The sequence below is a fragment of the Candidatus Omnitrophota bacterium genome (genome assembly GCA_028715415.1).
Taxonomy (GTDB): domain Bacteria; phylum Omnitrophota; class Gorgyraeia; order Gygaellales; family Profunditerraquicolaceae; genus JAQURX01.
The window spans coordinates 71,432-129,102 of record JAQURX010000002.1; the positions used below are offsets into that span (position 1 = coordinate 71,432).

Annotated in this window: 1 protein-coding gene (cut by a window edge); it reads left to right on the plus strand. The window is 38.4% G+C overall.

Features of this window, described 5'->3' with window-relative positions; translation table 11 throughout:
- Positions 1-41 precede the first annotated feature (41 nt).
- Positions 42-57,671 carry part of the coding region annotated (gene galE, locus PHO70_01135) for a UDP-glucose 4-epimerase GalE (protein ID MDD5431584.1) on the plus strand (this coding region is incomplete at its 3' end). 66,942 nt of the annotated region lie beyond the right edge of the window, so 57,630 of the 124,572 annotated nt are shown.

Here is a 57,671-nt window from a genome sequence, read left to right on the forward strand (position 1 = left end):
TTAAGGCCTTCGACGTTAAATTGCGCCTTGTAAGAAAATTAATGAATAGCGGAGATGCTAATGCGCAGAGCGAGCGCACAACTCTTATCGCTGATATCTGGGCGCATCCACAGGTTGCAGATATGCAGGATAAGACACTTGATCTTAAAAACGATAAGTTAACAGATGCGCAGGTTTATATTTATGAGGAATTAAATAAAGCAAGCAAGGATGGTTCTACCCAAAAAGTTAATAAAGCCATTACCGACCGTTTTCTCTGTAAAGACAAGATTATCGCAGGCATAGAAGACATATTGGATAGATTGCTACAGTTGAAGAAATTGACTAGTCAAGGCGCAAAGAATGCCCGGGAGTTTCGTATAGCGATTATTAATGATATCTGGTCGCATCCTGAGACAGTAAAGATTCAAGACGCGCTTCTTGATATAAATAATGATAATGTGCATGAGGCACAAGTTTATTTCTATAATATATTGACGAACCGGTTGCTGCCATGCGCAGTCCCATTAACCGGCATTGCATTTAATTATGAGTGGCTTAGGATTAAGCAGTCTTCTAGGAGAGGCGTGGTTAAAGCCTGGGCGAAAGCTTTCCACAATCTAGTTGAATTTGAGAAAAAAGAATATTCCCCTGAAGAATTCATGCGTGAGTGTTTAAGGGATTTGAAAGCATTATGGCAAGAGCATAAATTAAAAGATAAGCTTTCCGAAGAGCTTATAGAAAGGGTGGCGGGGGAATTATCGGATACGGATAGAGAAATATTCTTTAAACTTGTAGGTATCGTTGTGGAATCTGCCGAGGTAAAAGATGGTAATGCCGAAGTAGTTGTAAAATTTGTTAATACCTCTCTTCAAGCTAAATTACAAGCTGCTCCTTCAGATGCTGCGCGCACAGAGACTTTGAAGGGAAGTATTACTGCAAAAGCTTCTAAAGCCGATGGTTCAACTACTGATGCTCAAGTTAAATTCATCAAGTTTGGCTCTATCTATATAAAGGTTATCTTTACGGGAGAGGGCAAATATACAAAGCTCACTCTTACTGAAAAAGACACTTCAAAATCTACAGAATTCGCAATAAACGTAACTCTTCCTAAGGCTGTTGCAGCATCAGAAAATCATGCTCAGGCTCCGCCAGCACCTACTTCTTCCACAGTTTCTTCCGAAGCAGATACAATGGCTCAAGAATTTGAGCTTACCGAAATAGAAGCCGCTTATTTTAGGCAATTGCGTGGTAAATTTGATGCGCAAATTAAGGTTGAAAAAGAAGCCAAAGAAAAAGAAGCTCAAGGTGAAAAAGTTACTGCACCTAAGACTAATGTTATTGGTGTTGATTTCTTCCCGTCAGCAATGCTCAGCGCTGAAGAGCGTAGAAAACAACTTGGTGCAGTAGAATATACTGAGATTGCTTCAGATGCGTCCAATGCTCAAGCTTCAGGCAAAGTGCATCTTATGCTCTTCCCATTAAACGGTGGTATCGGCAAAAAAGTTGGACGTGTAGGTTCTTTAGCATCTATCTGGGATAGGTTAGTTAAATCCGGGGCGAAGAAGGGCGCGTTCCAGGGAGAAAAATCATTAGGTGCTAAGGCTATGGATTTATATTTTGAAGTTGAATTAAATGGCAAGAAAGAATTAGTTTCTATCGCTGAGGCAAAGCTTTTAAGGAGCTTAGTTGAAGCAAGGTCTCGTAAATACGCAACTATCACTGTCCAGGAATTAGTTTCTACTGAGACAGTAGATTCTATTAATGAACTTTTTGACACTATTTGTCTTTTTGATAGAGTTGATGATAATATCCCGCAGGATAAAAAGAGAACCTATCGTCAACTCTTTGCAGAATTAGCACAGAAAGAATCAATCAAGATTAGTTTGGTTAATTCAAACTGCGAGCATACCTTCCCGATAATTGATAAGGCTACCGGAGATTTCAAATCAAGATTTGTTGAGGATAATGGCAAGAAAAAAGAACAGTGTGCTCCAGGCGGACACGGTTTGTCCGGTTTCTGGGCAATTATGCATCGTTTATTATCTAATTCAAATGAAACTCCTGTTGATGAACCTACGATTGCCGCGCTTTACAATGAAGACGGTATGAATAACTTGCCGGATGAAGTTATCTGCGGATGGATGGCTAAAAATAAAGTGGCTATAGTTATGGTTACGACTGAGAAGACGGGCCTTGATATGAAAGGCGGCCAGATTGGTATTGTTAGGCTTGCCGGAAAGATTAAGAAGGCAATTTTAGAGATTAAGCAGGCATCTAATAATGGACAAGAAGATCTCTTTAAGAAAATGGGTCTTAGTGAGGGTCAGGCAAGGACGCAGTATTTTAATACCAATATGGCTTTAATTAATTATAGTGTTTTAATCCCATTCTTAAAGGCTTTAATTAAATTAATCGGAAAAGATGAATTTGAGAAAATATCCGCTCCTGATTTAATTAGGGAAGACACCAAGGATAAGAAGTCTTATTCTTTAGGTGGTGCTATGGGTTCAGTATTGCTTAACTTAGCAAGCTATGTAGAGACTTCCGATAATGCAGCTGTTATTGCTTTAGCTAAAGAATACGGTTTGGTTGATGAACATGGGCAGGTTTCTATCTTAAGAATCGTTAACGCAGATAAGAGTAATCGTACTCGTTTTTTTACTCCAGTAAAGACATCATTTGATTATTGGTTACAATATCATTCCGGATTTTATAGGGTAGACCAAGATAATTGGCAATTAGTTCAAGTTGGGAAAGAAATACCTTCTGTTGAGTTAAAAGAAGCTTATTATGATGAAGCAACTAATGTTATGGAGGCTTTTAATGGAGTAGATGTTAATGAGCTTAAAGATTTAACTGTGGCTGGAGTGGTAAAAGCAGAAAGAGCTATAGTTAAGGGGCAGAGCAAGATTAATTCTAAAGCAAAAGGCTTAATAGATTTGAATACTATTTCTGAGTTGTTGCGTACAGCAGAAGGTAGGCTTCTTTTAGAAAACATTACCATAACCATAGATGAAAATGGTAATTGGGTTGAGAAGTCAAGAGCTCCTCCAGTACAGGAAGAAAAAAGCGCTTCTAATGTTGATGAAGCGAAAATGAATAAAATAGGAAGCTGGCTGTTTTCCAAGTTAGGTGCTATTTCAAGAATGCTCGGCAAGCCGAAAATAATTGTTCTATCTTTAACTGTAGCGATTTTACTATTTATACCTGGTTGTACCATGGATCAAATTGCTCAGGGAATTGAAATAAGCTCTATTACACTTTTTGTATTCTTTATGATTGTAAATACATTGAAGGATATGAGAAATAAAAGCAAAGCAAACCAGAAACTTGGTTCTATCGGAGAAGAAAGTTCTGAACGTAGAGGAGAGTATAATGGATTCGGTGTTGAAGGTGGAAGTGATCCTAATGAATCTGGGTCACGTTACGCCCATAGCGTGATCAGCATGGAAGAGCTCGAAAGATATTACGAGCAAGGAGGAGAAAATCTTGATAGTCTAAACCAACCGCAGGCAGAAACCGGTCCAACTACAATAACTATTCCACAGGTACCGGTAGATACAAAAGCTGACAATCAAACAGTAGAAAAAGAGCATCAAGAAAATAGAAACTCTAGCCCGGATCAAAATCAGGTAGTTACAGAGCAAGTACATTATGTCCTTGGAAATGAACCGCTACCCGAAATAGGCAGTGTCTATAAAGGTGGGATTGTTACTAGGATAGAAGAAGAAATCAAAGATTCTTATGAGCCTGCGCGTTTTGATTGGCCAGGATCGACAGATTATGTTCTACCAATACCCACAGGTAATTATTGGGTGTATTGCAAAACAAATTTACTATTTTTAGTTTCTTGTTTAGCTGCGATACTTCTTTCCGGTTGCGCTGGAAAATCTGTCAAGGCGTCTTCAACTGGATTCTGGACGAATGTCGGTGGATTCTTTGTAGCGCATTGGGATAGTGTAGTAGGAGTTGTTGCTATTGTTGTATTGGCAACTTTATTAATCTGGAATAGGAGTAGAAGTAATAAAGAAGAAAAGCAGGAATACGTAGAAGAAATTTATACTTCAGAGCATAAGCTTGCAGCAATGGTAGCCAGAATAGGCGTTGACATAAAGGGAAGATTTGTCCCGCTCACGAGCGATGCAAATCTACAATTACAAATAGCTATCAACCAAGGCAAGAAAGGCGATGTCGGTAAAACGGTACATTATCATACACCAGCTCCTGGCCAAACCAATCCTCGTCAGGAGATTATTTATGTAATTAGTGGCAAAATAAAAGCCATGATTTATACAGAAGAAGGCGATTTAGTTGCTGAACGAGTTATAGATGAAGGAAGTTTAGTTTTATTTACGAAAGCCCATAACATTGAATTCTTAGAAGACTCAAAATTATTAGAGATAAAGCAGGGGCCATATCCTGGATTAGAAAAAGATAAGATTGTACTGGCGAATAATTCTACTTCCTTCCAGGGCCGCCACACACCGCAAGACATTCAAGAATATCGCCAGCGCGTAGCTAAAGCAAGGCAAGAGAATAAATGCGCAGACGTGAATCAGGCACCGGTGATTAATGAAGCCTTAATGCTTATAAGGGGACTTAATATAGACTTACCAGATAACCCTGGCAAGTTGCAAGTCGCAGATGCATTAACCGGAAAGCAAATTTACCTTATTACTGTTTCTGAACGCGGACCTCCAGATGGTTTTGCCGAAGGAAATGAAATCTTCGTTTTCCTCTCCAAAGAAGACCAAACCACAAATACTATCGCTACAGTAGTTTCGCATGAAGTTATTGAACAAGCCATCCTTGCAAAAGGAATAGTAATAGATGAAGCACATCAATTAACCCAAAAAATAGTTAAAACCATTCAAAGTGCTGCGCCTTCTGTTTCAAGTAAGCCTTCTCCAGTTGAAACTTCATATTCGTTTACCTATCAGCTGCGCAATATTCCTTTAGAGTTGGAAGCTACCTTGGAAGAGTTGAAAGAATCCGGAACGTTTGTAGATAGCACATTATCAGGCTTGAATTTAGGCGGATACCATATTAATGCAAGAGTTGCTTTAGGTTCACAGGATACAAAGCAAAATCCTATAGCAATTGTGAGTATTGAAACACTAAGTTTATTAGTTACTGGATACCTTGCTAAGAAGGTCTTTGAAAAGAATGAAAATGCAGAAGTAATCTCTTACCTATATATGCTCTCATATTTGAGGAGCCTGCCGATTACGCAACGCCGCCAGGTCAGCACAGAATTAAATAAACTTACTGAAACTTCGGCCCAGCCTTTAGGAGATCGCCTTTCCAAGGAAGTTAATTCTGATTTAAGTGAAGTAATCAAAGATTATCCCCAATTAAAGAATTTAGTGGTTTTAAGAGATAGAGTGGTTAGCCGTGTAAGGGCGCTGCGTATCGCAATAGAAACAACCGGATTAACCATGGAAGATTTAGCGCTTATTAATAGAAATGAGAATTTACTTAATGTTGTTTTAGGATTAGCTCCTGCTGCAGTAATAGAAAATAATTTTTCCGCTGAAGAATTAGAAAAAATTGCCAAAATATTAAATATTTTTGATCATATTGAAGGTGCGGCTATAAATTTAGTTACATTAATTGATGGCAGAATTTATGTATATGATGAATATGCCGCGAAGCAAATCGTCTTCGGAATAGATAATTATAAAAAACAACAGCTCCATTTAACTAATGCTGCAGTTGAGCATCTTATTCGCTTGCATATGGCAGCTGGGCGAGGAGTATTCTTTGATTTTGCTGCAGTTAAAGCGGTTGATGCTGAATTAACTAGACTATTAATTACGGGTATAGCTGTTCCTCTATTAACCAAGCATAAATATGACAAATTTACCCGCTGGGATATGGAAAAGCGCATTTGGCGTTCAGCCGGGTTAGGCAGCAGATTCTATGAGTTAGAACGTATCAATGTGGATGTAGTGGCAATGGCAACAATAGACAGGCCTACTGCTACTTTAAATCAGATTGAAGTAGAGTTAGAGAACTGGAGGATATTTAACCGCCGCGCTGTGTTTATGCTGATTGATGATTCAGGCGTAACCCGCCTCGGAAAGCCAAATTCACCTAATCAAAATTTGGATATCAATTGTAAGAACTTAGCATTTTTAAATTCTGTTTATGGCGATAGCTTTGTCCACCTTACATATGAAAATAGAGATAAAGATCAAGACGCCTGGTCGCTAGCTACTTTGCGTGTTGTTGAAGCTAAGTTAAATAATGGTACTTTGGAGCCAGTGTTTAAGACAATATTAGTTGATAATAAACTTTTGAATGAAGACGGAATTTCAATTAATGAAAAGGCATTTAAGGCATATGTTTCGGGAAATATATTCAGGCATATTTCTGGTGTGCGTAATTACACCTTCTTGAAAGCATTAGGATACCGCGTAATGAGCGAGGATGACGATGCTCCTTCAGAAACTTATGTGTTATTGCCTGATGAGCTTCAAGCCATAAGAACAGAGCGCAGCACAGCAAGCAATACGGCTTTTGAAAAGTTATTTACAGATGCTTCCGCTATATTCGGCAGACAGATAACATCTTTAAATGAACTGTATATTCTTTGGTCTCAGGAATCCGATGCAGAGAAAGCCTCAAAATTGGAAGAATTAGAAAGGATTTATTTTGGTTATAGCGAAGATGGAAAATACGGTTTAATCCCTCAGGCAGCTGGTCAAATCCGTACGTATTCCAGCCATTATATGGATCCTCGTTATAAGAGAACACATCAACGCTATGAAGGATTGAATCGTCCGCAGGCAGGGCATGATCCCGATGGCAGGATACTTTACAATGATATGCCGGAACATCTGGTAGTTATATCTGATTTCAATTATCGCCGCGGCCGTATTGAGAAAACTGATGGAGAATCATTGGTTTACCCTGTAAATGTTACCGGAAGCGCTCGTGATTTGGGGAGAAAAATCGGGGAGACTAATCTAAATGTATTTGCAAATAGTTTGCGCGGTACAGTTGCAATACCTGCCAGTTCAGATTTCGCTGCGGCAGTAGGGGAGAAGACAGTAGAGTATATCGCCTATCCTTTTATCAACGATCATGACACATCTGGCATGGCGCAATTCATCAGGTATTTATTAAGCGATACTAAATTCTGGTATGATTTGCAGCATACCCATCAGTCAGCATTGATTGTTAATTCGGTAAGAGGGTATGCAACATCAGGGTATGTAATCTTTAACCGTTCAATATTCCAGAATTTTATTCCGGGAGTATCTATTGGAAGAGAGTTAAGGTTAGAAGAGCCTCCATATATCGTCTGGGTAAAATCTCCGATATTTAATGGGGTTTTGGCAATGTCTATGGGAAAAGTAGCAGGTGCGCAGCAGCGACAGGTTAATGAACGTAATTATTGCATCAGCGAACAGGACCGCACGGAAATCCTCGGTACGTTTGCCCGCAGGATCTATGAAAAAGCAGTTGAGAACTTTTACGCGGAATTAACAGCTTTAAATCCGGATCATCCTTTACGCCAAGATGATAATTATTATGGCAGATCTTTGCTTTTAGGCCAAAAATATGTGGAAGAAGCAAAGAGATTTATATTAACTGCCGAAGAAGCCGCTCAAGCTGATAGCGAACGCAATTTCCGTGCTCAAATGGCCACTACTTTGGGTATACAGATTGCGCAAATGCAAAGGAAAGCATTGTTAGCTTCTGATCCGAAAGAACAAAAAGCATTGCAAGCTCAATTGCAGGATATGTCTCTGATTTTGGCGCAAATCGCCGATGATTTTGATTTATACAAAGCAACTGACAGAAAGAAGAATAACTATTCGCCAAAGAATCCGGAAACCGATTATTTCTACCGAGTAAAGATAGAAAGAGGCAAATTCTTCTTTAAGAAATCAGTCCCTGAAATTACAGTGCAGAAGATAAAGGGTATTGATATTGCAGTAGGAGTAAATTGGATTGAAGAGGCTGATTGGCATGAAATAAGTTTAGTTTCTGTAGAAGTAAAAGATGCGCTTTGTGATGCTTTGCGTCTTGAAGTAGAAGCAGGGCGTTTTGTATTTGTAGAAAAAGCACGCATGCCTCAAGAAGGGCAAGAATTTTTGGCTGTAGCTTGCCCGGCAAACTACAGAGATAATTTTGTTAAGTCCAACGTTGAAAACAAAGTTAAAGATTATGTCCAGAAAGACGGAGAGGCAATTGCATTATGGGCTATTTTAGCTAATGTTGCCCAGAAGCAGGATTGCGCTAAAGAAATGGATGCTTTGCTTGGCCCCGGAGCCAACCATGCTCCAGCAGAGGTTTATAAAGAAATTTCAGCTCCTCGCGCTCCTCCTCAAAAGACAGAAAAGACAGTTTTAGTTACCGGTGGAGCAGGATATGTTGGTGGTTTCTGCGTAAGGACGTTGCTTCAAAAAGGATATAAGGTAGTTATTTATGATAATCTTTCTTCCGGTAATAGGAAATTACTCCCTGATGGAGCCGTGTTTATACAGGGTAGCCTCGATGATACAGAAAAGTTAGAAAAAGAGGTTTTCACAAAATATGACGTCTCTGTAGTAATGAATTTTGCTGCTAGTATCGAAGTTGGTGAATCTCGCCGCAACCCCGCCAAATATTTCTACAATAATGCCGTAAATACAATTAATCTTATGGTAATTGCCGCAAATCATGGCGTGAGGAGCTTTATTCATTCTTCAACTGCTGCTGTGTATGGGGAACCAGAAGTTGTTCCGATAGTTGAAACTGCTCCTTTAAATGCATGCAACGCATATGGAGAATCAAAGTTAATGATTGAGCGTGCGATGGAATTATTCGAAGCTAAATATGGAATGCACTTTGTAAGATTCAGGTATTTTAATGTTGCCGGAGCTTCAGAAGATGGGAAATTAGGCGAATTCCATACACAAAAAGAAACTCATATTATCCCTAGGCTAATTTTTGTTATTTATGGTTGGCTGGCTAAGTTTAATATCAAAGGATTCCAGGTAGAAAATGAAGCATTGAAAGAATATTTCTTAAGCAAAGAAAGGGCATTACCTGATCCTACTCCATTTAGAGATTATATTAATGTTGTAGATTTAGCAGAAGCCCATGAGTTAGCTATTGGTTATTTGGAAAATGGCGGAGTAACCAACGCATTTAACCTCGGCACAGGCGAAGGCAGCTCATTAAAGCAGGTTGTTGATGCCGTACAGAATTATACCGGCAAGCCGCTTCCGTTTATCGTCCAGCAAAGTGGCCGCGAAGGGGAGCCATCGAGATTGGTTGCGTCTTCAGATAAAGCAAAACAAACTTTAGGCTGGGCTCCTTCAAGAAGCTTGGATGATTCAGTGAGAAATTCTGTTGAATGGTATAATTCGGATAATTTCAAGGGGATTTACGATGGCAAGACGACCCCAGCTGATCCTTATTCACCAGTAGAATATGCGCTTAAAGTAGTAAGCAGTATTACCGCCAATAAGGTAATTTCTGGAGATTTAAAATTTGAGTTATTATTCAGGATGTTGGTTGATACAGCGGAAGCTGTTTTATTAAGAGGAGAAGCAAATAAGGGTTCAGAATTATGGAATGCAAGCCAGGATTTAGTCGCAAGAGCCCGTAAGTTATTTACGGATTGCGCCAAAATTACTGCATCAGCAGGAAACGTAACTATTTCCAAGACAAGCACTTTGATTCGAGAGGCAGCAAGAAATAATAAGGAATTTGTGGATGCTATAAAACGAGTGATTGCGTTAACCGAATCCAGAGAAGAAAAGATTATTTATGCCGCTCTTATTTCCAATCTTGATATAAGCCCTGAATTGGTTTCAGGAGTTGTTTTATTAAGAAAACCAAATGATTTTAAGGTAAGCGACGATTGGCAAAAGACAACAAATACTTCCGATGAGCTTGCTGGTAAAAATGATAATCGCAGCCGTGCTATCAGCAGAATGTGGAATAATTTCGCAACTGCTATGAATGGCGGTGCAAGATTTGATGCCATTGTCTTTACCACAAAGGTAAGCGGATTAATCGATAATATAGATGAAGTTGAGTCTTACAGGGGCATATATTTCCCTGCAGAAACACCTGTATTTGTCGTTACGGAACGCGATGGTAAATATAAAGATAATTTTAGCGGTGTAGTTAATTTAGCTAAGCATCTTCCCGAAAGATTTACAGAAGTAGGATTAGATTTCTTCAATTCAAAGATTTTATTGGTGCATCTCGCCGGACAAGGTAAACGCAACAATCCTTTGACGGTTGCTGATGGCCGCGGGAAAAAGCATTTTATTACACGTGCTTCCGGAAAGAGTTATTTGGCTCAGACTATGATTGAAAGCTACCAGTTATTTGATGCCAATGTGAATGGTATGATTGAGAGAAATAATGATCAGATACTTTGCGTAGATAATGATAATGTTTTTAGCGGCAACCAGGGATACATTACTGGCGGGGATATTGTTCCGGCATCTGAATTTGATTTAAATAATGCGGCTCTAAAAGTTGATGAAAATGGGAACATAATCTTAGCACTTGAGAAGCCGCGTCCATCTAAGGATCAATCAAAAGAAGATTTTCTAAAAGTTTATTGCGATAATCAGGGAAGAGTAGCTGCCAGTTGGTCTGTAATTTTACATAGAGCAGCCTCTTTAAAAGGCCTAGTAGAATTTGCCAAAGAATTAAGCGAAGCAGGCGAGCCTTTGCATGAGAAATACGCTCTTAAAGTCAATTCCCACATAATTACTGGCGCAACTCAAGACGGCGCAACTTGGGCTGCATTAAAGGCTGTATATGACCCGAAAAATGACGTAACTGCAGAAGATTGGAAAAGAGTGCAATATGCAGCTAAGAAATTCGCAGCTACTTCCGGAATAGGTTTTGGAAATTTAGGCACAGACAGAATAATTCTTGATACCGGACAAAATAAAGATTACTTCGCATATTATATGATGTTGTTTGTTGATCCATATTTAAGAGCTTTGGAAGGCATAAAATTAAATGAAAACGGGAATATTGTTGTAAATTCAATATTAAGCGAAGCATATAAAGAGGATTTGAAGAATAGAAAGAATGTTATTATTGTTAATTCTATTCTGGATGGCAATGGCACAATTTCCGATGAAAGCGTAATTATCAATGTCTCCGCTACAAACCTGAAAACAGAAGCAAAAAGCACAGTGTCTTGTATTATTGCAGAGCCGAATGAAACTATAATTGGAAAATCCGGAATTATAATGGCGGATATTTATTTGGCTGATGGTGGGAAGGTAAGAGTTGAGTATTCTTTAGATAGAAATCCGGATGATGATTTCACTAAGAAAATCTTTGGCGGAGAAAAATACTCTTTTGCTGATTTATATGTTGTGCAGGACTTAAAGAAGACAATAGATGTAAGAAAGAAGCTTTTGGAAAGAATTGGTGCGCTTACTATTGAATCAAAAGACAGTGACTCAGCTACACTAAAATGCGTCCTTTTCCCAATCCCATTAGGTGGCATACTTGGAATTAAGAATTTCGCTAAAAGCCTCATCAAAATATTCGTTACCTTATTAGTTATGTCTTTTGTTTTTGCCTTGCCTGGCTGCGGCGCAGGCAATCCTTTGCCTACCGATACAAGAATCTCTATCAACGATTACAATGATGATACAACTATGCGTGTTAACTTTAGCGCAGACTTGTTGCAGCAGATGAAAGATGCCGGATACACCTGGATTGAAATTCTTCCTATGAAAAATAACGGGAAGAATGCTTATGTCTCAGGAGGAGATGGAAAATACGTTTCTGTCAATGATGTTATAAATCTTTTAGGCGGTGGTGTTGATGTTTCAGTTAAAACTACCGGAGATTATCAGGCAAAGGTGCGTTTCTACGTGCCGGGGATTAAAGAAACTCCAGCCCGCGCTACAGAATATTTTATGACAGACGGCCTTGATTATCACGTTGCGAATTTAGGAAGTTATCTTCCCGATATTTCATTAGATGTTAACAATAGTGATCACGATAATACGATAGAGTTCTACATACCCGATAGCTTCAACTTGCCGGGAAATATTTCTGCAAAAGAAGTCTACGTTGAAATTGGTGCCACAAAAGATGAGAACCTTATCCAAAAACTTGGGCGTTCATTATTAGTTACAATTGGCGTTCTTGAACCTGAAGCTGGAACAAAATATTATTATAGAAATCTTGAAGAAGTTATCGGTACAAGAGATATTCCGATGAGCAGGAAATTCAGCGTTACTCTTCCGGGAGAGGGTAATTGGTATCTTTCTGCAAGGTTAGTTGGTATAGGGATGACTCCGAACACCAACCCTCAGCAAATTCAGGTTTCTGCAGCTCAAGCTGCGGTTGTCCTTCCCGAATATACACATAAACCACAGTTCATTCAAATAGGTAATAGCAGAATTGTCGTTTTCTATTTTGATTCTCTTCTTGAAGAATTAGCTAATCTACGCAGCAAATTTACTATTAACAATTATTATCAATCCGTAATCGGCAATGCCACAAATGATATTTTTGTAGAAGTTTCCGCAAAAAGTGATAATGGCAAGAGTATCGATTCATGGTTTAAATTGAATAGCTTGCTTTGGTGGAATAACGATACGAAGCAAGATGTTGTAACTGGGGCGTATCAGGGGATGTGGATTCCCGATAATATGCTTAATTCTAACATAACATTCTCAGTGCGTTATTCTGTGCAAGGATTAAGCCAGCCGAATGCAGTACAGTTTGGCAGTGGTTATGCAACTGCAGAGGGTTCAATCATTCCTAAAATGCAACAAAACGTTATCACTGAGATTTCTAATCCGAAAGAGTCAAGGCGTTTCTTGATTTTAGTAGATAAAAACTCGCTACAGACAGAAGTTAATAGATTTATGGGCGCATTTAACAATAATAATATTAAAGCAGGGGAGTGGGTAGAAACCAAAGATAACAATCAAAATATTACGCACTATTCTGTTTGGGACAATAATAATACTCCTCAGAATATTAATCTTGTGGTTATTGTTACGGCTGGAAACAAGACGCATTATCATTATGATTCCGTAGAGAATGTTATTTATAACAATTCGACAATGGTTACAGCGCCAGAAGGATTTGAAGGCGCTGTGGACATTAGCATACGCCTTGAGGTTGCGGGTGCTCTTCCGGGAGAGGCTTTGGATGCGGCCACTACTAATATTGCCCCATCTGCCGCTGCAGGGAACACCCAAACTTTTAATAATGAAAATGAAGTTTACCTTGCAGGCTTTGGTATTACCGAAATAATGCTTTTAGTTATTTTTATCCCAGCATTTTCATTATTAAGCAGGTTGGTTAGCTATGTGAGAAGAAATAATATAGGTAAGAAGGCAGTAGTTATTATTATTGTTGGATTGGGAGTTATTTCTTTCTTGGCCGGATGTGGTACTGGATTTGTTCCTGATGAAGATGATACTATCCCCGGTGGCGACACAGGAGGCGGAACTGGACAGACATCAACAGAGCCGACAATTACAACTCCTAAAGAAGGGCTTGTTTCTTACGAAGAGGGTACAAAAGCAGGGGTATACCAGATTCATTTTTCTCCTGATATTGAACAGGATGCGACATCGAAATCAGCAATAGATGTCCAGATATCCGCAGTATATAGTGACAAGACCAGCAAGACTCTTTATTTTAACCTTAATTCCTTCAGGGAGAATGGATGGACGATTGAATTCGATCTTGCTAAAGCAAAAACACCGGATAATCGCATACCTTATGGGAGTATCATTAAATTCACGATGACATATCTTAATGGGCCGGAATATAGCAAGTCAGTTGATATTGTGTATGCTGTTACTTTAGATGCTCCTTCTCAGAATAATTTTACCTATTCGCATTATGAAGGCGATAAAGATGTGGTTTATTTTAACTACAAAGGTATCCTTGAAGATTGGAAGAGTAAAGAAGTAGATCTTAATAACGTTTATGTGCAGATTGATAGGGTTTACGATAATGGGGCAGTTTTAACATTAATTAAGCCAGTTAAAGGCGATTATAGCATTGACGCATTATTAGATTCTGTTTCAGCGGCAGATCCGAATATAGATAAAGATTCTGTTATAAGAGCTGACCTTTTTGATCCGGAATTAAAAGATGCATCAGGAAAGAAAGTGGTTATGGCAAATGATGTTATCCCTTCGGGTAGTTATAAATATACTGTACGTTATTTTAACGGTATTTATACTGGTAAAAGAGTTGAAGTTCCCGCAGCGCAGACCATCACCAATCCAACTGCTAATTTCTTTAGCTGGCAGTTAACCGATAAAGGGTTGATCATTCGTTCTTTAAATACTTTAGAGCAAGAATTAAAGGATCGCGGTATAGAAAATGCAGCCGCATATTCTGTTCATATACGGATAAATGAAAAAAGAAGCTACTTCTTTACATTACAGGCATTCAAGGATTGGGGCTTTGCTGTAGGAATTAAGCAAGAAACAGCCATCCCCGCAAAAGTAGAAGTTAGTTATGTTAACGGTAATAATATTTCAGGATTCACAGATGTTAATGCTGTTAAGGCTATAGATAATCCAACAGCCAACTTCTTTACTTGGCAGTTAAGTGATAAAGGCTTACTAATACATTCTTTAAATACTTTAGGAGATGAACTCTCAGCCCGCGGACTTAAGGATTCTTCTGCAGGGGTAATTTATATCCGCATCAATGGAGATCACGGTTATCTTCTCTCATTGGATTTGTTCACGCAATGGAAATATGTTGTAGGTATTCCTAGCGAAACCACTATTCCCACAAAAGTAGATGTTTGTTATGTCAACGGTCTTGATGTTTCCGGATTTGTGGATGTTAATGCTTCAGAAACTATTGCCAAACCTACTACTAACTTCTTTACTTGGCAGTTAACAGATAAGGGATTAATGATTCACTCTCTAGACACTTTGGCTAAGGAGCTTTCAGATCGTAAGCTCGATAATTCCTCGGCAGAGGTAATTTATGTCCGTATCAATGAAGACCACGGATATCTTTTCTCGTTAGATTTATTCAAGAAATACGATTATGTAGTCGGTATACCGGATGAGAAAACTATTCCAACGAAAGTAGATATTTGCTATGTCAACGGCAATAACGTTTCAGGATTTGTGGATGTAAATGTCGCAGAAACAATTGTTAATCCTACCGCTAACTTCTTTACATGGCAGTTAACAGATACTTGCTTAATAATCCATTCTTTAAATACCTTAGAACAAGAATTAAAAGATCACGGTATAGTAAATTCAGCAGCGTATACAGTGCATATTCGTATTAATGGGAATACAAGTTATTTTATGACCCTGGATCTATTTAAGAAATATAATTACGCAGTAGGGATATTGCAAGAGAAAACTCTCCCCGTAAAAGTTGAGGTTAGTTATGTTAACGGTAACAACGTTTCCGGATTTATGCCAGTTCAAGCAGCAGAAAGCATCGATAATCCGACAGCTAACTTCTTTACATGGCAGTTGACGAATGACGGATTGATGATTCATTCTTTGAATGTATTGGCTGAAGAGCTCTCGCAACATGGGTTAAATAGCCCATCGGCAGAGGTAATTTATGTCCGCATCAATGAAGACCACGGATATCTTTTCTCGTTAGATTTATTCAAGAAGTACGATTATGTAGTCGGTATTCCTCAGGAAAAGGCCATTCCTACAAAAGTAGATGTTTGCTATGTTAACGGGAACAATGTCTCAAGATTCACAAATATAAATGTTGCTGAAACTATTACTAAGCCTACAGCCAACTTCTTTACTTGGCAGTTAACGGATAAAGGGGTAATTATTCGTTCATTAAATACATTAACAAATGAATTAAGTAACCACGGGATAACTGACGCAACTACTCGTACAATTCATATCCGTGTCAATGAAAATAAGAGCTATTTCTTTACATTAAATGAATTCATTGGCTATAACTATGCTGTAGGCATCCAACAAGAAACTGCTATCCCAACTAAAGTAGAAGTGAGTTATGTTAACGGGAATAATGTTTCAAGATTTACAGATGTAAATGTTGCTGCAACGATCACTAAGCCCGCAACAAACTTCTTCACATGGCAGTTGACAGATAAAGGATTAATCATTCGTTCATTAAATACTTTAGGCCAGGAATTAAGCAATCGTGGAATTAATGACGCGGAATTGAGAAGTATTCATATCCGTGTAGATGGGGATAAGAGCTATTTCTTTACATTAAATGAATTCATTGCCTATAACTATGCTGTAGGGATTGGCCAAGAGATGTCATTGCCGACAAGAGTCGAAGCGAGCTTTAATTATGGAAACAATGTTTCGGAATTCACTCCTGTGAATGTGGCAGAGACAATTACAAAACCCGCGAATAACTCATTCAGCTGGGAGTTAACACCTCAAGGCTTGTTAATCCGTTCTTTGAATAACTTAGAGCAGGAATTGAATAATCGTGGTATTACGAATGCAACTGCCCGTACAGTGCATATCCGCATAAATGGCGAGACTAGTTATTTCTTTACCTTAAATGAATTTAAGGCTTACAATTTTGCTTTAGGTATCGCACAGGAAACAACTGCTCCGTCAAAAGTTGAAGCTAGCTTTGTAAATGGAAATTTGATTTCAGGCTGGATAAATGCAGCTAATGCAGTAGCTTTGCCTTCTCCGGCAGGCGTTGCCATTGCGCCAAAGAATACAAATAACGATGCAATGTATATTGCAGGATTTAATTGGAATAATTTAGTTAGCTATGCCAACGCACAAAATATTCCACTTTCAAATAAATTTATTCGGCTTAGAGCTAAACATCAGGATGGGCTGACAGTTTATGATATATACCTTTCCGGTGAAGAGGTGCACTCGAATGACAATAATCCCGGCATAGATTTAACTAAGGCTCAGAAAATATCCGGGAATGCGACAACAGGTACTTATACAATCGCTTTAACAATCGTAAGCGGAGTTTCTATTTCTCCCGAAGTTAATTTAGGCACAATTCAGGTAAATACATGGGCATGGATTGCTCATAATAATTTGATTACTCCTTTCCAATGGGAAATTGCCAGAGCTAATTTTGAGAAAATCTTTAGCCATAGAAGCAGGCTTACTTGTACTGCAAAAGAAGCCATAGATTATGCTCTACAAGCACAGGCAGAATATAATGCTGGCTTTGCAAGCAAGATTTACCGTGCGATTCGCCTTGTAGATAGGTCTGTGGCGCATGTAAACAAATTAGATGCCGAAACTAGGGCTAAATTCAACACAATGTCTTCTTATAAATTATTAAGTGTCAGCCCAGTTATGTCGTTAATTGCGATAGGAAATCAAAAAATTGTCTTTGCTTTGATTGTGATAGTTCTTGGAGTTTTGGTTTTAAAAATTGTCGTTATGCTGCTAAATGATGTGAGAAAAGTAAAGCTCGGTGCATTGGTTGCCGGGATTATGTCTGTTATTTTATTTTTAGCTGGTTGCGGAGTTACACCTACCACCCCGACAATTCCGGATGACCCTACAGTTATTGAAAATCCTCAAGATAATAGCGAGAAAATGTATAATTGGCTCCTTAGCCGTCAAAGGATAAGTGGCGTAATTGAAGCGGATGCAAGCGTTGCTTATACCTATGATCAGGCTTTGGCAGCAGAAGTGTTGTATTTGTTTGGTAGCCGGGCAGAAGAGCCTTTAAAGAAAATGCTTAATTTCTATCAACGCCAATATGAAAACCAGATTGCACAGTATGGGGCATTTAAGGGATTTTTTGAGGCATATACAGTGTCAGGATCTCCTGATAATCAACATGGCCAAGGGCACGTTGTCGGTCCACACGGATATTTATTACGATTCTTATCAAAATATACCAAATATCATCCGGAATATAAGCCGCTAGCTAAGGCAATCGCTGATTGGATAATTTCCCAGCAGGATGTTGATGGTTTGATTACTTTTGGATTTGATGCTAATGGCAATAAACTTAACTGGTATTCTACAGAACATAACTTAGCAGTCTTCGGAGGTTTGGATGGTTATGCGGAATGGGTGGTGGGTTACGGAAATTCTGATTATGATTATTATCATGGCGCAGTAGTTAAATTAGAAAATGGGATAAAAACAATCCTTTGGGATGGCCAGCGATTCTTAGCTGGTAAAAACGATCAGAAATATGTCGCGGATGCATACACATTAGGATATCTTGCTTTTGGTTATGATTACAGCAGTCTTCCGTCTGCTGCAGAGGGAATATTTACTACTACGCATTCAGGGATTACCGGGGTGGATAATGGAAAGTCTATTTATCCGGACTTAGATGGAGTGCAATTTGAATTTACTGCCCAGCTTGCTTTGACATTCAGGCTTATCGGAGAACAGGGAAAGGGCATGTATTATCTTGGAGAAATCGATAAGGCAATCCAGGTTCAAGACGATATCGCATTCTTGTATCAGGCGACGAATCCTTCAACTCCTCCATATGGCACTTGGCTTTGGGGGGACAAAACTCCTTCAGTTGCTGCAGTATGCTGGTATGTTTTCGCACAAAAGAGCTACAATATTCTTCCGGGTAGGTCGTGGGTAGAAATTAATAAACAAACGTCCAATCGTACTCGCCAAGGTAAAGTTGCTCCAACTCAAGAAGAATTTGAGGTTGCATTTAACGGAATTAACGTTTCTGGTTTTGACAAGTTGCCGAGCGTTAATCTCGAAAAGCCAAGAAATATGTTGAATTTAATTGGTGAGCATGGCGCTGCAAGATTTCTACAGGAGCTAGCTTCTACGGGACACATCCGCGCTCCCCCACAAGCTTTGTTAGATTCCAATTCTTTTTTAAAGAAAATATTTGAAAGCGCTTTCGGTTTAGTTTATTTTGAGAATAATCAGGTTTATATTTTACTTTCCCCGGATATCCTGTCGCAGAACAACCCCGAATTTCTCTTTACTTTAGTCCATGAAGCTGTCGAGGCATATTATAGGGTAGAAAAACATCTTAATGCAGAAGAAGCACACGCATATGCTTTAAAGACAGAGCAATTCCTTGTTTCTTTAGACCCATTTGTTGACCTTTGGAAGAATTTAGCGGAAAAGAACTTGTTAAGTAGTGTGTTAAATGTTCCTGTTAGAGACGAGAAAGGTGTCAAAGAAATTCTTAACCAATCCTTAAATACAGTTGTGGTAAATAATAATTTTATACTTACGCGTATCAGCAAGTTAGTATTGACCAATGAATTAATCGATGCAGAGCAATTAGGTAGAGATATCGCTTTAGAATGGCGTGTATTAAAAAACAGTATTATTGGTTTTGAAGCCTTATATTTTGAAGACAATCACTTTATTATCTTCTATAAGATAGGTAATAGCCGTATCGCAATAAGAATTGCTCCGGATTATTTCGTAGATTATTTGACTGATACAGAAAAAATTGTTTCTTTCTTAGGCAATGGGGCGAGAGTGGATATTGTTTTAGATCAGGCAGAAGTAGAAAGCATAAAGAATGATTTAGATTTCTATAAGCAACATCCTGAATTTTATCAATTTGTTTATAGGCTTAATTCGGATAATTATCAAGATGCGCTTGATGTTTTGACTGAGTTGGAAGCATTGGCAAGGAATCCGGAATTAAGAAGGGAAGCGGAGAGATTAATTCATGCGGCTTTAGGTATAGACAATCAGGCTGTTCAGCTAAAAGCTCAGTCTATGCTTAATCATTTATATAGTGCAAGGCCCACGGATTTTCCTTACGCTAAAACAACTAGAATTGCAAAACTTGGCGAAGAGATTAAGTTTGAAGATCTGGTTATTGAAGTTAATGCGGATAGCGTAAGAAACCTTGAGGCATTTGGCGCGCGTTTTGTAATTTTACAGGAAGGCGTTGTTAAATACTTGGATTTGGCAGTAAGCAGAGAAGATACAAATAAGCTTAGGTTATCAACGAACAATCCAATAATTGCCAAGAAGGGCATAATCCATGTCGCTTTACAGACGAGGCAGGATAACAATGCTCAGTGGATTTATTCTCAGGATGAAAAAGGCAATATTATAATCTTTTGCCAGAGAGATTTACAAGGTGAAATGATCTATCAGGCTTGGCCTGCATATATGGGGGTTTATGACCAGGATTGCAAAGTATTTTATGATGAAAATGGCAGGGCAATTCCCGGCACATTTAAATCTATAGAAGACATCTTGCCTCGTTTAAAAGAGAAAGATTTCCGTTATATATATGTTATGGGGGTTTATCAGCTTGATAAGCCGGAAAATATCCAAGGCCAAGCTGGCCCTGATGCTTCGTTATTTTCACCTCTTAGCTTTAGCATTAGCAAGGAATTAGGCGGTGAAGAGGGGCTAAAACGATTGGTAAGTAGAGCGAAAGAAGAATTTGGTATTGATATTATTGTTGACCTTATACCGCATGTTAACCAGAATTTTAAAGACCTTCCTGAGTGGGCGATTGTAAAAGCAAGGGCTTTTGGAAAAATTGTCAAGCGCCTTGCAACAGATGGAAGCTGTAATTATGAGGATGGCAGTGCGGTTGAATGGCATGATTCAGCAATGATTAATTGGAGAGACAGCCGCAACATAGAAGCATTTGCAGATTTAGTAAGAAGATTAGCTTCTTTAGGGGTTTCTGGTATAAGAGGCGATGTGTTCCACAGGCTCGGGAGCATGTTGCCGGTAGATGCCTCTTTAAATAGTAAACAAAAGTTATTTGGACAGGTTACTTCTTGGGATCGTAACGCATATGGCAAATACAGAGGCGGATTTAGGATTGTAAATCAATGGGATGCTAATGAGGCTAATCCATTATTGATTTATTTAGTTGCGCAAATTTCAAAAGAATATCCGGAATTTGTTTTTATTGGGGAAAATTATGAAAGAGACATTCAATTGGTTAAATCCGGTATCGTTCCAATAGATATCGGTACCCATGATGATTTGGAAAACTGTTTATTGCGCGGTAGCAGCACCCAGGATGTTTTAAACAGCCATTTCCGTTGGCTATTTAGTGCTTTCCCACAAGGAGCTCAGCTTGCCTCAGCCCTGGAGACCCATGATTATTATCGCCTCATGGATAGATGGAACAGCTATGGGCCCGAAAAAGCAAGAGCGGCAATCTGGGCGTGGTTAGCAACAACTCGCGGGCCTGTCATCATCTATAATCGTCAAGAAATAGGCGAGGTTCATCGTATCAGAATAGATAATTTTACTTATCATAATTATGATGAAGCTAATAGGCAGAAATATTTTGCTCAGCTTGATTTTGAAAACAGATTTGGCGAAACAGTGCAGGATTTTTATTCGAGGGCTTTAGGCTTCTATAGAGCAAATCCAGCAATTTATAAAGGAGACAACTATATTATCAATACCGGACATAATAGAGTATTTGCTATCGCAAGATACAACGGCAAAAGCAATTATATATTCTTGATTAATATGGGATGGGAGAAGGCGTCTGTAAATATTGAGTTAGCGCCATTGGTTGCTAGATTGAATATTGATACAACTTCAAATAAAATTTATAAGATAGTTGATTGTGAATCAAAGAAAGAAGAACTATTCTCTGGAGCTGAATTAGCTGGAGAGAACTTTAAGTTAACCCTCGATTCATTTAAGACGGCTATTATTTCAATAAGTGATGTTACTGGATCTTGCGATCAGAATGATTTGTTAAGACAATCACTCATTCGTTATCAATTACAAGACAAGCTGTTACGTGTTACCTATAATTACGCATTTAAGTATATTGAAGAAGTAACTAATAATCCAGGGTTGTTCTACGGCCGATTCAAAGAATTAGCTATGGTTGTTACAGATATAAATAATAAAAACAGTATAAGCATTGCAGACTTGACTATATTAATGCACGATTTAATTGAGAAATATCCGGTACGTAAGGCTGAAATCTCAAATCAGCTATTAAATGGTTTGGCCGCAAATGAGTTTGATAAAGACGTTACGATTGTTGTAGGCAAGGTTTTACGCTGGATGGGAGTGGGCGTTGTAGTATTTGTTACCCCTGAAGTAAAGCCGCTTTCTCACGTCGGCGGCATGGCAGATGTATTAGGTGAGCTTCCAGTAGTTTTAGTCGAATCCGGATTAAAAGTTTATGTTGTTAGCCCGCTTTATACATATTCAGAAACCAATAATGGGATTATCAGCCGTAAATATATTAAAGACCAAACAATAACTAAATGGAATATTAAATATACTGGGAAAATTGCTCAGGTTTATTTGGGGCGTCATGGTATTGTTCAGGCAGCAGTGGCGCATACTAAAATAGCAGGCGTTGAGCACTTATTGTTAGATAACTCTGATTTTGCGGATGCTTTATACGGTGGGTTAAGAGGCAATACCACTGATCCTAATCAAAGAGTAACTAAGGAGCATGAGGAGTTAAGGGCGATATTTCTTTCATTGGGTGCTTTGGAAGCAATGAAGGTAATGAATATATACCCTGATATAGTTGTCGGTAATGATTGGATGTGCGCTCCTTTATTAGCGCATCTTAATTCAAGCCGTTCTTTATATAGGAATGACCCGCATTTTATGCATACGGATAGAATCGGATGGGTGCATAATAATGGGCAGGATTATCAGTTTAAGGTTGGGCGTTTCCAGGAAGGGGTTGATTTATTGGGTAATATTGGATTAGCACAAGAAGATTACGGTTGGTTCATAGACCCGCACAATGGCGATACAATAAATTTCATGGCTGCATTTATTAGAAATGCTCATTTTGTTGTTGCAGTAAGCCCCGGGCAGATGTCTGATTATTTAAGAGGTGATGGTAAGGGTTGTGGTGAAGGTCTTTGCCATATATATCGTCAATTGATGAATGAGCGCAGGCTGTTTGCTATTACAAACGGGATTTTCTTAAGAGAGATTCAAAGAGGGTGGTTTGGAAAGTCCATGTTTGATGTTAGAGAAGAAGCAGATATAGAGAATCTATTGGCTATGGTTGCCGAGAAGAAACAAGAAGCCAGAAAGGTTATTGCTGAATATCCTGAATATTGGAGGGCAACTGAAGACAGAAGAAGTAATATTGATGATGGAAATTTTGTGGTAAACATGGTTTCACGTATTGATTCCCAAAAAGGGATGCAGTTTGTCGCTCCTTTTGTGCGCCGAATAATTACTAGCGGCAGGTATCCTGACGTGATGTTTGTTTTTGGAGGGAAAGGGAACCCCGATTTAATGAAAGAATTAGATCGTTTGGTGTTTGATTTTCCTGGCCGCGTTGGTTATTCTAATGGCTATTTACCCGATCCTCATCCTACCAAGATTTATAATCGAACATTTATGGGGGGAGATTTATTTATCGCCTTTTCAACTTGGGAACCGGGTGGAATTTCGCCGATGCAGGCACTTGGATTTGGCGTGCCTTGCCTTGTTTCTGATGTCCAAGGCCATAAATCAACAGTGAAGACTATTGCCATTCCGGAATTTTCTTGGGCTTTTGATGTAACTAGCGATGAACAAGGATGTAATGGTGCACGTTTCCCGATTGACGAAGGTAATTTTGATAATACTATTAATAATATTATGGTTGCTTTTGACCATTGTTATAACATTTGGAGCCAAAGAAATGTTAATTCTAAGTATTCACAGTTGATAAGAAATGCTTTATTCAGCGATAACAGCTGGGAAACCAGCATTAATTTAGTAGAAGCATTGTTTAAATTCTCTGTAACAGGCGAAAATCAACATTATCAAAGATTTTATCCTCCAGCTACTTCGTTTCTCGGTAAGCATTCAGAAGAACAAATTGACGAGTATAGACAGCGCGTAATTAAAGCTCATGAAGAAGGAAGAGTTGTTGAGCTAGCTCAACAAAATAATAAAGAAATCTTTGATATTTTAGACACATTGGAAGTAAAACGCGATGCCAATAAAGAGCCTTTAAGATTACACGATATTTTACAGGCCAAGAGAATATTTCTTGTTACGAATTCAGAGCGCGGGCCTCCGGATGGATTTGCCGAAGATGACGCAATCTTTGTATTCCTTAATAAAGAAGATCAGATACTTATCCGCATCGCAGTAATTATATTCCATGAAGCTGTAGAGCAACAGTTAGTTGCCGAAGGCCTGCTTGTCAATGAAGCCCATAATTTTGTTAGTTCAATCCACCATTTAGTTGGTAATCTAGATTACTGGAGTAATAAATTTAGCCTTACTGGAGCACATGAAGAAGAAGCAGAGTATTTTAAGTCTATTTGGAGCCGTTTCATTCGAGGGGCCAAGGCGTTTCTTATTGGGGAAGAAACATCTAGAGGGGAGAATTTTGTTCCTTCCGCATTATTGAATAGCGATGCGCGTAGAAAAAAACTTGGAGCAATAAGCTATGCTGATTTGTTAGCTGCTGATAAAGCTCAGCATTATTCAGATCAAATTAAACATACCGTAATGACTTTTAATCCGCTAGACGGAGGGTTAGGAGCCAATGTTGCAAGAATTAGATACCTAAACCTTAGGGCACAAAATGAACCGGAAGAATTTAAGGATCGAGCTAGAGACGAAAAGACAGGAGATGTTAAGCTTGGTGCTAAAGGGACCGACCTGGCTTACGATATCAATCTTAATGGCAAATTAATTCGAGTGAGTATTGCGGAAATGAAACTTTTGAGGATAATTTCCGAGCACGATAATGGTATTGCTTCTTATGCCGAGGCTAATTATGTGCCTTTGATTAGTTCTGATTCTAAGCCTTCCTATGAAAGGCTTCTAAAGAAATCTTGTTTGTTGGAACCAGCAAAGACGTATGAACAAGCCCTAAGAGATAGGAATATTATAGTTGGTGATATGGAGAGGTTTAATACTAAAGATCTTCCAACTCTTGATCCTGTCACCGGGCTTATATGGGATAAAAAGAAAGCAGGCGGCGGGCACGGGCAAATCGGAATGCTTTTTCTTCTGGATGTTTTAAGGTGGGGAATATCAGTAATCAAAGAAGCTTTTGCTACAATACTAAATGAAAAAATATACATTCGGGCATTCTTTAACGGAGATGGCATTAATAATATGCCGGATCGAGTTATTGTTGGCTGGATGGCAAGGGATAATATTCCTGTAGTAATGATTACGACTACAAAAGCCGGCATTGATAAGAAAGGCGGCCAGATTGGCATAGAAAGGTTTGAGAGTGATTTAGACGAGGCCCCTTCAATCTTAGAGCTTGCTCAAGTACATAAGGACCAAAGGAAGCTTTTTGCAGAAATGGGTTTAACAAAGGGAGAGGCAGGAGCCCAGTATTTTAATACAAATATAGCACTTATTAATTATAATGCTCTTTCTCAAATACTTAAAGCTCTGGCTCAAATCGTCGGGGAAGATAGGGTCAAAGAAATTATCGCTCCTACACTTATACCTAATCCTAAAGAAGTAAAGGATAAAGATGGTAATGTGCTATTTAAATTTATCCAGTTGGATGGGGCGCTTGGGTCAGCATTGCTTAATTTGAATGCATTTTTTGCTCGAAGCACCGATCCAAGAATAAAATCGCTGCTTTCTTTAAGTGGCACAGGGAAATTGTTAAATATCGTTAACGCAGATAAGAATTATCGCACCCGTTTCTTTACTCCAGTAAAAGAAGCTACGGATTATTGGTTCCAAAATTACACTGATTACTATTCTAAAGACAAGATTTCTTCAACATGGATGCTTGAAGATTCAGAAAGTGACCTTACTCCTCCATTATTTGACTTGATTTCTTATAAGAGAAATGCAGAAGGCGTGTTGCTTCTTGATAAGAAAGGAGAGCCTGAGGACGATGGATTCTGGAAAGATGTCCAGAATTGCATTGATTGCCTCGGTACTAATGCTTCAACCAAGCATCTTAAATCGTTGGCTATAAAAGGAAGAGTTAAGCTTCAATGTGCAGTATACGCAGGCGAAGTAGAGATTAACAGTAACTATCCAGGCGTGGTGGATCTCAATGATTATTCTAATTTACCTCGAACATCTGCGGGAAATCTCAATTTGAATGATATTGCAATTATTATAGATGAGAATAAAGAATTAACATTCAAACAAAAAACAGTTGAAACTAAAACTAATGACGGCTTCAAACATATAACTTCTGAGAAATCAGCAAAGAATATCAAGATAGTTTCTATTACAGGGCCGAATGCAAGCGGGAAAAGCGAATCCGGTAAGCATCTTGCTTCCAAAGGTTTCCCGGTTATTGAAATAGATGAAATTTTCCGTAAGCTTAGCAAAGTCGCTCCTGCAGAATTAATAGAAAAGCTTACAGCAGAATTTGGTTTGGGAGTAATCAATCAAGCAGGTGGCGTGGATAAGAGTGTTGTTTTTAAAAGCTCTGAAACGCTTGCTAGGTATGAACAAATTACTAGGCCTTTTGTTTTGTTGAAAATATTAGAGCAAATTATAGAGAAGTTGGATTTATCCTCAAGTATTATTTTTGTTGATGGTGCTTATACCCATAAAATCGGAATGAATCAATTAATAGATGAAGTTTGGTATTTGGCGAGAGAACGGGAAACACGTGAAGAGTCTATGTATATAAGAGATGCTGCTAAAGGGATTCCTGTTGAAGCTACTAGGCTTGCTATAGAAAGATTAAATAAAGATTTACCTTCACATGAAGAATATTGCGCCATGGCTTCATTAATTATCGATAATAACGGGGAGTTAAGTGACGCTTTGAATTTAGTAGATTGGCATGTTAAAAGAATTTTAAATGGATTAGCTAAGCCTACAGCTTTGGATGGAGAAATTCAAAAGAAATGGCAAGAAGCTTGGAATAAAGGCATATTTATTGTTACTCCAGAACAAATGCAACGTACAAAAATGCAAAAAGGGTTACACAATTTCGTTGCTCGTTTATCTGCTCATGAGAGAAAGGCTCGAAAGATGTATTGGCTGGATATGCCTGTTAAGTTGGATTTGCCGCTCGAAGCGGATAAATTTAATTTTTCTAAGATTAAGCCCGAAGAAGTGTTGGTAGATAATCTTCGCCTCGCAGGAGAAAATTGGAAAGTAGTTATTAATGCTTCGCCTACTGAACAATACGCCTCAATTCTTGTTCCTAAATTGACGACTAACCAGTATATATATAGATTTGACATTAGTGCATTAGTTGAATTTTCAGCTTTAACAAAGGCTACCGTGTTCTATCATAGCTTATTTGCCGGAGCAAGCGTCAATAGCAAGCATTTCCAATTGTATTATTCAGATTTGCATATATTTAATTTTATTGAATCTTCCGATTTAGCTTGGGAAAGTTACGGTAATGTTGCGATTGCCAAGTTGACAGGTTATCCAGGAAACATATTTGCAATAAAAGGCGAAGATCAATCTCAGCTATCTTTAGCTTTATGGTTGGCGGTTAATTATTTCCAGGAAAGGAATATTCCTTTTGAGCTTTCAATGAAAGGTAATTTAGCGGTAATAATCCCAACTGCAAATGAATGCCCAACTGCATTTAAAGGAGATCCATGGGGATGCCCAGAGAAGATGGGGCTGCTTAATGTAATGAGTAAGGATAATTTTGATAATCTAACTTGGGAAAGTATAGTAGTCTCATTGAAGGAAACCACTCTTCCCGATGATAAGTTTGAGGAATCATTAGAAGATTTAAGGGGAATTTTCGAATCAAGGATTAGAGTTATGGATGTTTCGGCAAATGTTCAAACAGAAAAAGTTAGTATTATTTCAAAAGATGTATTATCTCCGAACGACTTGGAAAATATTAAAGAAATCAGTCTTACTTTGGAAGAGGGGGCTACTGAGTGGCCGCTTGGCCGTGTTGAGTATATTCGGAGAATGTTTGAGCATAAGCTTGCAGGTTATGCCTGGTCTCCGGAAGATGGCGAATTTACTGATACCGTGAAACTTTTCACAGCAATGGTATCTGACAGAACGGTTGGGTTCTTGGTATATAACGAAACGCACCGGAGTGTTTGTTTCATGGGTGTTCATTCGGCATTTCAGGGTAAGGGAATTGGAAGAGCTCTTCTTAATGAGATATTTTTGTATGCGGTCAAGACAGGAGATAGTAAGGGAGAGACACATATATCTTCATTTGGTAAATTGGATAATCCGATAGTAGGGGTAAGGGTTTTGTCTACCAATGAGAAAATGCTGGCGTTAATTCAAAAAATGCAAAGAAAATTAAACTTTAGATTAATACGATGGAAAGACGGAGCATATTATAATATTGTTATTAGCTTGAAAGATTGTAATCAGATTAATTCTTACCCTATGTTGGTTGGTGAATCAATCCAGCAGCAATCCGAACAGAAATACGGTAAGAATAAAGCTTTAACTTGTATTGAAGTGAATGGTTTTGATTTAAAACAACCAGAAGCATTTGTAGATAGCCATTTTGAAGCTTTAAATAATAGATTAACAGAACTTGAGCGTTTATTTGGCAGAGCACCTCCAGAACTAGCTAAATGGAAACTAATCATTACCACTGATTTAACTCTCACCCAAGGCAACGTCGCCGGATGCAACATTGATACAAGAACAGTTTATCTCCATCCGTATTTCTTTAGTCTTCCAGAAGCAAAACAATTAGAGATTCTCTATCATGAGCTCATTAGCCATATTGCCAAAGGTATAAGAGATGAAGCTGAGGCAATGAGAGATACGCAGGAATTTGTTAGTAGTATTATTGATAATAAAGAAGGTAATGCTTCAATTGAGAACACTTTAAACAGGCAGTATCAAGAATATGCTCAGGACAAATGGGTGTATCATCCTGAAGTTAGAGCTGGTGTGTTTGCTGGAAGATTTAATGAAATTATGCCAGTAAGCGCTGAATTTGTTCCTTCTATTGCCTGCAATTATAATTGTCCAACCTGTACTTATGGCAAGCCTAAAATAGGTTTTTCCGGTAGCTACGAGAGGGGTTTAAAAATAACTGAGCAAAATCCTGAAAGCCTGCGTGAAATAATTTCAATGATTGAAGAAAATCAGTCTGCTCTTGTTTCTACTGTGCCTCAATGTCAGAAAATGGATTTTGAAACAATGAAACTTTATATAGATAGGTTACAAACAGCGGGTATAAAAGCGCTTATTTTTACCGGCGGAGGAGAGCCGTTAACAAATTCGTTTACTATTGCCGGGATGCGTTATGCTAAAGGAAAAGGCCTAAAAGTCGCTCTTTATACAAACGGAAGCTTATTAGACGCCAAGAAAATAAAAGAATTAATAGATATTGAGCCAACTTTTATCCGCATAAGTTTAGATTCTGGAACGCAGAGGATATTTAATCTTACCCATGGCCTTCCGGAAAACAATAATACTTTACAGAAAGTGCTTAGTAACTTGACGGCATTAGCGAAAGAAAAAATAACCAAAGGTTCAAAAACTGTTATTGGAGTGGGAGTAATTATTAATCCATTGAATGCGCAAGATATTGGAGAGATAGCCAAGGTGGTGACTTTAGCGTATAAGGCAGCCGGGGGAGGAATTAATTATATTGCTTTCAGGCCTACTGCTAATTATGTCGGAGGCAACCAATTTACGCAAGCAACAGTTAGATTATTTGAGCAATTGTATGTTCAAGATAAGCCAGCATTCGAAGCTTACTATAATTTCTTTGTTAAGGGCGAGCAATTCCCTGCTTGGGTTTTTGAAAAAGCATTGGAAGGCATAAAGAGCCTTCCGATTGAAGAAGAAGATGTAAAGGGAGAAAAAGTTAAGTTCTTGCAAGGCACAACAGTAAAAATCTTAGCAATTGAAACAAAGCTTCGCGGAGTAGTTGAGAAAAAAGATTATCCTGTATGTTTGGCTAATGCTTTATTCTCCGAGGTTTGGCCAAATGGAGACGTTTTCTTATGTTCAGAGTTTAATGGCAATCCGGAGCATAAGCTTGGAAATTTAAAAGCACAGGAATTCCGGCAAATTTGGGCTAGTGAAGAAAGAAAGAAAGTAATTGCAAATATATGTTTACACACAAAGTGTCCGCCGGTTTGTAAATTGCATGAATATAATCAGACCTTTTATAGGATTGAAAAGGCAAGGCAAAGAGCGCTTCAAGGTGATGCGGTAGAGTTTGAAGCCATTAAAACCCAAATAGAGCAACTCTCTACAGCTGCCGGTTCAAACGAAATGCAGAATTTTCTTTATCCTGCTACTATGCCTACTTCTAATGAGCCTGATAGAATTCCAACTAACGATGAGTTGGGAATGATTATTTCAGCTTTTGGCGGAAGTGATGCTTTGGTATCGAAGGGTATTACTTTGGATAGTTACAACGTTGTAATCAGTCCTTCCTTAGTTGCACCGGCAGAAGTAAGGGGTAGTATTCTATTTGTTAATCCGAATATTCTACGTGGCCCACAGGAGCAATTAAAGGTGATTTTTGAGGGGCATGAGTTATTTCATCTTTTGGGTGACGGAGAAGATAGAGCGTTACAACAAACTATTCAGTATCTTTTTGAACATAAATTATTAAATAGCCATATCGCTTTCCTTAAAAATAATGAGATAGGCCTTAAGCCAGATCAGGGTTGGTTAAATTCATTAAATAATTTAACTTTACAGCAAGTTGGAAACAATAACGCTTTGTATATGAAAAAGCCTTGGAAGGATTTATTAGAATCAGATAATTTTGATGAGTTGCATATTGTTACAGCCGGAGGCGGTGGGGATGTCTTAGGAGCTGTGCTTATGGCCAGAGAAATGAAGTTTATCCTTGATAATCTTGGCAAGAAGCAAACAAAAGTATCTGTTTTTACTACCAACCTTAAAAGAGGCGAAGAGAATCCATTGGGCGGCCCGACTCCGGTAGATAATATCGGGATTGTAAAAGATGGAATATTCCATAAGTTAAATCCGCTCGGCTCTTCACAGCATTTTTATGTTTTAGATGAGCCTAATATTATTGCCCGGGTTGGTATTAACGGCCGTTCATTGATGGTTGATATTAAAGAAGGAACGATCATTGACGATATGAAGAGGATGGGTATTGATTTAATTATGATGGATGTTTCTGATGGATCAAAAGCCTTGGCAGCCGGTTATAGCCAGTTGATTGAAAACAAAAAAGTTTTGACAATCGGTTTGGATATGGGTGGAGATATTTTAGCCAGGTATCCACATAATATAGATTGTGAAAATTGCGCAACCCATCCGGAAAAAGATGTTAAATCTCCGGTTACGGATACAGTTGTTTTAGGAATGTTTGTTAAACTAAAATCAGAATATGCGCATGATGTTATCTTAGGTATTTCTGCGTTGGGCGGAGACGGCGAGCTCGGGGTTACCCTTATGAAATATCTCAACGAATTTGTTTCAACAGGAGAGATTAAAGGCGTTTTGGATAATAGGAAAGAAATTGTATCACAGGGGAATAATGGCTTATCAATGTTAAATGAGGTACTTTCTTTGGATATAGTCAGTGAAGTTTCGACTAATTTACTTAGGAGATTAAACAGGTCTATAAGAGGTTTAGATTACGCGTATTCTTCAGGAGAGAATCCGGAGATGGTAATTGGTTGGGAATCCCGAAAATCCGAATTTAATCCTCAAGAAGCAGAAACATTGTATGAACAATTGCCTTTTCCTTTTTCCGGGCAGAAAATAAGAAATGGCACTAGAACTGAAGTTCTTCCGTACGCATATCTCCACACAATATTTATTGATCCTGCAACACTGTATCGTCTTATCCCTGCTGAAGTTTTATCTAAGCTGGAACAAAATGATACCTGGTTTGGGGTAGAAAAAATATTTAGAGAAATGGGCTATTGTACCGAGATGACGGATTTAAATAATATAGAGGCAAGAAAGAAAATTACTGGATTCTTGGAAAAATTATCAGAAAATCTCGATTCTGTTAAAAAACATTCAATTCTTTCCGGTGCGGCAAAGATAGCAAGATATTTTAACGAAGCAGAAGCAAAGCAGAAATGTTTTGATTATCTGGAAGACTTGGAAAAGGCATTTTGGAGTCCTAAGCCAAGCTATTACATTTTTAGATATTTGATAACCTTTACTTTGGAAGCAGTAGCTAAGAAATCAAACGGTGATATTTGGGTTTTTGTGAATTATTGTGAAGTTCTTCGTAATTTTATATTGCATACTAATAAAGAAGGTAAAGTTCCCGAAGCTATTCTAGTGATTTATTCTTTACTAAGAAAGCAAATGCTATCAATAATTGAGTCTAGTGCTAGCCCGTCTGATTGCAGCCGTTTGCTTAATATGTTAGAGATTAAGCTTTTAGAGAAGGCTACAAGCAGGCATTTTAGGTTATACGAAGATGAGAATTTGGATGCTATTGTGAAAGATGCCATAGCATCGGTTAAGGGTGGGAAAGTCAATGCTTATCCTTTAAGCGTTCCAGATCAGTTTGCACAGCAGGCTCAACCCGCAGATGCCGAAAGTATTCTTAAAGATAGATTAATAAAACTAGAAAAGCTCCTTGGCCGCGCACCGCCTGAGGCAAAAAAAATCATTACCACCGATTTAACTCTTACCCAAGGCAATGTCGCCGCCTGCAACATTGATACAAAAACAGTCTATCTGCATCCATATTTCTTCAAACTGCCCTCATCTTTACAATTAAAAATTCTTTATCACGAGTTTATCAGCCACATTATTAAAGGCCTAAGCGATAATAATAACGACGCGATGAATGATACTGAAAGGTTCTTTAGTCTCAAGTATTCTAATCCTCGCGATCCCGATTTAGATTTAGATGCGTATGACAAAGAGCATTATGCTTGGGATCCCGCTAATAAATATTGGTGTTCAAAAGTTTATCCAAGATTAGTACTAGGCTCTTGGGATGATATTCTACATTCCGATAGAGTAAAAGCAGCCCCTACAGATATGCAGAATCATGTGGCAATACGCATGGCCTCAGGTTTTTCTATTTATGTTTTTGATGCGCATTCATATTCTGAAGATTATCTGCAGGAGGCTAGTGAGAGAGGTGAAGTAAGCCGTCATGAAAATTCGGAGATATGGATTGATGAGCATTGTGATACACAGCGAATAAGTGAACCGGACGCATCTATTGCAAGGACTATTGTTCAGGATGGTTGGGTTAATAAGCATATTTGGGTTAATTTCAATGATCAACTTGGAATGAAAGTTGGAGGTTCTGATCAGGATTTAGCCGAATTTCACATAGAAAATAGAAAATCTCATTACACAAATTATTTTAAAGTCCGCGCTCGCCCGCGTAACACAAAGGCTATAATCAATGTTGATACTGATGCGGCAGATGCAGAGCCGATAGTTAAGTTTATCCAGCAGGTTAACGAAAAAGATGGGATTGTTCCTTCAACTGTTCATATCTCAACTTCTCCTCCAAATTGTGATGATACCGAATTAGATAGAGCATATAGCGATTTGGATGGTTTACGTTATCCCGAAGGTTATGGGACAATAAACAGGTGTATTGGTATTGCTCAAAATCTTCCTGTTGTTTTCGCGCTTAAAGATAGTGAGATAATAAGCCGTCATACAGCTAAAGATGCTGTTTGTGATGCATGGGATAATCTTAAAGGTGATATTGAAGCTTTTGATGCGCAAGTAGCACAAAAGAAAGAATCATTCTTATCAAGATTTTATCACGCCGCAGAAAGGACGTTTAAGGAAATCGCGGCTAAAGCTGAGAATGGAACAATCAATCCATTTGCAAATTTAAAGCTTATGAAATACGGCGCAGAAAGACAAGACGAGCGCTTAAATGATACAGAGAATGAAATTAATGTTGGTTTTCTTGCAATTACAGGCAATCCTCTTAACTGGGGGCATGTGTTGATTTCTTTGATGGGATTAAATGCTTTAAATCTAAATACCGTAATATTAAGAGTTCAATCTGAAATTAGTTATAAAGGCCTTTTAGCTTCGGAGCGTGTGTCAATTAAAGACAGGCATTTCATGGTTAATGAGGCTATTAAAGGAATGTTCCCATTAGTCAGATATACGGATATTGGTAGTGAAGAAAATATAAGCTATGAAGGCGCAGAAGACATGCATCGTTTCTTGGAGCTTAATGCCGATAGAAAGATGAGGATTTATTATATGCTTGGCGCAGAAAACGAAGCAAGGATGTGGAAGTATATGCGCCAGCAGTATGAAATGTTCAAGAAATATGGTTTTGGAAAAAATCCCAAACATCATATCACATTCGCGGTTATTCAAAGAGGTGAATACGGCAAGAACGTAACTATAGAAGAATTAAGAAGCATAGCGCAGACAGTACAAAATGAATTTGCTTCTGAAATGCCATTGGATGTTGTTTTGATAAAGGACCCGGATATAGATTTAAATGTTTCTTCAACATATTACCGCAACACCCAAGATGGCGCATTTGTCCCTCGAAGTGTCCATGAATTTGCAAAATCGCACGGATATTACGGTCATCCACCAATTGACCCAAGGACTGGAAAGCCTCTTACTGATTGTCAGGAAAAATACTTTAGGATGAAGCTTGAGCCTGTTGCCAGAGAAATGAGCAGGCAAATCCAGGGAAAGATTAGCAACAGAGAGGTTGCAGGAAACACGGCATTAGTTTCTATCGATGGTGGTTCAGGATCAGGAAAAACAACAATCGCTGAAGAGGTGGCAAGGTATCTTAAAGAGCAGGGATTGGATTCAATCATTATTCCTCTTGATATGTTCTTAAAAGACAGGATTTGGCGTTTAGCAATACAGAAACTTGTTACCGGAAGGCTGTTAGCGGAGAATGAAGAGGCTATTGTTGGCGCATTAGTTGGTAAGATTAAAGCGAAACAGCAGTATCTTAAAGAAGAGAATTTCTTTGATAACCAATCTATTCTAGAAATGTTAATGGATATTGACCATTTCCGCAGGTCAGGGGAAGAAAATTTTGTTTTAAGCATTCAGAACGCTTATGACCAGAAAACCAAGACCATGATGAAAAAGGAATTTAATTTAAAACGTGGAATGGTAATCATCTGTGAGGGTAAATATGCTAATGAAGAAGAATTGCAGCCATATTTTGACTTACGTTATCGTTTGCACGACGCCCCAGACCGCACTGAAGCGCGTTTCCAAATCCGCTCAAGAAAGCTTAGCCCCAATGATGCTGATATGCAGATAATATTCTATGGCATGTCTTTGGTTCCTTCTTATGAAATCTATGATAGGAGAACAGAGAAGCAAATACATGGGTTTATAGATTTAAGAGGCGAAGAATGGTTCTTGAAAGATAAACCTAATGGTGGAAATTTAAAGATTGACGTTGCAGCGTATCTTGCACAAATACAGTCTAAATACTTTGAATTAATGCAAAAAGAAGGGTTGTTTGAAAATCCATATTGTTTATGCATGGTTTGCTGCAAAGTTATCGCACTTGCATTATCTAAGAAGTTTAATTTACCTATAGGTGGCATAACTCCTGACAGATTAGAAATTGTTCCCGGAATGTTTTTTAAAGAAGGCATTGTAGATAGCGCTCATCAGTGGATTGCAGTTTATCATAACAATGAGTTGGTTTTATATGTGGATGGCTCATATTGGCAATTTAACGCACAATACAAAGAAATTATTATCGTAACTCCGTATCAATTAATTGTACAGAAATTTGGCTTAAGAGAAACAAGAGAGCTTTTTAGAGAGAAACTTTTTGCTTGGTGGAAGGATAATGGTGATGCTAGAGCAGAATTTGATTTTTATGAAGCAATTGTTTACTTGGCATCAGAGATAAAAAGCCCCGAGTTTGCTATGGATAATCTTGATTTAGTAGAAGATTATGAGGAATATTGTGATAATGAAATTATCAGGAGCGGAAAACTTACCGATTTTGGCGCTGAAATAGAAGCAAAGATTGAGTTGGTTGTTGCGGCTTTAGTTGAGGAAGAAAAGGGTGTTCATAGATTAAATAATTCAGCCCGATCTGTCACCACTATGACTTGTTATGATCCTTTTGTGTTAGGCTTAGGTACTGCAGGATTTTGGGTTACACCAGTTCCGCTTCTAATCACTCTTCTTATTATATCAGTCGGCTTGATAATTTTATTACTAAGCTATCAGTGTTTTGCGCAATGGGGCCAAGATGCTGTTACCGGATTAAATTCAAGGCCAGCGACACGGGAAGAAGCTGCCAGAATGCGGGATGTTATTAATTATATGCTGCGGAATAATAATTTTAATATGCCGATGTTTGATATTCGTGTGGTAAAAAGCGCCGGTAGAGACTATCTTGCTATGCGCAGAGATGATAAAGGGGTTCCGCAGGAGTTATATATTGGCGAAGCGATATTAAGTGATGAATTGGAATTACAATCATTTTTGATGAAACATATCCATCGTATCCTTAGCGTTGAGTTTACTGCCCGCGCAATGTATCATGATTGGCAGAAGCTTGATAAGTATTTAGAGACGGCGAAAGCAAACAAACCCGGGACGATGGCGCGTTTTGACAGCCTGATTGCGATTTACTTAGGGTTAGAGCCGCTTAGAGCAAAAGTACATGATTTTGCATTACTGTATCCGGAGCATCCAATAGTTAAATTTATCAACCAGCCGCGGTTATCTGAAATGGGAGAAGTATTAAGGGTGTTGCCAATTGAATTTGGTATTAGCCAGGCAAATCTTCCTTATGTAGCCCAATTCACGTTGAATATTGATGGGGTAAGAAATGCATGGAAATGCGCTTGTGATCGTCTTTTAAGATTGCGTGCTATATCAAAAGGCGAAAGCGACGAAAACAGCCTTGAGGTTTTTAATGAGCTCTCGCGTACTCTTAAGATGTTGGTGCACGAGATGAATTATATTGAAACTGAGACTTCTAAAAGAATCAGGGATTACAAGGTCGTCATCTTAAAATTAAAGATGCTTTCTGTTTTCGTGGATTTAGGAGGAAATATCAGGCATGAGGCAAATGAAATTTGTAGCGAATTAGCTCAAAGAGGCGAGTTTAGGGATTCCTATTACGATGATCATGAGGATTATGATGGTGATGATGATACGACTTGGGGTGTAGCTTCATTTAACCCGCTTCCACTTATTTTAGGTGCTGGATATGTCATGAATAATCAGGATTTTGGTTATATCGCAGCGATAGTTTTGGCTATCCTTGCTGTTATATTAGGCGGATTTTATCTTTTGCCCCAAGTAGCATCGGCGTTTGTCCATTCCGATGAATTAGCAAGTGACAAAACAGTTGAGTTGATGAAACAAGAGAGTACCAAGCGTCTCCGTACAATCATGATTTTCTGTGGCGGCTCAGCATCGAATTTCTTCTCTGAAGTAGCCCAAAAATTAGAATGGCAGCTTATCAGAGTTCTGACTCCTTTTGATGAAGGTGGAAGAACGGGTAAAATCCGTGAATGGATGAATAAAAATAAGCAACTAGCTTTCTTTGCTATCGGAGATTTAACTAAAGTTTTATTGGGCCAGGCGCCTCAAGCAGTAGTTCAGAAAATCATGGATGAAGAAATTATCTTGGGCCCAGGTAAAGTCCAGGAAAAAATTAACGCAGTAGTTAAAAGTCTATATGATCAATACAAGAAGGACAAAAAAGGTTTCCCGAAAGACTATAATATAGATTCTTCGGAATACACAACATTCGTCACCCGGCTTATTAGAATTGGTTCATATTTTGATAATAACGCCTTTCTTAGGAAATTTGCAGACGAGAGCCCTAATAGTAATTTTGCTATCCGCCATCTGGTTTATTTTGCTTATTTTTGGGAAGAGTATGATTCAGGCAGATCGTATCAAGAGGCGATAGAAGAAGCCACAAAAGATTTTATTAAACTGTTAGGTATCAAAGAAGGCCAGGCTTTCTTAAGTAGCGTTGATAAAGAACTAGGTTTTCTCATTGCTAAACGATATTTAGACGTTGATCGTGAACACCAACATAATATTACAGGTGATAGGAATTTAGGATTAGTGAAAAAGATTTATTTTAGCAACAAAAAGGTTCCGGATGCTAATAGCGCGGTAATTAAGCAATTAGAAAAGCTTCAGGCAGGGGATATGGCTGTGTTTGGGCCGGGGAGTTTCTATACAAGTATTCTTTGTAATTTGATGCCTCGCGGGATTGTTGAAGCTCTTATTAAAGCTAAAAGAAAAGGGGTAATTTGTATTTTTGCTTTTAATCCGATTTATTGTAATGAAACCATGTCTATGGGGACACGCCCTAATCCTTTTGTGCACATGGTTGAACAGATAGAAAGTCATGCTGGTATACATTCTTTCGCGGAACTTTTTGATTATGCTATTGTTAATGATTCTAATAAAAATAGCGAAGAAGCACTGTATCTTATGGGAGAGGAAGGTTCGAAAGAAGGAAGCGATAAATTTACAAGAGCAGACAAAATCAGGCGTGGGGCTATCGAAGGAAAAGACGGACTTGTGCAATATTTCAAAGAGAGAAAACAACAAGTCACAGTGGTTTCTGGAAATCTCATGAGCATTAAGAAATCCGGAGGGAAAAAAGAAGCCACATATAATCCGGATTTATTTTCTTCTCTTCTTAAGGCTTTAGCAAAAGATCACACTTTATCCAGGGTTCCGGAGATGATCGTACTTTCTGACCCGCACGCGACTGTAGATGGGCTGTTGCGTTTTATTAACACTCTAAGCGGAAGAGCAGTTTTCGTTAATGGAGATTTGATTGACCGCGGGGATGCGTTATGGGAGCTTATGGAATTAGTTGATTATTTTACGCTTGGCGATCATGAGCTCTGGGCGTTAGGCGCTTGTTTGGGGCATGATTATCTCTTAGCAATGTGGTTGCGATCGCTCTACCGCTATCCGATGACTACTGTGATATTAAAGGATTTGGGAATTGATATGGAATGGATAGAAGCAAAGAGTAAAGAAATCTATCATAATAGAGTATGGGAAGATTTAAAGAAAGACTTAGAGAAAGATAAAAAGAAATATAAAGGCCCCGATACTGCAGTAGAACAACTTTTCTTTAATATTTGGATTAAGATAGCAATTAGAGAGATAAAGAAACTAGAAGAAAGTGGCAAGAACCTTCCGCCTTCGCTTCAGCTTGTAAAGGCAACCTTTGGGGGATTAAAAGGAAAGGGCTTTGGCGTTGAGAGCAATGATTTAACCAAAGATGAACAAGAGATATTCAATTATGTAAAGACAGAATTCTTGAAATCAAGGCAGCAGCAGCATTCTGTAGCAAATTTGGCAGCGTATCTTCTTAAGGGAAGAGTTTATCAGATAGTCCGGCCGTTACCTGATATAGAGCAGACAAAAGAATTGCGAGATGTAGTCTTTCATAAGCCTGGCGATTATCCAAAGGTAATGCTGCTTCATGGAAATATTCCGATGAATGGTTTAGGCCAACCCGTAAATTTGCTTGGCCAACCAATAGCTCTAAATACATTAAAAGATTATTTTGATACCATAAATGAGAATTTGGTTTTGATAGAACAGCGTTTCCAGGAATTTAATAGAGCTGGCGGAATTAGTGGACGCGAAAAGGAATTTTGGGGAGGGATTACTTTAAAAGGTTGCATAACTGATGCGCAAGAATTCTTGTTGCGTTTAGCTGATAGCGAATACTCTCCGCTTTTTGCCAGAAAACAGAATCGTATTATAACGTATTCTAAAGGTGACAAAGAATTGGATAACGTTGCCTATGCATTTCTTACCCGAAATAAAGAGCAAGAAATGGAAGAGTCGGGAAATGCTGAGAAAGCACGGTTAAACGATCCTAAAAAGTATGCTGCTGAAGAAGTAGTTTATACTCCGCAACAAATTAAAGAGAGTTTGAAAAAACTCTACGGGTTAGAGGATAGTGATTTTGGAGATGACAAAGAAGGTGATAAGCTCTACCTTTGTTTACAGAATGAAGCAGCCAATAGAAAAATTGCCAAAAAGATTTGTGAGGTTTTTGGGGTAGAAACTATTATTCTTGGCCATATTGCAAGAGATGAAAAGACAGGTAAACCAGCAAAACTGGCTGAAGGGAAAATCTGGATGATTGACGGGTCCTTTGCTAAAAAATCCGGAGAAACAGGAGAATTGGCAGCAGAAGAAACCGGAGGATTTTTGTTAGTAAGGCAGAAGCAACACCTTGGAGATAGCGGAATAACTTCAGGTAGGTTAGTTAAGGTAGGGGAAGTCTTGAAGAACAAAGACGGCAAATTTGAAAAAGAGCAGATGATGACTATCTCCTTACTGCGGTTAAAAGAGCTTATTTATTACGATGATGCAATGTTAGAGTGGAAGTTTTTATACCGTGCGCCAGCCTTGATGCAGGATTTGTTAGCTGTATTTGGCATAAAGGTTCCTGGTTGTCCGGAAGTTTTGTCTATGGATAGAGAAGTTTGGAGTAATTTCTATAGTGAGCTACCTGATGAAATTAAAATAAGCTTAGTCGGAGAGGTTAAGAAGAGTATATCAGCGGAATTCATAAACGTGATTGAAAAGTTGTCTGAAGAAATTAAACAGGAGAATGACCAGGATAAGAAAGCCAAAAAAGAGAAACAATTGGTTGGATTGCAGAGCGGTATTAAAGATACCAATAAATTTATAGATCAATATATTAAGCTTTCAGGAGTTTTTGTTAATGCAATTCTTAATTATAATTCATTGTCTAATGATTCAAGGATGCTCTCTCGTATAAATGTTAAACCATTGCGGTTTATTTTACCAGTTTGGATTAATAATAAAGTATGTTTGCGCCGTACTGTTCAAGAGCTCGATCCTAGTTTATTTGAAAGTTTAAGAAAAGCTCCTAGAGCAAGATCATTTCCAGATAATAGAATCTATGCGGAATTAGATAGGCCGGCAGAATCTAATGATACAAATAGAGTAGCAACATATCCTCTTCTTGTCCCTGAACAATTTGCTCAGCAAGCCCAACCCGTAGATTCCGACACTGTTTTAAAAGATAGATTAGCTAAGTTAGAAAAGCTTTTAGGCAGAGCTCCTCCAGAAGCAAAAATTGAAATTACCAACGACCTCTCCAAAACAGAAGGCAATGTCGCCGCATGCGACATTGATGCAAAAACAGTTTATCTCCATCCGTATTTCTTTACACTTCCTGAATCAAAACAAATCGAAATCATTTATCATGAGCTCGTCAGCCACATCGAAAAAGGCATAAGAGATGAAGCTGAAGCAATGGAAGATACTCTTTTGGAGCAAGAAATAATAGGTTTAATTCGGGAATCAAATTATCCGTTTGCTGAAATATCTAGAGAGATTCTTAATCAACATTCTATGCGTTTAAAAAGAAGAGAAAAAGGTGAATTTAGTGTTAAAGGCGGCAAATGGCCGGAATGGAGAGATCGATTAGAATTAGCAGTAAAATGGTGGTGGACAAAAAGAGGAGAATATGATTATGAGCTCGTTAATGTCTTTGGTGAAACTAAAAAAGAAGAGGAGTCCAATGTCCAGCAGGTAACATTTGAATTTATCCGTTTGATGAAAGAGCAAGGAAAGAGATTTTATATTTATTCTGGCGGTTCAGGGGCTGGTAAATCGACTATGTGGGTTGCTCTAGAAAATGACAAGAATGATGGCAAAAAATTTCAAAAGTTTGTAATCTATACAGCTCGAAAACGAAGGTCCATTTCTATTAATAAGAATGCAGATCAGTTATATGGTGCGATTAATTTTATTTTGTTAAATGGCGCTAAAACGGAACCAGCAGATTTAATCAAACTGCTTAGAGAAAATGGTTTTGATGTAACACAAAAACTTTTGGAACTATTAGAAGCAGGAAATCTTACAAGTGAGTTATACGGAATTGATCCAGATACGGGCAAACAAAGGAAAATTGAGTTTAATGAAAAAATTGATAAAGATGGGGATGTTTTACGTATTTATACTGAATTTCATGGGGTTCAGTATTATTTTGGCAGTGAAGAAGAGTTATTATTGCTAGAGAAACAAGGAAAAATAAAAACATTTAGAATGGGGAAAAAGCGTTTATTGCAAGGATATTCATTTGAGCGTGTTCAAGACGCTCTTAGGAATGAAAACGTAATAACTGTTTTAGAGTCTACCCCCGAGATGACATTTGATTTAAAAGGTATGTATCCAGGAGAAATTGGCACCTTTTTCGTATCCCCATTTTCTACAAAAGAAATGCCAGATGCTTATGCGGTTATAGATGAAATTATTAGAGATGGCGATGCCCCATTATTTGAATTAGTGAAAGGTTACGGGAAAGCTGCTCGGGAACATCTTTTAGTAGCCTTAGAGATATATGCGAATGCAGAATCAACTCCAAATATGAAGAAGGCGCGCGCTTCACAACTCTTAGCTGATCTCTATGGCATGAATGAAGATGGTGAGTCTAAAAAATTAAGCTCTGCGTATATCCGGAGAGTTTATCAGAATATTACAGATGAGATGAAAGAAGAACTTTCTCAGCTTCCAAGCTTGGCAGTTACTGAAGGATTGACTTTTAATGAAGAGATGGAAGGTGAAGAATTAATACTAACTTCTTCCGCAAGAATAGACTTGCAACACGACTTGGCCTTAGATTTGCCTGTTTATTCTCGTGCAAAACGCGATCGCGAAGTAGTAAACTTTAGCGTTAATCTTAAAAACTTTGACGAACAAAGATCGATTTGTCCCGCTTTTCGAATTATATTTCGTACCCCAAAAAGAAAACAAGGAGAGCCGGAGCGTATTACAATAAGCGGTACTCGTTATAATCTTGCAAAGCGCGAGCTTAAAGATGAAAAATCACATATTTTCTCTAGATTTGAAAGACATTATTACGATGTTCAAACATTGTTATCTGATCTTTCAAATGATAAGGCACGTTATGTGATAGAGGCCTTAAGGTTAACAGGAATCATTCCAGAAGAAGGCATGTCTTTGGTTGAAACATTGGGTTCGTTTGGGCATCACTTGGAAATTGAAGTACAAAGTTTTCTACCTCCTCAAAGTGGCTTAGGCGGAAGCGTGACTCTGGCAGGAGCATTAGTTTACGGATTCTTAACAATTACCAACCGAATTAAGCAGTACGATATTAAGACTATTTCTCTTTATGCTTCATTGATCGAAATGAACCTTGGTTCTCTGGGTGGATGGCAGGATGCTTTCTTAACTCCAGGATTGCATTATCTAAATATTCCTTCAGGATGCCCGATTACTAAACTTAATGATTCTATCCGTAAGTATATTCCTAATGATGAATCTCTCAAGCATATTGAAAGACTCTTAGAGGACAATATTGTGCTTTATTATTCAGGTGGCAGGCACACTGCGGCCGATATTTTGGCAGAATTGTTTAAGGGATATCTCAGAAGAGATCCTAAATTTATGAATATTTTAGAACTTGGGAGATCGGATTTAAATTATTCTAAGAAATTATTTAAACAATTTGCTATGGAACATAATGAAAAAGCTCTTATTGAGGGAATAGCAAAATTAGCAATAAGAGCAGGCCGCCAATTTAATGAAATTGTCCCGGGTGTAATTTCTCCAGAGATGACAGAGGTGTTTTCAGACCAACGACTTCAAGAGTTTATTTATGGTTTTAAATTTATGGGAGCAGGCCAGAGTGGCTTTGTTGCGGTATTTTTGAAAGAGGCTAGATATAAAGAAATTGTAGAGAAAATCTTAAATGAAATCTCCGATGAAAGAGCTATGTTGCAAGAAGCCAAAAGTTCTATAGCTATTGGTGGAGTCAAACCGGCAACCTATTCGTTCACAACCGCGCAAACTGGTTTGAAATGTCAATTCAATACTCTTGATTGTCGAGAGGAAGAGTTGCTTGTGCAAGCAGATGCCAATGGAAACATTATTGGAAGTATCAGCAGAGAAGATGCCCATAAAGAAGGAACATGGCATTTAAGCGTTTCAATATTACCAGTTATCGTTGGCCAAGATTCGGTTACAGGCCAGATAAAAAAGGAAATTGTTCTTGGAAGAAGGTCGCGTTTTAAAGAGTCTTCTCCTTTATGTAGCGATGTTTTAGGTGGCCAGGTTAAGTTTGGACAGAGCTATGCAGAGGCTCGAGATGTTCAAGCAAAGGAAGAATTACTTGTAGGTATTCGTGATAATCAATACGAGTTAGTTAAAACAGAAGGATTCTTTAGAGCGGATGTCAAAGATCCGGGAATCGGGATTAATCGAGAACATAAAGCTGTTTATGTTTGTTTCTTGGATTTATCTCAGAAGGAAGAGCTTGAAGAAAAGAATCTGGAACTCAAACGATTTTGGCAAATGGACCCCGATGATCAATATGTTGAGATATTAATGAAAGCTAAGACTCTTGCGAATATAGATGATGCAGAGTGGGATAATTTAAAAGAAGATATGCGATCCAGATTTATAAATGAAGCTAGAGCCTATTTTGAAATAGAAGAGTATATCTTTATGGATTTAGATGAAGCTATTGGGTTATACAATAGAGATCAAGAACAATTTGCAGACGGATTCTATACGTTATTTGGTACAAATTTTCCAAATGGCGAAAAGAATGATAATGCCGAGGAGTATAAAGATTTAATAAAACAAGCTATTAATAATGTGCACGGAGGTAAAACAAATGGACAACGTGAGAATGCTTATCCTTTAAGCGTTCCCGATCAATTTGCGCAGCAGGCTCAACCCGCAGATGCAGACAGTATTCTTAAAGATAGATTAATAAAACTAGAAAAACTCCTTGGCCGTGCTCCACCGCAGGCATCAATAGAGATTACCAACGACCTCTCCAAAACAGAAGGTAACGTCGCCGCATGCGACATTGATGCAAAAACAGTTTATCTCCATCCGTATTTCTTTAGTCTTCCAGAATCAAAACAAATAGAAATTCTTTACCATGAGCTTATCAGCCATATTGAAAAAGGCATAAGGGATGAAGCTGAAGCAATGAGGGATACGCAAGAATTTACAAAGGAAAATCTTGCCACCGCCACTTCTGGTCTTCTCTTCTGGCCAAAACATTTTACTCAAGGAAAGCCTTTGGATATGAGCCTTATTAAGACAACCCGTTCTGTTGAAGAAGTGCGTAAGCTTTTAGAGCGCGCTAAGACAGAAGGAATCGAATTGTCTATTAAGGGCCATTTAAGAGGAGTAGATGGTTGTGGTTCAAGTTTGGATTTACCGGAGTTCCAGAAAGCTCTTACTCAATTAGGCGTAACAGATTTATCTAATATTCCTTCCACGCCGACTATTGCCAGTGACTTTAGCGTAAAAATAAGATTTGAATTAGCAACTGATTTGGAAACTATAGAATATATTGCTCCTGATTACGGAATTACCGCAGACTGTCCTTATAGCGTAAAGAGAATGATGAAGGTTACTTCTGATTGCAGGATAATTTTCGTGGATAGTATTAGAACTAGAATCTGGCTTGGATTCCTTCGTTTAATAGGAAGAAAAGTAAAGAAAGAGTTTGGAGGACAAAAAGAAGCCCCTGCGTTTATTTTTAGAAATATCTTTGGTTTAAAAGGAATCCGGATTATTTGTGAATCTATTTCGCCTATGGCTTTAGCAGGTGGCATGGAATCTTCTAACGTATTTAACGTTGCGTTAATCGCCGCTGCCAGTATGCTCTCTGGCGCAAACCTTTCTATGGCGGATATCTTTAGCTTGGCCGTAAAGTTAGAAAACGATGAATTTAACGGCCTTACAGGAGGCCAAGGGCATTTGTGCTGTATGGTTGGGGATGCTTATCGGCATATCTGGCTTTCAGGGGTTAAAGATAAAGATGGCAAAATGAATAATCCTTATGCCGCGTTTTCTGTACCTCTTCTTGAGGATGAAGAATTAATTGCAATCGAAGACCATATGATGTTGGTGCAAGCCGGTAAAGAATATGAGGATGGAAAAGCCAGAGTAGGAAGAACTGCCGCATTGATTAACTGGATGTGGACTGATCTATTAAGAGATAAAGATGAAATTGGTTTTGCGCTTCATCAGGAAAAATTAGGCCTTGCTGCACGCTTTACTCAAGCCCTAAAAGAAAAAGACTTCTTAACCGTTGTTGAGACTCTTAATCGTTATGTGGATATAAGGGATGCGCTTTGTATTAGATGGTGCAATCTTATGCTTGATGCACATGAAGGGAAAACTATTGGTTATGAAGGTAAGCCTTTACCTATATATGCTGCTGAATACGCGAAGAAAGTTTTTGATGTAAACCATAGCCTTTATAAAGATTATAAGGTAGCGCGTGATGCTAATAAGGACTACAATTTAAGGACGACGAGCCTTTATACGCTTGATCCAATTCAAACCTTAATTCAAGCTGCAAGAGCAGAGAATATCGCAATTATGCCTCTTGGAGCAGGTGGCCCCGGAGCAAATTTGATTGCCGTGTCTGCAAAAGGCTTGGAACACTTAAAAGAATTCTTTACCTGCCAAGCGCTTACAGAGTTAACTGAAGACTCCGCAAGAAATATTATTAGAGGCACTGGTAATCTACGCGGCTATATGCCATTTAAAGTCGGCAAAGAACCATTACAGATTAATGGATTTGCAGAGTTAGGACTTTCGTTACCTAAAGCTCCTGAAAGCGTAACTTTTAATGAAGGGGAAGCAATAAGCCCTTCATCGACTCTAAACCGTTTTGAAATGTATTATAACTCAGGAAGAGGGTATTTTTCTTTTGGCAAGAATGGGGAATATCTAGCCAAAGAAGAAGGCCGGCAGTTTAATGATAGTGAAAAGTTAATTATCTTTAAGGCTTTATCTGAAGTTACTTTAAGTATGATTGAAGATTTAACTAAATTTTCTTTAAATGAGTTCAAAGAAAGGCTTGCGAGTTTAGATTTATCTAATACTACAGATGCAATTATACAGGTCATGTCTATTATAGAGGAAGTGGATAACAAGTTTGGGTTTAATAGGGTCGCTTTAATAAACAAACTTTCGGAATTAGAGATAGTATTTGATAGCGGCGATAAAGTGGCATTATTAGATCTCAACCGGGCAGAACTTCGTCAGAGAGTAGAGGATAAGCTTAGGAGCCAAATCATAGATTTTGAAAACAAAGATTTTAAAGTATATTCTGGCTTGGAATATTGTAAGGTTACTTTATTTGATAAGGCTGATACGGTTAGAGTGGTCCTTGACCAGATTAAAGATGGTGTGGTAATCGGTTTAGGAGATTCAGCGGTAGACGTATCATTTTTAGCTTTACAGCCGCAAGGCATTGATTACCGTCCTTATTATGTCGGTAATCCGCAAGATGTAAGTGGCTATCCATCTATTCGGACAAGCCAGAAAATGCATATAGAAGCATCTATTGATATTCTTACCGAAGCAGTTGAAGCCTTAGAACAAGGCAGGCTCAATTTATCCGCGATAATTGCCGATATAGACAATACTCTGGTATTTTTAACTAAGAAAATGATCCCGCAAGTTGCAGATTTGTTAAATAGGGCAATGGCTAGAGGAGTAAGAATAATCTTAATTACCGGTGGGCGTGTTAATGCCGGGTATATAGAAAGAGTAGTCGAGCCTTTGGTTGGCGCTAAAGAACAAGAAAGTATTTTTGCTTTAAGAAGTTCTGTTTATGAGGATTATCTTGCCGCACGCGCAAAAGATGCAGCCCCAGATAAGCCTTTGCATCACAAAGACGGAAGCTGCGAGAGAGAGTTTGTGATTAAACAGGCAATAGAGGAAACAAAGCTAATTACGCCTGAGCCTGGAAAGCGAATTAGCTTCGAAGAGTGGTTGAGTTGGCATAAGAATGGGGTAATTGATGCTAAAACAGGAGAATTAAGAAAGTTGACAAAGAAGGATCGCTTAATTTTACATGAGCTATGGTTTAAGAAATTAATAGTTAGTTATAAGGATGGCTATAAAATAGGACTAGATAACTATCAGCAAGCAAAGATTACAGATCCCGAAAAAATAATTCAACACGCTCACGAAAGAGGGATTGCCCATGAACAATTTACGCATGCAGAATTTAATTCAGATGCTTTTATTCAAAGGTTTTGGGATGAGAAAAGATGGGGTAGGCCATTTTACGCTTTAGCTAAGGAGGTGCCAAAATGTACAAAGCAGAGCAGCTCGAATTTACCAGGGTTATGCCCAGAAAAGACGGTATCTTTGTGGATGCGAAGTATAATAATTGGCATTACGAGTTTCATTTCCTTATTCAGCAAGACGGTAAAGTTAAAGGCGAAACAAGCACTGGCAGTTGGCTTGAACTTAGCAAAGAATTTAGCAGCCTCGTTGTTAAGAGGGCTCGTTTCGTTATCGCTAATCAAGCAAAACTTATCCATCTTTAGCTTTGCTCAAGACGGATTTTTATTACCTGAAAAGAAAGCGCTTTCCCTAGATAACTGCGTAAACCCAAGATTAAGGATTTTGATTGTGGATGATCAAAAATGCAACCTTGAAATAATAAGTGAAATATTAACAGGTTTTGATTCATTAATAGAAATTACTACTGCAGAGAATGGAGAAAAGGCGTTAGATTTATTTAGTAAAACAGAATTTGACGCGGTGATTACTGACAAGGAGATGCCAGGAATAAGCGGCCTTTGGTTAGCTTACGAAATCCGAAAAAAGAATCCTAATGTTATTATTTTATTGGCAACTACTAAACCAAAAGACGAAACTATATCTGATTATATACGCAGAGGAATTTTAGATGGATATATAGAAAAAAGTTATGTTGATGAGAAAATCTGGGGTGATCAACTAGAGCAAATAAAACGAAAAATATCGGGAAGACAGGCACAGGCCAAAGATTCTAATAGCGATGGGCAAGTTAACTTACAAGCTTTAAGCCCTGTCTTTTTAGCAATGATTTTGGATTCCATCCATAGCGTTATTAGTAACCATTTATTTTTCGGTTTATCTATTGTTGCTATGGTAATTGTAGCTGATTTAGGAACGAAAATGTGGGTGTGGCATAAATTGCTATTAGGTTCGGAAGTTACTGATGACCAAGGGCCTCTTAAGGATGTTGTGAAGGGGAGCTATTATCTTCATAAATCATTCTCCAGGTTTAGTTTTACTCTGTTTTCAGTCAGCATGGTGATTGGTTTTGTTTGCGTTCAATCGGTTCAAGGCGCAAATTATTTCTTTATAGCTAGCTCTGCTATTACATTAGGAGCAGTAATATCGCAAACAATCGACTGTTTTATTAATAAAGGTGGAGTTACTGATTGGATAATCTTAAAAAGACAAGTAACGAATATCGCAGATATTATGTTGTTGGCTAGTCTTTTAGTATTATTTATCGGATTTACAGTTGATATTATCAAACATTGTTTAGTAGAAGTAGATGTCCCATCTATTTTCATTTCTTTAAGCGCGATAAATTGCATAGGCGCCTGTTTTAATAATACATATATTTCATGCCCCGCTGCAAAGTTCGTTAGAAAAAGCAATGTTTACCTCTCCGTGGCTGGTGGGGAACATTCGCTTCTTTGCAACGGGGCGTGGTCTGTTAAGGATAATGACACTCGTGCTTATCCTGCGAAGGCAAGAACGGCAATTAAAAAACCCACCGTGACATTATCAAAGAAAAATGGTAAAGGAAAACTTAAGATTGAAGAAATAAACTATCGGGTTCCCGGCAATCAAATTGAAAGATTAAATACTGAGGAAGAAAACGCTTTACCTGAAAAAGTTGCTGATATCCTGGATGGCATTTTAACGCATGCCCCGCCGCATAAAGGGATTAAAATTATTATCACCGGAGAGCGCAATAAACAGGTATTCAGCATTGATCGGGAAGGAAATATCCTTGTTTTTACGATACACTGGGTTTTATTAAGAGAAGACTTTGCCAACGGTATTGCCCACAGGCTTACAGATATCCGTAAGATTGTTGAGGACGCGAAAGCAGTTATCCGTGATGATATTAAACAGCATGAGAAATGGGAATTAAACGGTATTAATTCAGGTTTGTCAAAAGAAATAGCCCATCGTATTGCCTGCGAAAAGAGCGTAGAGTATTTTAAAAATCATAAAAGAGAATTGATTGATTTCTTATCCGCAGTGCAAAAATGTAAATTAGATTTAACCTTGGATGAAACATACGAAAGACAGCTTTTAGAGCTTGCGTTAGAGGAAAATTGTTTAGTTACCGCGTTTGCAGAGGTTCTGTCCGTTCATAGAAGAATTTCCGAAGAAGTTAGTTATATCGCAAAAACCATTACAAATGAAGATGGCGATATTTGCTTGCAGGATTTACGCTTTTGGCATGGCAAAACTTTATTACCTCTTGCAAAGTCGCTTAAGATTATTCATCAAAAAATCTTGTCAGAAAGAGAAGGATTGGTTTGTAATTCAAGTTTCCGTATTGCCTGCGGTAAGATAGAGATAGACTTTGCTTTTAAAGCAGGGAAAAACCATATTATGATTGTCAGGTCAGACCACGGAGATTGGCATGCTTATGCAGACGAAGAAAATTTGTTCAGCGCTCCGGGTTCTAAAGGTGATGCAGGCTTAATCAGTGCTTACCAGACTTTGCTTAACAATCCTAAAGAAATTGAGTATGTAGGTATAGAGGAGGATAAAGATTTTTCCGCGAAATTAGCGGCGCTCAATGCTTTAAATAAAGAAAAAGGCTCTAATAAGGTTATTGAAAATGTCCTGAATGACCCTGAATTTAAGAGAAGAGTATTCTCAATCATCAGGGCTCAGGACAGGCAAGATGATACGGGCGGATATTCTGTGGATAGGCAATGGGCAGAAAAGATTAAGGAAGAAGTTTTAAATCGCGCAGTTGATGTAATTAAAGACAGGGACATTTTTATCCTGCAGATGGAATATGAGTTATCCGCAAGGTTCTTAAAAGAATTTTGCGAGTATTTACAGCTTAAAAAAGGCTGTACTTACGATGATGCAATTTACAATACAGGCGAACTTGCAAAGCTTCTAATGGCAGGCGGGTTAGGGAGTTTTAAGCCTGATTTAGTAAGAGGATGGTATCAGGTTCTTGAAGAGCACTTGGGGAGTATTGAAGCATTAAATAGATTGCATGTTTTTGGCATTATGTATTCTCAGGCGATAAAAGGACAGGGTGCAGTTAAGCCTAGAGGCGCTATTGCAAATGAAGACATGGCTGATATTGTGCGAAAGTGTTTAATTAAAATTAAAACCTTTAAAGATATAGAAATTAATATGAATGGGGTAGATAAGGTTGATGTAGAGATTTATATGAATCCGTATTCTGAATTAAAAGAGTATTGGATTTATGATATACCGAATCCCGTTACCGGCCAGAGGGTTTTTCATGAAGCATATTGTGGCGGGGCTGATGATGATTACCGCGCTATCCAGACATTGCTTTATCGGAAAGTTGTCTTGAGGTTTATTAAGGAAGGTGTTACTGAAGGGTCTATAAGCCGTAGAATGTTATTTTCTACAAGTGAAATAAACAGTACTCTTGTTATTCCGGAAGTTGTTGAGGATGAATTTGAACACGATGTGGATTTTAAGGAGTTATTAATCCATCATTATAACCATACAATTGTTCCTGCAGGCATGCCTTTATATAATTGGTATATGTTTCATGCTTTAAAAATCGCAAAGCAGTTTTCAGACTGTATTTATAACGGCAAGGTAGATTTGGTTAGGATTACTGGTAGGGTCAGCCATATAATCACAGGATGTTCTACAGCCCATACAAAGATATTAAGAGAAGAAATATTTAGAGAGTTCGCGGATAAAGTAACTGAAGATGAATTATTCGGCAATAGCGAAGGCTCGGATGTGGAACGTTGGCAGGGTGAAGAAATCCAAGCCTTGATTAAGGCGTATATGTTAGTTACAAAGGCCGCTACATACAGCGATTTGTTTAATGCTTTAGATAATGATAAAAAACTAAAAGCAGTTTTTATTAAAAAACTGCTAGAAATCAAGAAAAGGCAGAAGCAACTTTTTATTGATGAACTGTTTAAAGGTACTTTTGGCCAGATTGATGTAACTAAGGATGATCTTAAAGCTGCCGGGACATCGTTGATTGATCGGCCGTTCTTTACTTTCGTAAGAAGGTTTGTTGATTATAAGTGCGGTGATTTTATTGTAGATGTTTTATATGACCAGAATTTTAGAGAAAGAATTGTTAAGTCAGGAGCGGTAATCCTTATCGGTGGTAGAAAATTCGGCTCTTTTGCTGACATACAGCACCGCAGAATTCAGGATTTAATCAAAATAGACCCTCGGATGAAATATCATATTGTTTTTGTATCCAACCATAATGTCGCAACCTCCTGGATAATTCAGCAAGGCACTAATTTCGGAGGCATGCTTTCATGGATGGGTAAAGAAGCAGGGCCTACAAGCTTTGGTAATGCCCAGCAAAACGGTGCTCCAAGCTTTGCTTCTCCTGACGGGGTAATTGTTGAAAGGGTTAAGGCGGTTGAGAGAGATGCCGAAGGTAATATTATAAATGGCACAGGTTATATTGTTAATTATGGGCAAGAACGTTCATTTTCCGGAGATATCAAACCTGACAGAGAATCATTTGTCGCGAACATGGAAACTGCATGCGGGGATTATTTTAGGTCCGAGAATTACGGGGTTCTTGCTTATAATGCTTTGAGAATGGGCTTGGGCCAAGGCGACATAAGAAACCAGGCTAAGGGTTTAATTTGTGTCTGGGCAAAGATGTGTGAATCATTTGATCCTAACCAGCAATATTATAGAGTTGGGGTAGGTTCCGATATTGGAGTAGCTACAAGCCGTCTTAAGCCAGTTGGTTCGGAAGAAAAAGATATTATGCCGGATGGTGTAGTTATGCTTAAATTAAACTCTGATTTTAACGTTGGAATTAATACTGGTAATGATCGAGTTAATCAATGGTTTAAAGAGAATGCTCCAGCAATAAATAGTCGTTTTAAGGGCATGGCTAGCGATTCAAGATTAAAAGATTTAGCAGGGATGATTGAAGCTAATCCGGAAATAAAAGCCATATTTACTGCTAACGCTGAATTTGTCGGCCAAGTTATAAATAGAATTGCTTTATTCCACTGGTCGATGATTACGCGCGCGCCTCCGCTTTTGGCTCAATTGGTTGTCGTTGAAGAAATCCTGCATTATTATTTCCCCGGACAAAATGAGTTAGTACATAGTGTCATTGATGATTATATCAGAGTAAATTTGGCAACGTCCTTCCATGAAGCAATCCAAAACGCTAAACAATATGGTATTCATCCTGTAGATGCATGGGGCCAGGAAGATGCCCTCCAGCTTTATAACAGATCGCCGTATAATCACGCAAAGCATATGGAAGTGGTTATTAAGGCTGATGTTGATATGGCAGGGGATGAATTTGCGATTCAAATACTCAAATGGCTGCAATACTGGTTTATGCGTGTATCTCCTACTTCTCAAATCGGTATTCAGCTCTGCACAGGTGAGAGCCCGTTTATCGGATACCGTAAGATCGGAGAAATCCTGAAGAATTGGGATACTAGAGAAGTACAAGAGTTTTTGCGGGCAAATGGTTTGGATACAGCCTTAAAGCCGGATATGAGAAGGGTTGTTGTTTTTGCCGTAGATGCGATGTTTCCTCAGAAACGTACCGACTATTTTTCTTTCGCGAATTTACTTAATAGCGTATGTGACCTGTGGGGTGTGCCAAATGAAAATCGTAATCTATTCTATGGCGATATATATGTTAGTTATGAAAATGGTAAGTGGCAGGAAAGCATCATTCCTGATAATGAATATGCAGAGATCTTAAATAGTATTGATAGGGAAGGTTTGCAGATTTTGGAATTCCAGGCAGCATGTTTGTTGGAGCGCGACCACGCCAAGAGAGATTTGCGTGGTTTTGCTTTTAATTCTGACCTTGTGCGTCAAGGCAAAAAAGTCTTTGGGCATATGTTGAGAAGAAACAATCGCGGTGACTTTGAAATTATAAAAAGAGAGATAAAACCGCTTTCTCCGGATCACATACAATATAAATATCTTGAGGGTATGCGCTTGCAGGCAGTGATGATGCATGAACGTTTAGCAGAATTTGGTGGTGCGCATATTACATTGCTTGGCGAAGGGCCATCGAATGATGGTGAGGGGCATATGGGATTCTGTGAAAGCGGAACTCATCCGAAACAGGCCTGTTTTATCGGAGCTATACATGATTTTGATGCCACATTCCATATCTGCGGTGCACATGCTAAAGAATTCTACGGCTTAAAGAAAATGTTCGTAGAGGTTGGAAATATACGTAAACCGAAATTCGCTTTTATCACTTATGGCCCGGCTGAATTTATGTATCGCCAAAATAAACATTCTCCACAGAGGGATATTGATAATGAAGTTACAGTTTTGGTTATTTCAACAGGTAATGTCAAGAGCCGGACTAACTTAAGGGCAATAGAAATGCCACAGGATATTACTTGTCCGATAAGCCTTGCTCAGGGTAGTAAAGGTAAATTTATTTTAGATGCAGCTGCAGCCAGGGAGTTAAGGGTAGTAAGATTCCCATGGGAATTCCAGATTATGCGCCGCGAATTCTGGAATTTATCAAATGCACGAAAATACTTCATACAAATCGCAAAGAGCTTAGGTTGTAAGATTGCAAATATCAGCATTAGGACTGCTGCCCGCCATTGGAGAAAAGATAGTTCTGCTATGCAGGAGATCCGTAAGAATAGACTACATAATATCAAAGGATTGATTTCAGCTATTTCCGAATCTGGCCGCGAGCCTCGTCAGGTTGTGGAGGATGTTATGAAGGATATACTTTCAGGCATAATCCGACCGGAGCAAATCGTAGAAAAACTCCGAGAATATGGTATTCATCCGGGAGATCCGCTGCTTTTAGCCAATCCGCATATGGACGATGAGTTCTTAGCCAAAATGCATCTTATTCAAGTAATGGCTAAGCATTATAAATTAAAAGCTTATTATAGTTCGTTTGGATACACAGCTGTGTATAGTGATTACGTCTTAGGGTTGTTAGATTTTGCCAGCAAATTAAAGCCCGAAGAAATCAAAAGCTTAACTCCTGAAAAAAGAAAAAGTCTTGTTAAAGAATTGGTTAAAGAACAGAGTAACTTTAAGCATGTCCCGGAATTCGATTATGAAGTCTTGCCGCATATGAGCGATAGAGAAAAAGCTCTTCGTGCGAAAGTATTGTTAATTGATTTAAATGAGAGGTTTGAATCGGCATTTGATACAGTTAATAAGATTGAACAATTAATAGAATTCCTGCGGCAAGTGGAGAAACGAAAACCGCGCGACGGTGGCGTGGATATTGATTTTATGCGTTATGCGAAAACAACAGTCAGGTTTACCGAAGCTCAATCAGCATTGATGTCTTTGGGCATTAAATACGAAAATGTTTATTGGCCTTTAGATGTAAGTTTCTACGGCACTCCAGGCAGGCCTTTGGCAATAAGCAGAGCTGATATTGATAAAATCAAGAATATGATTCGGGATGCAGACCCAAGGATGATTATATTCAATGGCGAACGCTTCCCGGATTTCGGCGGGCATTCTAATAACGAAATTGGTATTTGTATTGCGTTACGTGAGCTACTCAATGAAGCCCCGGATACTGCGGCAAGAAAGAGAATTGAAGATATTATATTATTCCAATGGGCTGGTGTTTGGGATAGGATCAGTGCTGAAGATGCTAATTTGAGCGTGGTGCTTACCAAGGATGAAATCAACGATTTTATTAAGGCATTTATTTATTACTATAGGACACAAGCACCTTACGCGCCTGTTCTTAATGCTTCTTCAAGAAAGCCTCAATCATTTGCTCATGATGTAAGGGTTAATGCCCATATCTCCGCACAAGAAATGCTTGATTTGATTGATTTGCCTCTTAAGATGTCGTCTATGCTTAGGAACGGAGGGGGTATTTTACATTATAGATTGACCCGCTTAGGTGACTCTACGACATTACAGGAATTTGAAACTAAACAACGTACATTAGTTCGTTCTATGACCAGTATCAATTGTTCAAGCAATGCCGCAATGAATGGCCCTGCGCCATATCCTCAGGCTCTGGATAAAATTTCACAATATTTAAGAGAAGAGATGTTTGCTGTCGGAGCGATATCTTCCCGTGAGGCGCATTTATTCGAGTCTGGAACTAAGTCAATAGTTTTGGGCTGCAATTTGTTCTTAGTGCAGATTTGGAATTTTATAGAAAAATTGATAAAGATGAGTTTATTGCCGCGGCCGTATCTTTCTTTAGGGCCAGTTCCCTTTGAAGTCACAAAAGGCGGCAGGTTTACGACAAACTATAATTGCATTGCTTGCTTTATGGATAAAGATAAGCGTGATGAGGCGATTAAGTGGTTAAGCGCTGAAGGCGGCATAGAAGCAATGAAGGCTATGTTATATGTTTATCAGGTTGTGGCTGAACCTGTTAAGCCCATGTTGGATGTATTAAAAGAGCGATGGAGTTGTTTGGGTTGGCTTCCTAATGGGCAGTTTAATTTTAACCAAAATGCCTCTGAAACCAAACTTCTTTTAGAAGGCATAAAAATTTGTTTAAGCAATATTGTAAGCGAGAAGAGTATAGATTTAGAAAAATGCCCACGTAAACGTGAGGGCACAAGAGCAGGGTTTTTGGTCCAATGGATGATAAAGGCTGCCCGTGAAAATATCCCACACGATAAAAGTTTTGCGTTGATTAAAGAGGTATTGTTAAAATATCCGGAAAAATCATTGCCTGTGCTGCAGACTAATTTGAAGAAAATTGTTTTAAATTTTTCTTTACGCAGCATATTGCAAGATATCGCTAAGCAGATTGAAGAAAATGAAAGAGAGCATACTTTAAGCCGTCAGTATTCCTCCGCTGGAATATGTTTCTTCTTTGTTCCGAGCGGGCAGCAAATCAAGGATTTAATTCACTTGTTGCATAGCGGCTTAAAAGTATTACGAAATTCAGGACTAAAGTTTATCGCGGAAGCTACGCGAAAACTAATGAAAATTGGATTAATCCCGCGGCTATATTTTTCTTTGTACTCATTAGATGTCTCTAAGGGTAGCGCTAATCATGTTCCAGAGCTTCCGCTTTTTGTTTTAGCAGTGGATAATGAAGATTGGGAGTTGATGTTGCTCAAGCGAACATTAAAAGGTATTATTCCAGCCGATAAGATAATTGAGGCCTTAAGCGGCAATGAAGCATTAGAGTTATTTAAACAAAATAAAGATAAAATTAATTTAGTTATTACCGATAACAATATGCCGGGGATGTGGGGGCATGATTTAGCAGGAAAAATCAGAGAAATAGCTCCCAATATTCTGATAATTATGCGCAGCACAGAGCCGGGAGTGAATAAGACGAAAGAAAATATTGATATATATGTTGATAAAGAAGGCGTTGATTGGAAAGTCGTAATCGCGCAAGCAAGGGGAATGGTCCAAGAGAGGTTAAGCAAGGAAGTTATTTCTCTGCCAGAGGCTGAACCTTTATTTCCTTCTGGCTTCGGTATCCCGGAACTTATCCCTGATTCAGCTTTGAACTTGGAACGTAGATTGACGGATCTTGTAATGCTTTTAAAGAGTAATGTTAATTTGTTGAGCCGTGATGAGATTAAAGAAGTAATTTTGCAAAAAGTAGTTTCTTTAGAAAAAATGCTTGAATTTTTAGCTGTAGCATTAAAACAAAACGTTAATCCTTGTTTAAGTTGTATTACGAATATGAAATGTAAGGCTGTTGATGGAGAAGGGCAGTGCGGGAAATGTGTTGGTTTAACTAAATTCCATGTTAGGGAAATACAGGCCTTTCTTGCGGTGGCAAGAAACTTAGAGCGACTTCTAAAAAATGGCGCTTCCGGAGCAAATAGCCGAGCAGCTTTGAATTATAATCTGGATTTACTTACAGCTGCTTCGCCTTTTGCAATGCAATTAAACCAGGGAGGAGTTTACTTAGGCTGCAATCTCTTCTTGGCCGAT